Raw genomic sequence first — 53,643 nt, 5'->3', positions numbered from 1 at the left:
AGCATCACCAGGATCAACACGCGGCGCTGCTTCGCCTGCAGCAGCGCCACGTCCGGGGAGCGGCCGCAGCCGCAGCAGTCCGCCATCTCGGTTCTCCTTCAGCCGCGCAGTATCGCATCGCCGGTTTCGGCGTCGCGGTGCAGCCAGCGGTAGAGCGCCGGCAGCACGAACAGCGTCAGCAGGGTCGAGGAGACGATGCCGCCGATCACCACCGTCGCCAGCGGCCGCTGCACCTCCGAGCCCGCGCCGACGTTCAGCGCCATCGGCACGAAGCCGAGCGACGCCACCAGCGCGGTCATCAGCACCGGCCGCAGCCGGCCCAGCGCGCCGTCGAGGACGGCCTCGTCCAGCCCATATGAAGATGCGCTGCCCTGCGCGCGCAGCCGGCGGATGAAGCTGATCATCACCAGCCCGTTGAGCACCGCAATGCCGGACAGCGCGATGAAGCCGACGCCGGCCGAGATCGACAGCGGGATGCCGCGCAGCCACAGCGCCAGCACGCCGCCGGTCAGCGCCAGCGGCACGCCGCTGAACACGATGCCGGCGTCCTTCGCCGAGCCGAAGGCCATGAACAGCAACGCGAAGATCAGCGCCAACGTCAGCGGCACCACCACGGCTAGGCGCCGGCTGGCCGAGATCAGCTGCTCGAAGGTGCCGCCGTACTCGATCCAGTAGCCCTCCGGCAGCGCCACGTCGCGCGCGACGGCGGCCTGCACGTCGGCGACGAAGCCGCCGAGGTCGCGCCCGCGCACGTTGGCGCTGACCACGATGCGGCGCTTGCCGTTCTCGCGGTTGATCTGGTTCGGCCCGAGCCGCGATTCGATCCTGGCGACGTCGCGCAGCGGCACGGTACGCGGCTCGCCGCTGCGCCAGGCCGCCGCGCCGCTGGATTCGTCTGCCTGCCCACCGTCGCCCAGTGCGATCGGCAATTCAGCGAGCGCGCGCGGGTCTTCGCGCAGCGCGTCCGGCAGGCGCACCACGATGTCGAAGCGGCGGTCGCCCTCGAACAGTTGCCCGGCGCCGGCGCCGCCGACCGCGATCGCCACCGTGTCCTGCAGCTGGCCGGGATTGAGGCCGTAGTTCGCCAGCGCGACGCGATCCGGCTCCACCGTAAGCAGCGGCAAGCCGGCGAGCCGCTCCGCCTTGACGTCGGCGGCACCGGGCACCCGCTTCATCGCCGCCTCGATCCGTGCAGCGGTGCGCGCCAGCCGCGCGAGGTCGTCGCCGTACAGCTTCACCGCCACGTCCGCACGCACGCCGGAGATCAGCTCGTTGGTGCGCATCTGGATCGGCTGGGTGACTTCGTAGTTGTTGCCGGGCACGGCGGCGATGACCGCGTTGATCTCCTCCAGCAGCTGCGACTTCGGCTTGCCCGGCGCCGGCCAATCCTTGCGCGCCTTCAGCATCACGAAGGTGTCGGCGATGGACGGCGGCATCGGGTCGCTGGCGACCTCCGCGGTGCCGATCTTGGCGAACACGCGCTGCACTTCCGGCAGCGTCGCCAGCGCGGCCTCCAGCGTCTTCTGCATCTCCACCGACTGGCTCAGACTGGTGCCGGGGATGCGCAGCGCCTGCACCACCACGTCGCCCTCGTCGAGATTGGGGACGAACTCGCTGCCCAGCCGCGTGGCCAGCAGGCCGCACAGCACGGTCAGCACGGTCGCGCCGGCCACCACCGCGACGCGCCGCCGCAGCGCCCGGCGCAGCAGCGGTTCGTAGCGGCGCTTGCACCAGGCGACGACGCGGTTTTCCCGCTCGTCCACCTTTCCGCCCAGGAACACCGCGACGGCGGCCGGCACGAAGGTCAGCGACAGCAGCATCGCGCCGGTCAGCGCCAGCACCACGGTGATCGCCATCGGGTGGAACATCTTTCCCTCGATGCCGCCCAGCGCGAAGATCGGCAGGTAGACGGCAGCGATGATGCCGAGGCCGAACAGGCTGGGCCGGATCACTTCGGCGGTGGCGCCGGCGGTCGCCTCGAAGCGCTCCTCGCGCGTCGGCACGCGGCCCAGCGCGTGCTGTAGTTCGCCGAAGCGGCGCAGGCAGTTCTCGATGATGATGACCGCGCCGTCGACGATCAGGCCGAAGTCGAGCGCGCCCAGGCTCATCAGGTTGCCGGACACGCCGCCGCGCACCATGCCGGTCAGGGTGAACAGCATCGCCAGCGGGATCACCGCCGCGGTGATCAGCGCCGCGCGCACGTTGCCGAGCAGCGCGAACAGCACCGCGACCACCAGCAGCGCGCCTTCGACTAGGTTCTTCGCCACCGTGGCGATGGTGCGGTCGACCAGCGCAGTGCGGTCGTAGACGGGCGTGGCGGTGACGCCCGCGGGCAGGCTGGCGTTGGCGGCGCGCAGCTTCGCCGCCGCGGCGCGCGCGACCTCGCGGCTGTTGGCGCCGACCAGCATCACCACGGTGCCGACCACGGCCTCGTGCCCATTCTGGGTGGCAGCGCCGCTGCGCAGCTCGCGGCCTTCGCCGATTTGTGCCACGTCGCGCACGTGGATCGGCACGCCTTCGCGGCGGTCCAGCACGATCAGTCCGAGTTCGCGCGCGTCGCCGACCTGTCCGGGCACGCGCACCAGCAATTGCTCGCCGTTGCGTTCGATGTAGCCCGCGCCGACGTTGCGATTGTTGGCGGCCACCGCCGCGACCACGTCCTGCAAGGTGAAGCCGAACGCGCGCAGCCTCGCCGGATCGGGCGTCACATGGATCTGTCGTGCGTAACCGCCGATGGTGTTGACCTCGGTGACGCCGGGCACGTTGCGCAGCTGCGGGCGGATCACCCAGTCCTGCAGCGTGCGCAGGTCGGTGGGCGTGTACGCGCTGCCGTCCGGCTTGCGCGCGCCGGGCTCGGCATCGACCGTGTACATCAGGATCTCGCCCATGCCGGTGGCGATCGGGCCCATCGTGGGCTCCAGCCCCGCGGGCAACTGCGCGCGCGCCTGCTGCAAACGCTCGGCCACATGCTGGCGGGCGAAGTAGAGGTCGGTGCCGTCCTTGAACGCCACCGTCACCTGCGACAGCCCGTAGCGGGAGATCGAACGCGTGTAGTCCAGTCCTGGCAGGCCGGCCAGCACGGTTTCGATGGGGAAGGTCACCCGCTGTTCGGATTCCAGCGGCGAATAGCCGGGCGTCTCGGTGTTGATCTGCACCTGCACGTTGGTGACGTCGGGCGTGGCGTCGATGGGCAACCTGGCGGCGCTCCAGCCGCCGAACGCGACCAGCGCCAGCGTGAGCGCCAGCATCAGCCAGCGGTGGCGGATCGAGAAGGCGATCAGTGTTTCCAGCATGGCCGCCTCCTCAATGCTCGTGCCCGGCGGAGGACTTGCCGATGTCCGCCTTGACCAGGAAGCTCTGCGCGATAACGACCTGCTCGCCGGCCCTCAACCCCGCCACCACTTCGACCTGCTTCGCATCGCGCCGGCCCGGCGTCACCGCGCGCTCCGCGTAGCGCTCGCCCTCGCGCACGTAGACCACGTCGCGGCCTTCCTCGTCGGTCTGCAGCGCGACCACGGGCACGACGATGGCCGCGTCGGCGCGATCCACCACGATCCGCGCGCGCACCGCCGCGCCGGGCCGCCACAGGCCGTCGGCATTGGCGATCACGGCGCGCGCCACCGTGCTCTGGCTGGCGGTGGCGGTGCCCGGCAGGATGCGCTCCAGCGTGGTGTCCGTGCTGACGCCGTCGCTCATCCGCGTCACCGTCACCGGGATGCCGGCGGTGATGTGGCCGGCGTCGCTGCCGAAGATGTGCAGATCGACCCACAGCGTGGACAGGTCGGCGACCTCGAACAGCGGCGCGCCCTCGCCCGCCACCGCGCCGACCGACGCGGCACGCCGCAGCACGACGCCGGAGATCGGCGAGGCCACGGTATAGGCGGTCAGGCTGAGGTTGCTTTCGATCACCGCCAACGGCTGGCCGGCGCGCACGCGGTCGCCGATGCCGGCGTGCAGCGTGCGCACCGGGCCGGGGAAGCGCGCCGTGACCTGCGCGACGCGGCCTTCGACCGGCGTCAGCAGGCCCTGCACCTCGTGCTCGTCGGCGATGCTGCCCGGGCCGGCGGCAGCGACGCGGATGCCTGAGGCGTCGGCGATCGCGGCGGGGATGGTGGTGGCCGCGGGGCCGTCTTCATGGCCGGCGTCTCCGTCGGCATCGCCGTGGCCCGCTGCGTCGTCGGCATGGGCCGCCGCTGCGGCCTGCGGCGCGTCGTCCCGGTTGCCGCCGCAGGCGGCCACGCCCGCCGACAGCAGGAGTGCGAACAGGAGGCGGGAAATCGCATGCGTCGTCATGGGGTTTGTCCTTGTGCGTTCGGCGCGGCGGCCACGACCAGCGGCTGGCCGGTCAGGCGCTGCAGTTCGATCAGGGCGCGCTGCGCGTCGAGCGCGACGTCCAGTTGCTGCCGGCGCATCGCGGTGCGCTCGGACTGCAGCTGCGCCCATTCGAGATAGCTGATCGCGCCGGCGCGGTAGGCGCGCTCGGCGGCGGCTTCGGCGCTGGCGAGTTTGGGCAGCACGTCGTCGCGCAGGCGCGCGACTTCGAGTTGGGCCAAGCCATAGCGCGCATGCGCATCGACCAGCGTCGAATACAGCGCCAGGCCCTGCGCTTCGCGCGCGATCTCCAGCGTGGCGAGTTCGGCCTCGGCCGCGCGGATCGCCGGCTGGGCGCGCTGGCGCGCGCCCAGCGGCAGCGAGACACCGGCGACCAGGCCGACATCGCCCGTGGCCTGCAGGCGGCGCAGGCCGACCGACCAGTCGAGGTCGGGGCTGGCCTCGCTGCGCGCCAGCTGCAGGCGCGCTTCGCGCACGCGCTGCTCGTCGGCGAACTGCGCCAGTTCCGGCGTGCGTTGCAGCAGCGCGGCCAGCGATGTCGCGTCCTCGATGCGCGGAAGCAGCAGCGGATCGTCGCCGGCCACGTCGAACGCGGGATCGCGCTCGCCCCACAGCGCCGCCAGATGCTGGCGCGCGGCGACGGTGCGTTGTACGGCGCGGTCGCGCTCCAGCTCCGCCCTCGCCAGCGCGGCCTGCGCGGTCAGCAGCACCGATTCCGGCGACGCGCCCGCCCGCAGGCGCTGGCGCGCGGCGGCCACGGTGCGGCGGCGCTGTTCGATGTCGGCCTCCGCCAGCCGGCGCTGCGCGCGCGCGGCGATCAGCGCCAAGTAGCGGCGCGCGGTGTCCGCCAGCAGGTCGAGCCGGCGTGCTTCGCGCTCGACCGCCAGCGCGTCGATGCGGCGGTCGGCCAGCGCACGGCGCGCGTCCAGCTTGCCGCCGCGTTCGAACACCGAGGCCAGCGACAGGGTGGCCTCGGCGCTGCGCAGGCCGCCGGCCTCGCCGGTGCCGAGGACGTTTTCGATGTCCACGCCGGCACGCCAGGCGGGAGGCAGCAGCGCCTGCTCGCGTTCGGCCCGCAGGCCCTGCTGGCGCGCGCCGAACAGGCGCAGGTCGGGATGGACGGCGGCGACGCGCGCGAAGGCGTCGTCCAGCGACAGGATCGAAACGGAACGGCTTGCCGGAACAGGTTCGGCAAGGCCAGCCTGCGCGCGTGCGGACAGGCACGGCGCAAGCGTCAGGACGGCCAGGGCCGCCAGGCGCAACTTCATGGGGAATCTCCGAAGGATCGACGGGAAGCGCCGGATGGCCGGCGCGCGGCGTCAACCCGCGATCGGGGGCCGGCTGTCCACCGGATAGACGCTTGCCGCCCGCACGATCCGCAGTGGCGCGCCGACGGCAGGCGGCGGCGCGAACGCCATCGCCTGCGGCGACGCCGGCAGGGTGGCGGCCGCGTGCAGGCAGCAGTCGCCGCAGGCCGGGTTGGCGCAGCAGTCGCCCGCATCGCCGGCGTGCCCCGCATCGGCCGCGATCATCATCGCGCCCGCATTGCCGCCGTCGAGCGCGATGCGCGCGTCCTCGATGTCGCAGGCCGCCGCGAGCGCCGGCTGCAGGCAGCTGCCCAGCGCCAGCACGACCATCAGGGCCAGGCGCAGGAACACGGACAGGAACGGGCGACGCGACATGGGGCGCACCTTAGCCGCCGCGCCGCGGGTTACACAATCTCATTTCGCTCCTGCCGACGCGGCGACCGGGATGCCGCATCTGGCAACGCGCCGCCGCGCGCTTCCGACATCCTGCGAACACTTCTGCCCTGGCTTCGCCCCCGGAAACCGGGCCTTCGTCGGCGCCTTCCGGCGTTCGCGCACTCGCGCCTGTACGCGTTCGGATGACTGTACTAGCTTCAGTAGTACACATCACACGCAAGCGAGACCCGCCATGCCCACCCGCTCCGCCCTTTCCGCCGCGATCCGCACCGCCCTGCCACGCCTGCTGGCGCTCGCCCTCCCGCTGGCCGGCGCCGCCCATGCGCAGGTTCCCGACGCCGATGCCGCCACCGCGCTCCAGAGCTATTTCTCGCAGTGCCATGCGGTGCACGTCTGTAACGGCAGCTTCCTGGTCGCCCGCGACGGCAAGGTGATCTACGCGGCCGCGTTCGGCGATGCCGGCGCCGCCGACCAGGGGCCGCTGACCACCGCGCACGTCTTCGACATCGGCTCGATCAGCAAACAGTTCACCGCCGCCGCGATCCTGCGCCTGACCGAGCGCGGCAAGCTGCGCGTGGACGACGCCGTGGCCGACCACCTGCCGGGCTTCCCGTACCCGCGCATGACCCTGCGGCAGTTGCTCACCCACACCTCCGGCGTGCCGGACGTGATGGCGTACTACACGCAGGTGCTGCGTGGCGGCAAGTTCACCGCGCCGCTGATGGCCGACGACGCGGTGCAGGTGCTGGCGGCCTCCGGCACGGCGCCGAAGTCCGCGCCCGGCGAACGTTTCGAATACAGCAACACCGGCTACCTGCTGCTGGCGCAGGTGGTGGCCCACGTGTCCGGCCTGCCGTTCGCGAGCTTCCTGCAGCGCGAATTCTTCGATCCGCTGGGCATGTCGCACACGCGCGTGCGGATGCCCGCCAACGAGGCCGCCATCGCGCCGCGCGCCTACGGCTTCACCCCCACGTCCGACGGACAGCGGCGCCCGCAGGACCAGATCCCCGGCTTCTACATGCTGGGCGCGGGCGGCATCTACTCCACCGCCGCCGACCTGCTGCTCTGGTCGAAGGCGCTGCGCGACGGCAAGGCGATGTCGGTCAGCAGTTGGCGCGAAGCCACCACGCCGCTGCGCCTGAACGACGGCAGCAGCGTGCCCTACGGCTTCGGGCTGGGCCTGCGCGCCTCGCCGCTGCAGCAGCCGCGCATCGAGCACGGCGGCCATTGGCGGGCGTTCAAGGCGGATCTGGCCCGGCTCCCCGCGCAGGACATCGACGTCGTCCTGCTCACCAACAACGGCGAGGACGACAGCGTGGATGCGGCGCGCGACGCGGTCGAGGCGATCCTGGCCGGCAAGCCGTACTCGCCGGTGAAGGAGCCGATCGACTGGCCGCTGCGCGAACGACTGCAGCGCGACAACGCGGCAACCCTGCGCCGGTGGCTCGACGCGCAACGCACCGCGAAGCCGGCGCGCTACGACGTTCCGGAAGACAAGCTCAACGACATCGGCTATCGCCTGATCGAAGCGAAGCAGGTCGACAAGGCGCTGGCGGTGATGCGGTTCAACCAGGAAACCCATCCGGACTCGATGAACGCGCTGGACAGCCTGGCAGACTCCTACCTGGCGGCCGGCGACCGCGACGACGCCATCGCGCAGGCGAAGCGCATGCTGGAACTCAAGCCGGACTCGCGCGCCGCGCAGGAGAAGCTGAAGGCGCTGGTCGAGGGCAAGTGAGTGGTGCGAGGCGCGGCCGGCATCTATCGGCCGCGCTTCGGTTTACCGCCGCGGCCACGCCGCCAGCAGCGCCCACAGGCCGCCGAGGCCTGCGATCCAGGTGGACACCGGCAGCGCCAGCAGCTTCGGCCCGCCGGCGTCCAGCGCGTACAGCACCGCCGCCACGATCAGCAGGCCGACGCCGAGGATCGAGGCGACGATGCGACGCTGCATCGACGCCAGCGTCTGCGCGATCTCGCGCACGTCGGCGGAACGCATCGCCAGCTCGTGCCTGCCTTCCACCTGCTGCTGCAGCCAGGCGTGCAGCAGGCGCGGCATTTCCGGCGCGCGGGTCATCAGCTCCGGCAACCGCTTGCGCAGTTCGCCGGCCAGCCGCTTCGGGCTGTAGCGCTCGGCCAGGATGTCTTCCAGCACGGGTTTCGCCACCGCCCAGATGTCGATCTGCGGATCGAGCTGGCGGCCCACGCCCTCGATGTTGAGCAGGGTTTTCTGCAACAGGATCAGCTGCGGCTGCAGGGTGAGTTCGTAGCGCTGCGCGGTGCGGAACAGCTTGACCAGCACCTCGGCCAGCGAGATTTCGCTGAGCGGCCGGGTGAAGTACGGCTCGCAGACCGCGCGCGCCGCCGCCTCCAGCTCGTCGATGCGGATGTGCGACGGCATCCAGCCGGCCTGCACGTGCAGCTCGGCGATGCGGCGGTAGTCGCGGTTGAAGATCGCCATGAAGTTCTCGGCGAGCCAGTACTGGTCGTCGCTGGAGAGCTGGCCCATGATCCCGAAGTCGAGCGCGATGAAGCGCGGATCGGCCTTGCGCTCGGGATCGACCCAGATGTTGCCGGCGTGGGCGTCGGCGTGGAAGAAGTTGTCGCGGAACACTTGCTGGTAGAACACGCGCACGCCCTTCGCCGCCAGTGCCTTGCGGTCGATGCCGGCGGCGTCCAGCGCGGCGATGTCGTCGGACGGAATGCCGCGCACGCGCTCCATCGTCATCGCGCGCTCGGCGGTGTGCGTCCAGATCACTTCCGGCACGTACAGGTCGGGCGAGCCCAGCCAGTTGCGGCGCAGCAGGCTGGCGTTGCCGGCTTCGCGCTGCAGATCCAGTTCCGCCGCCAGCGTGTTCTCGATCTCGGCGACGATTTCCTTCGGGCGGATCTTGTCGGCGGCCGGATGGGTGCGCTCGACGATGGCGGCGACGTTCTTCAGCAGCGCGACGTCGGCGGCGATCAACGCGGCGATATTCGGGCGCAGCACCTTCACCACCACTTCGCGGCCGTCGTGCAGCGTCGCCGCGTGCACCTGCGCGATGCTGGCGGAGGCCAGCGGCACGGCGTCGAACTGCGCGTAGGCATCCGCGATGCCGCGGCCCAGCGCGGCTTCCACCAGCGCGCGCGCCTGCTGGCCGTCGAACGGGGCGACGCGATCCTGCAGCAGCGTCAGTTCCTCGGCGACGTCCGGCGGCACCAGGTCGCGGCGGGTCGAGAGGATCTGCCCGAACTTGACGAAGATCGGCCCCAGTTCCTGCAAGGCCAGCCGCAGGCGCGCGCCGCGCGACAGCGTGGCCACTTCGGCGGAGGCGCTGGGCACGAACGGGCGCATCAGCCGCAGCCAGCGCTCGGCCGGCGTGCCGTCCAGCAGATCGTCCAGCCGGTAGCGCAGCAGCACGCGGCCGATCTTCCATGCGCGCAATGCGGACTTCATGCGGGCAGTCCGCTGCCCTGACCAGAGACGTTGCGGCGCAGCCGCCCGATTTTCGCGGCGAGGCGCTCGACGTCGTCGCGCAGCGCGTCCACGTCGTCGTGGAAGGCGTCGAGCTCGGCGCGCGGCACCACGTCGCGGCTTTCTTCGGTCAGGTATTCGGCGGTGGTCTGGGCGAGGTTCGCGCCGGCGACCTGCGCCTGCCGCAGCGCCGCCTTCACCGCCTTGGCGATCTGCACGCCGAGCACTTCGCCGAACACCTGCACGAACGGCAGCTGCCAGTCGGGATCGAACCCCTGCGCCAGCTTCTGCAGGCGGCGGGCCAGATCGGCGTCGCCCTCGATGCGCAGCTTGCCGACCGGCGGCGCGCCGTCGCGACGGAACACCGGGACCTGATTGAGCAGGCCGGCCAGCGTGGCGCGCACGCCGAGGTCGGGTTCCTGCTCCGCATCGACCGGCCCGACTCGCAGGGCCTCGCCGTCCACCCGCACCTGCAGCGCCAGCGGCGGCGATGCGAGGGTCAGCGCGACGCGCTGGCCGTCCAGCGCCTTCAGCCCGGCGCGAGTGTCCTCGTCCAGCGCCAGCGCGCGGTTGAGCGCGAGTTCCAGCGCGCGGCCGGCGGGCTGTTTCCAGTTGAAGGGGGCGTCGGTCATGCGCGCATTGTAGAGCGGCTTGCGCGCGCGCATGGCCGACCGCGGTCAGGTCTTCTTGCGCAGGAACGCGACCACCGCGAGGATCAGGAAGACGATGAACAGCACCTTGGCGATCGTCGCCGCCAGGCCGGCCAGGCCGCCGAAGCCCAGAAAGGCCGCGATCAGCGCGATGACCAGGAAAACCAGAGCGTAGTGCAGCATTCGCGAGCTCCTTTCGACCGCGCCGGATCGGCGCCGGGCCAGAGTGCCGATGCCCCGATCACGCCCGGGTGAAGACGCGCTCAGCGCAGCGAGGCGCGCAGCCGCTCCAGCCCCTCGGCCATCGTCACCTTCGGCGCGTAGCCGAAATCGCGCGCGGCCGGCGCCATCGAATACCAGTGCGCGGTGCCCAGCTGCTCGGCCAGGAAGCGCGTCATCGGCGGATCGCCCTTCAGCGGCAGCGCCGTCCACAGGCCCTCGCAGACCGCGCCGAGCGCGTAGGCCGCGCCGAACGGGATGGTCTTGCGCACTTCCGGCGCGTCGGCGGCGCGCAGCAGGCCGTTGAGCACCTCGCGCAGCGGCCATGGTTCGCCGTTGCTGACGAAGTAGGCGCGGCCGGCGCAGGCCGCGCCCGGGCGCAGGTGCTCCAGCGCGTCGAAATGCGCCTGCGCGGCGTTGTCGATGTAGGTGGTGTCGACGAGGTTGTCGCCGCTGCCGACCAGCCGCAGCCGCCCGCTGCGCGCGCGCTCCACCAGCTTCGGCAGGATCTGGGTGTCGCCCGGCCCCCAGATCAGGCGCGGGCGCAGCGCCACGGTGGCGAGGCCCGCGTCGTTGGCGGCCAGCACCTCGCGTTCGGCGACGATCTTGGTGGCGGCGTAGTGCGCCTTGACGCCCTCGCCGTAGGGCACCTCGTCGGCCGAAGCGCCTTCCACCGGATGGGTCGCGCGGTGCACGACGCTGGGCGTGGAGGTGTGCACCAGCTTCCCGATGCCGTGCGCGCGGCAGGCCGCGATCACGTTACGGGTGCCAGCGACGTTCGCGCTGAAATAACTCTCGTAGCTGCCCCAGGCGCCGGCCTTGGCGGCGTTGTGCAGCACCGCGTCGAAGCCTTCGGCAAACGCGGCCAGCACCGCCTCGCGGTCGGCCAGATCGCCCTGCAGCTGGCGCACGCCCAGCGCATCCAGCACCGCGTGGCGGCCGCGGCTGAAGCTGGCGACCTCGTACCCGCGTTCGAGCAGGCCGCGGCACAGCGCCTGGCCGAGGAAGCCGCCGCCGCCGGTGACCAAAATCTTCATTCGCGCTCGCCTTTGTCTCCCTCCCTTTCGCGTAGCGAAGGGGAGGGTTGGGGAGGGGTGCTGTTCGCATGACGCAGGATGTCTTCGAGCACATCCTGCGTCCGCAGCAGCACGTCGTCATTCCAATAACGCAACACTCGATACCCCAGCGCGGAAAGCGCGCGTGTCCGCGCCTCGTCCGCGTTGGCCTGCTCGACATGCTGGCCGCCATCCAGCTCGATGATGAGGTGAGTTCGAGGACATAGAAAATCGGCGATGAACCCTGCAATCGGCACTTGTCTTCGGAATCTGAAGCCTGCCATTTGCTGCAATCTCAAATGCCGCCACAAATGCCGCTCCGCATCGGTGGCGTTGTTACGAAGCTCACGTGCACGTCGCCGCAATTCTTCCAAGAGCTACCCCTCCCCAGCCCTCCCCTTCGCCTTCGGCGAAAGGGAGGGGGCAGAAGCTGCGGCCCACGCCGCCAGCGTCTCGCGGCCGATCTTGGCGTTGTGGCGGATGTCCACCGGGAACGGCTTCGGGTGGTGCAGGAAGCGTTCGATCTTCGCGGTATGCACGAAGCCCTGCGCGATATGGCGCAGCTCGTCGGCCACCTCGCCCACGTCCGCGTTCGCGCCGGGCTTCAGCTCGAACACCAGCACCGGCGCCTGCGCGCCCTTCGGGCCGACCCCGACCAGCGCGGTGCGCAGCACCTGCGGGTGGGCGTTGAACACCGGCTCGACCTGCTCGGTGCACAGCGTGGTCTGCGCATCCACGACCACGCGCTGGGACTTGCGCCCGCAGAACCACAGGCGGCCCTCGCCGTCGAACCAGCCTAGGTCGCCCATGCGATGGACGGTGCGCGCACCGCCGTCCGGCAGCGTCTCGCGGATCTTCGCCAGCGCGGTCTGCGACTCGCGGTTGAAGTAGGCGTCGGTGGCGCTGGGGCCGGCAACGGTGATCTCGCCGACCTGCCCCGCGCCGGCCAGCAGCGCGTCGCTCCAGTCGGAAATCGCGCCGTCGTCGATGCGGATGATGCGCACCGTGTTGCCCGCCACCGGGCGGCCCACGCAGGTGCCGGCGCCGGCCTCGGTGCGCGCGCGCAGGGTCAGCAGTTCGCGGCCCTCGATCACCGCCACCGGCAGGCATTCGGTGGCGCCGTAGGGCGTCCAGAACTGGGCGCCGGGCGGCAGCAGCTCCAGCATCCGCCGCACCACCTCGGCGGGCACCGGCGCGCCGGCGCTGGTGACGCGCTTCACGGTGGGCAGGGATTCGCCGTGTTCGGCCAGCACCCGCATCAGCGCGGGCGAGCCGAACAGCTGGGTGATGCCGAAGCGTTCGATGGCCGCGTGCAGCTTGCGCGGATCGGCCTGCGCCGGCCGGGTCGGGTCCATGTCGGGGATGATGCTGGTCAGGCCCAGCGCGGGATCGAACAGCGCGAACGGCGGGAAGGTGGGGAAGTCGATCCCCCCGCCGCGATTCCGAACGCCTCGCCCAGCATCCGGATCTGGGCGACGAAATGCCGGTGCCGGTACACCACGCCCTTGGGCACGCCGGTGCTGCCGCTGGTGAACAGGATCGCGGCCACGTCCTCGCCGTCGGTGTCGGCCAGCTGCGGGCCGGCGCCCGCGCCATCAGCTTCGACCTGCGCCAGCGTCGCGTCGGCGAGCAGCGGCAGACGGCCGGTGGTGACGCGCAGCGTCGCCGAGCGCGCCCAGCCCAGCAGCGCCTTCGCCAGCATCGCCAGCGGAATGCCGACGAACGCGTCCGGCCGCGCCTCGTCCAGGCACTGCTTCAGCGCGCGCCTGGCGATGCCGGGATCGACCAGCACCGGCACCGCACCGGCCTTGAACAGCGCGAACATCAGCAGGAAAAACTCGGGCGTGGGCCGCACCATCACCACCGTGCGGGTGCCGCGCGCGACGCCGCGCTTCGCCAGGCCGGCGGCGATGGCGTCGCTGCGCGCGTCGAGCTGCGCGTAGGTCAGCGCCACGTCGTAGCGCCCGCCCCGGCCGGGGCAGCGCATCGCCACCTGGTCGGGGCGTTCGCGCGCCAGCCGCGGCAAGGCGGCGGCGATGTTGCAGGGATCGGTCATGGCCGCATTATCGCCCGCCGCGCCCGGCCCCCTTGCGCGCCGGCCCGCGGCGGAAAAAAATCGCCTCCCGTTTCCGCTTCCCGCCGCGCAAGGCCCGGCCCGCCATGCATCCCTGCCTGACCTGCGGCGCCTGCTGCACCCAGTACCGCGTCGCCTTCCACTGGATGGAATCGGACGAGGTCACGCCCGGCGGGGTGCCGGCCGCGCTCACCGAACGGCTGGACGCGCACCGCCTGTGCATGCGCGGCACCTACGCGCCGCCGATCCGCTGCGTGGCGCTGGACGCCGACATCGGCAAGTACTCGCGCTGCAGCATCCACCCCAACCGGCCGTCGGTCTGCCGCGAGGTGGACGCCTCCTGGGAATACGGCAAGCCCAGCCCGCAGTGCGACCAGGCGCGGATCGCGTTCGGCCTGCCGGCGCTGACCGCCGCCGACTGGCGCTGGCGCGACGACGCCGGCAACGACCACCCGGACGACAGCGGCAACAGCCCCTCGCCGCCGGCGATCCCGCCGGTCGCCGCCTAGCCCCGGAGCGTTTGACGCCGGTCAAAACGGCGGGCCACGGACGGGCGCAGGCTGATGCCTCCCCTCCGCAGGAGTTCGGCATGAACGGCAGGCTCGAAGGCAAGGTCGCACTGGTCACCGGCGGCGCGCGCGGCATCGGCGCGGCCATCGTCCGCAGGCTGCACGCCGAGGGCGCGAAGGTCGCCATCGCCGACGTGCTGACCGATGAAGGCCGGGCGCTGGCGGCGGAGCTGGGCGCACGCACCGCGTTCTTCGCGCACGACGTCGGCGACGAAGCGTCCTGGGCCGGAACCGTGGCGGCGGTGACCGGCGCGTTCGGCGGGCTCGACCTCCTGGTCAACAACGCCGGAATCTTCCATCCCGGCCAGATCGCGGACACCGCCGCCGCCGACGTGGAGCGGCAGTTCCGGGTCAACCAGCTGGGCGTCTTCCTCGGCATGAAGCACGCGCAGGCGCCGATGCGCGCGGCCGGCGGCGGCTGCATCGTCAACATCAGCTCGATCGCCGGGCAGCTCGGCTTCCCGAACGCGGCCGCCTACGTCGGCACCAAGTGGGCGGTGCGCGGGATGACCAAGACCGCTGCGCTGGAACTGGCGCCGGCGCAGATCCGGGTGAACTCGGTGCACCCCGGCTTCATCGACACGCCGATGCTGGACAACAACCCGCCCGAGGCCAACCAGGCCGGCATCGAGGCCACGCCGCTCAAGCGCATCGGCAAGCCGGAGGAGATCGCCGCTGCGGTGGCGTTCCTGGCCGGGCCGGACGCCGCATTCGTCACCGGCGCGGAGCTGACCGTGGACGGCGGCTGGATTCTCTAGAAGAACGGCGAAGCGCGAGAACCGGCAGCCAGCCGGCCAGCGGCGGCCTCGCAACCAAGCGAGTATCGGGGAGCGACTTGCGAGGCCGCCGCTGGCCGGCTGGCCCTCGCAAAACTCCGATTACTTCCCTCAAATGTCCGGCAATAGGCGCAACGGCTAGAGCGGATTGCGATCGAGGAACGCCCGCATCAGCGGCACCAGCACCTCATGCTTGTCTTCCAGCGCATAGTGCCCGGCATCGACATACGCATGCACCTCGGCCTTCGGCAGCGCCGCGCGGAAGCCGTCGAGGAAGTGCCTGTCGAACACGAAATCGCGCAGCCCCCAGCCGATGAACGCCGGTCGGTCGGCATAGCCCGGCAGCGCCTTCGCGCTGGCCTCGACCAGCGGCATCGCGCGGTCGCCCGGGTGCAGCGGGATGTCCTGCATGAAGCGCAGCGTGGAGATCGCGTTGTCCCAGCCGTCGTACACGCCGGCATAGGCCGCGCGCACGTCCTTCGGCAGCGAACGCGTCGTACCGAACCGGGCCGCGCCGCGCGCGAACAGGTTGAAGCGGCGGATCAGCCAGCCGCCGAAACGCGAATCGCGTCCCATCGCTAGCCGCATCGGGAAGCGCTTGGCCGCCGGCAGCGGGAACGCGGCGGTGTTGGTGACGATCAGCCGCCGGATGCGCGCGGGATCGCGCAGCGCCCAGCCGAAGCCGATCATCCCGCCCCAGTCGTGCACCGCCAGCGTGACCGGGCCGTCGACGCCGAGATGCTTCAGCAGCGCGTCCACGTCGTCGATGCGCGACTGCAGCGTGTAGTCGTAGCGCGGCTGCGCGGACACGCCGTCGTCTGGCCGGTCGCTCAGGCCCATGCCGACGTGGTCGGGCACGATGCAGCGATATCCCTTGCCGGAAGCGGGATCGCGCAGGCCCAGCACCAGGTGCCGCCAGTAGTAGCTCCACGACGGATTGCCGTGCAGCATCACGATCACTTCACCATCGCGCGGCCCTTCGTCGAGGAAGGACATGGCGATGCCGGGACGCGGCTCGAAGCGGTGCGGGGTGAAAGGATAGTCGGGGAATCGCATCCGCCCATTGTAGGCGGTGCGCCCGCCTCAGCCCCGCCGTTGCAGCAGGAACGCCTGGCTCTCCACCTGTTCCAGCGCGAACCCGAAACGCGCCGCCAACCAGCGCAGCGTGGCGAGCCGGTGGAAGCTGACATGGGTGCGGTCGTCGCGGTAGCGCCAGCGCAGGAAGTTCGCTGGCGCGTCCGGCGCGAGCTGGGTCATCACGCCGAGCCAGCCGCCGGGACGCACCCGCGCGGCCAGCCGCGCCCAGCCCGCCAGCGGATCGCGGAAATGCTCCACCACCTCGGTGCAGGTCACGAAGTCATAGTCGCGCCGCAGCGCCTGCGGATCGGGCGCGTAGAACGGGTCGTAATCCGTCATCGCCATGCCCGCCTCGCGCAGCATCATCGACAGCACCGGCCCCGGCCCGCAGCCGAAATCCAGCCCGCGCATGCCGGGCACGAGTCGCGTCAGCAGCGGATCGGCCAGCCGGGACAGGAAGGCGCGGTAGCGCGCATCGGCGGGATCGTTCCGGTGCAGGTCGTAGATCGCGCGCTCCTCGACCGGCGACAGATGCGAGGCGGGGTCGGCCAACACCAGCGCGCAGTGCGGGCACTCCAGATAGCGGCGCGCGCGATCTTCGCAGAACGCATGGGTTTCGGCGCCGCACAGCGGGCAGACGATGGCGACGCTGGAATCGCTCCGCATCGTCGGGTCAGGCGGGGTCGAACGACTGTGCATCCTGCAAAACGGGCGGTGCGAGCCAGCCACGGTAATGGGGCTCGCGCGTCAAGGCCAGCAGTGCGCGGTTTTCGCCTGCGCAAGATGCGGCGGTTGTCGGCGCACAATGCGCATGCTGCGTCGCCGTGCACGCGCCTGAGGAAACCCGGACATGCCCGAAGCCTTCGACGCCCTGATGGCGCGCATCCGCGCCTGCCGCCTGTGCGAAGCGCACCTGCCGCTGGGGCCGCGCCCGGTGCTGCAGGCATCGAAGGAGGCACGCCTGCTGATCGTCAGCCAGGCACCGGGCCGCAAGGTGCACGAGACCGGCATTCCCTTCAACGATCCCAGCGGCGACCGGCTGCGCGACTGGCTGGGCATCGACAAGCCGACGTTCTACGACGCGAACCGAATCGCCATCGTGCCGATGGGCTTCTGCTTTCCCGGCACCGGCGGCAGCGGCGATCTGCCGCCGCGCCCGGAATGCGCGCCGACCTGGCATCGCCCGCTGATGCCGCACTTGCAACAGGTGCGGCTGACGCTCGCCATCGGCAGCTACGCGCAGGCGGGACTGCTGGCCGGCCGGCGCGGACGCACGCTCACCGACACCGTGCAGGCATGGCGCGAGCATCTGGACCGCGGCGTGCTGCCGCTGCCGCACCCCAGCCCGCGCAACCGGCTGTGGCTGGCGCGCAATCCGTGGTTCGAGGTGGAGCTGTTGTCGGAGTTGAAGCGGCGGGTGAAAGAAGCGCTGGCCTAGGCGGCGACGCTCACCACTCCACTTCCGCCATCGAGCAGTTCAGCCCCGACCCGATCCCGAGCAGCGCCACGCGGCTGCCCTTCTTCAGCCGGCCCATCTCGCGCAGCTTGCTCAGCACGATCGGCACCGAGGCGGGGCCGATGTTGCCGTGCTCGCTGAAGATGGTCATGACCTTCTTCGGGTCGATGCCCATTGCCTTGGTGAAGGCGGCGGTGTGGACCTTGCTGACCTGGTGGATGACGAATTCGTCCAGCTCGCCGGCCACCCAGCCCAGCTTCTGCTTGGCGACCTCGAAGGTCTTGGTCGCCAGCTTGATGCCTTCGATAAGCAGCATGCGGGTGTCGGTGATCATGCCGTCGAGGTTGCCGCGGCAGAGCTTGTTCCACTCGGTGGCGGCGCGGGTGACGCCGCCCTTGTAGCGCGGCGCGCCCGGGGCCAGCTCGGCGCGGGCCAGCACCATGGCGGCGGCGCCGGAGCCGAGCGTCAGCGTGGCCAGCTCGTTGCGGAAGTCGGCCTCGGTGATGTCCTCGCGGGCGAGGCGCTCGATGGTCTTCTCGTAGGCGAGGTTGGCGGTTTCGCCGTCCACCACCAGCGCGTATTCGATCTCGCCGCGCTCGATCATCCGGCTGGCGATGTCCATGCCGTTGATGAAGGCCAGGCAGGCGTTGGCGACGTCGAAGTTCTGGCAGGTGTCGGGCAGGCCGAGGTTGCCGCTGACGATGGAGGCGGTGGACGGCTCCAGGTAGTCGCGGCTGACGGAGGTGTTGACCAGCAGGCCGACGCGCTCCGGCTCGACGCCGGCGTCGGCCAGCGCCTTGACGCCGGCCAGGGTGGCGGCGTCGGAGGCCTGCACGTCGCCGTCCCACAGGCGGCGCGCATGCACGCCGGCGATGTCGCCGAGCACGTCGATCTTGATGCCTAGGCGGTCGAGCGTGGGCTTCAGGCGGGCGTTGATCTCGTCCGAGCTCAGGCGGCGCGGCGCGTCGATGTGGGCCAGGCCGGCGATGGCGACATGTTGGAACAGCATGGGGCGGCACTCGCACGGGCGCCAAGGCGGCGCCGGAACCGCATAGGATAGCGCCTCGCGCCACCATGCGGTGGCGTATTGCCTGAACCGTGGGCCAGGTCGCCGTTTCCGGGCGACGTGCGCGTCAGTTGCAGCGCCAGGTCGTCCAGCGCTGGCTGCCGTCTTCCGGCGGGCCGAGCGGGCTGATCCGGTTGGCGCCCAGGCCCGGGGCCTCGTTGCGGGCCAGGGTTTCCAGCTCGTCGCGCACCTGGGTGTCGCTGCGCTCGTAGAAGCCGACCTTGTGGGTGACCGACACGGCCACGTCGGCGCGCCGCTCGCAGCCCGTCGGGGCGGCGGACAGCACCTTCACCTGCTGCGCGCCGGGCGCCATCTTCACGAAGGTGCAGGCGGGCAGCGCCAGCAGGGCGCAGATCGGCAGGATCGCTCGCATCGCGGGCATCGGGTCTCCTCGGCGTCGGAAAAAAAGAAAGCCCGCCAAGTGTGGCGGGCTTTCCGTGTCGCTGGATGAACGGGGCGCTTACTTCTTCGCCACCGGCTTGCCGTCGGCGTCGAGGACGGTGACCTCGCCCAGGTTCAGCGCGCGGATCGGGGCTTCGGTCTTGGACAGGTCGCCCACCACCAGCCAAGTCAGGCCGTTCGGGTCGAGCGCCTTGGCCGCGGCGTTGACCTGCTCCGGGGTCATCGCTTCGATCTCGGCCTTGCGCTGGAACACGTAATCGTCCGGGCGGCCGTACAGGACGTTGCCGGAGATGGTGCCCATCACCGCCGACGCGGTCTCGTAGGCGCCGGGCAGGCTGAGGGTGAGGATCTTCTTCATCCCGTCGACCTCCTCCGCGCCGGCCGGGGCCTTGCCGCTGGCGTAGTCGGCGATCTCGCGGCGCATTTCCGCCGTCGCCTCGCCGGTCTTGTCGATCTGCACCGGCGCCGAGGCCATCCACAGGCGCTGGCCCACCGCGCCGCCGGCGCCGCTGCGGGCGCCGTACGACCAGTGCTTGTCCTCGCGCAGGTTCATGTTCAGGCGTGCGGTGAAGTCGCCGCCGATGATCATGTTGGCCATGTCGTACTGGACGGTCTTCGCGTCGCCGCTGGACGGCAGCGTCTGCGCGGCGAAGATGTTGGCCTGCACGGCGCCCGGCTGGTCGATCAGGAACACGCGCGGCTTCGCCTGCGCGGGCGCCGCCGGGATCGCGGCCGACGCGGCGGACTTGCCGGCGGCCTTCCAGTCGCCGAAGTGCTTTTCCAGCACCGGCACGATCTCGGCCAGGGTGGTGTCGCCCACCACCACCAGGGTGGCGTCCTGCGGACGCAGGGCGCTGTCGTGGTAGCCCTGCAGGTCGGCGCGGGTCAGGCCGGCGATGGCGGCTTCGGTGCCGCTGCCGGTGCGCGCGGCGGCGTACGGATTGCCGGTGCCGAACACCAGGCCCGGCAGCACGCGCTGCACCAGCGCGTTCGGGTTGGCCTTCTCCTGCTTGATGCCGGCGATCCACTGGCCCTTCACGCGGTCGATGTCGGCCTGCTCGAAGCGCGGCTTGCGCAGCATGTCGGCGAACAGGGTCACCGACGGCTCCAGGTTCTGCTTGAGCGCGGACAGGTAGGCGCTGTTGCTGTCCAGCCCGGCGCTGGCGCCGAGGTTGGCGCCCAGCGACTGCACGCGGTCGGCGAACGCCAGCGGGCCGAGGTCGCCCGCGCCCTCGTCCAGCAGGCCCATGGTGAAGCTGGCGACGCCCGGCTTGCCGGCCGGATCGGCCGCGTAGCCGCCGCGGAACTCGTAGCTCATCTGCACGACCGGGATGTCGTGGCGCTCGGCCAGTACCACCTTGGTGCCGTTGCTCAGGGTGGCGTGCTGCTGCTGCGGGAACTTCAGGTCGGGGAAGCTGGTCGGCATCGGCACGCCGGCCTTGCGGTCCACCGCGCTCGCGGTGGTCTTGTACTGCGCATCGACCTTCGGGGTCTTGAAGGGCGTCGGGGTGACCGCCGGCTCCTCGGCGATGGCGACGCGCTTGCCCGGGTTCACCACCAGCGTGTGGCTGCCCTTGCCCGCGCCCAGCCAGGTCTCGCCGGAGGCGCGCACCGATGCCGGCGTCGCGTCGGTCAGGGTCTTGAGGCTCTCGCGGAAGCAGCCCGGGTCGCCCATGAACACCGCGCACTCGGCCAGCGCGTCGGCCTTGCCGCCGAAGCCGCCGATGCGCTCGACGCCGCGGATCCAGCCCGCCTGCACGGCGGTGCGCGTGCGCTCCAGTTCGTCGGCGGTCGGGCCGTCCTTGAGCAGCTTCTCCAGCTCCTCGTCGATGGCCGCTTCCACCTTCGCCACGTCCACGCCCTGCTTGACCGCGGCGGTGATCACGAAGTTGCTGCCGAGCTGCGAGCCGTAGGCGCCGGCGCTGATGTTGTCGACCAGCTTGTCCTCGTGCACCAGCCGCTTGTCCAGGCGCGAGGACTTGGCGCCGCCGAGGATGTGCGCGAACAGCTGCAGGCGGTCGAGGTCGGGCGCGCCGTACTCGGCCACGTTCCACACGCGGTAGATGCGCGACTGCGGCACGTTGTCGGTCATCTCGGAGCGCGAATCGGCGGTATGCGCCGCCACGTCCACCTTCGGCTGCGCCATCGTCGGCGTGGCCGGGATGTCGCCGAAGTACTTCGCCACCTTCTCCTTGGCGGTGGCGACGTCGATGTCGCCGGCCAGCACCAGCACCGCGTTGTTCGGGCCGTACCAGGTCTTGAACCAGGTCTTCACGTCGTCCAGCGAGGCGGCGTTGAGGTCGTTCATCGAGCCGATGGTGCTGTGGTGGTACGGGTGGCCGGCCGGATACATGATCTTGCCCAGCTCGTCCCACACCTGGCCGTAGGGCTGGTTCTCGCCCTGGCGCTTCTCGTTCTGGACCACGCCGCGCTGCTCGTCCAGGGTCTTCTGGTCGATCGCGCCGAGCAGGTGGCCCATGCGGTCGGATTCCATCCACAGCGCCATGTCCAGCGCGGTGGTCGGCACGTTCTCGAAGTAGTTGGTGCGGTCGGAATTGGTGGTGCCGTTCTGGTTGGTGGCGCCCACCGCCTTGAACGGGGTGAAGAACTCGCCCGGATTGTTCTCCGAGCCGTTGAACATCAGATGCTCGAACAGGTGCGCGAAGCCGGTGCGCCCGGCCGGTTCGTCCTTGCTGCCCACGTGGTACCAGATGTTCACCGCCACGATCGGCGCCTTGCGATCGGTGTGCACCACCACGCGCAGGCCGTTCGGCAGGGTGAAGCTCTCGTACGGGATGTCGACGGCCGGGGCATTGGCGGCCTGCGCCTGCGGCGCATAGGCGCCGGCGGACAGGGCGGTGGCGAGGGCAAGCGCCAGCGCGGCGGGGCGGAACACGGACATGGGCAACTCCTGTAGGAACGGCAAGGACGGACAGCAAACCCGTCGATGTTAGCCCCACGCCCCGGCCGATACACTAGCCGCACGCCATTTCGGAGCTCCGCGCATGCCCCGCATCGCCCTGGTCACCGGCGCCAACCGCGGCATCGGCCTGGAGTTCGTCCGCCAGCTGCTGGCGCGCGGCGACCGCGTGATCGCCGCCTGCCGCCACCCCGGCCGGGCCACCGCATTGAATGCGCTGGGCGGCGAACATCCCGGCCGCCTGCACGTATTGCCGCTGGACGTGGCCAGCGAGAAATCGCGCGCGGAGCTGGCGCGCGAACTGCCGCTGGTGCTGGGCGAGGACGAACGCATCGGCCTGCTGGTGAACAACGCCGGCGTGCTGCATTCGGGCGAACGCTTCGGGCAGTTGCGGCAGGAGACGCTGGAAGACAGCCTGCGCGTCAATGCCGTGGGGCCGCTGCTGCTGGCGCAGGCGCTGGCGCCATTCATGCAGGATGGCACGTGCATCGCCGAGGGCGCCGGGGAGGCGATCAACCAAGCGAGTATCGGGGAGCGACTTGATCGCCTCCCCGGCGCCCTCGGCGATGCCTTCTGGCCAGTCGTCGCCAACCTCAGTTCGCAGCTCGGTTCCATCGCCGGCATCCATCGCTTCGGCACGCCCGGCTACGCGATCAGCAAGGCCGCGCAGAACATGGCCACCGCGCAGCTGGCGCAGGCGCTGGCCGCGCGCGGAATCGTGGTGCTGGCGCTGCATCCGGGCTGGGTGCAGACCGACATGGGCGGCGGCAATGCGCCGGACGCGCCGGCCGACGTGGTGGCCGGCATGCTGCGCGTGATCGACAAGGCGACGCCGGAACAGTCCGGCGGCTTCTTCGACTGGCGCGGCGAAGCGTTGCTGTGGTGAGGCCGACCATCGCCTTCGCTCGCAAGGCATCCCTCCTCGGCCTTCTCCTTCGCTGCGCGAAAGGGAGGGAGTAGAAATCCATGCCGCACGTCATCCTGCATCGCCCGGAAATCCCGCCCAACACCGGCAACGTCATCCGCCTGTGCGCCAACACCGGCGCGCGGCTGCATCTCGTCCGCCCGCTCGGCTTCGACATCGACGACAAGCAGCTCAAGCGCGCCGGTCTCGACTACCACGAATACGCGCGCATGCAGGTCCACGACGACCTCGACGCCGCGCTGGCCGTCATCGCCGCGGACGCGGGCGCGCCGCCGCGCGTGTTCGCGCTGACCACCCGCGGCGGCGTGCGCTTCGATGCGCCGGACTACCGCGAACACGACGCCTTCCTGTTCGGCAGCGAAACCGCCGGCCTGCCGCAGGACGTGCTGGAGCGCATCCCCGAAGCGCAGCGCCTGCGCTTGCCGATGCGCCCGCACAACCGCAGCCTCAACCTCTCCAACGCCGTGGCGGTGATGGTGTTCGAAGCGTGGCGGCAGGCGGGTTTCGCGGGCGGCGGCTAGGCCGCGCGCGTCTACTCCAGCGAACCCGAACGATTCCTGTACCGAATCGTTCTGTATTCAGTCCATGTTGTGACCGTTCGCAAAGAATGGCCCCACGTCCCGCCGCTCGGCGGGGCGGACAACAACAACATGGAGGTCCACCTCATGAAGCGTTACGCCATTGCCGCTGCCCTGGTCGCCGCCCTGCCCTTCGCCGCCTCCGCGGCCGACGGCATCAACTACAACTACGTGCAGGGCGGCTACGTCGCCACCCGCACCGACGCCGGCAACGCCGACGGCTGGGGCCTGAACGGCTCGGTCGCGGTGCATCCGAACGTCCACCTGTTCGCCGACTACGCCAACCAGAAGATCGACCACACCAGCGTCGACTTCGACCAGTGGCGCGTGGGCGCGGGCTACAACCGCGGCATCTCCGACCGCACCGACTTCGTCGGCAAGGTCGCCTACGAGAAGCTCGATGCCGGCGCCGGCATCAAGGCCGAGGGCTACAGCGCCGAAGCCGGCGTGCGCAGCATGATGACCCCGAACATCGAGGGTTACGCGATGCTGGGCTACCAGGACGGCCACCACTACGAGGGCGACGCCTACGGCCGCCTGGGCGCAGCGGTCAAGTTCAACCAGAACTGGGGCGCCGCGGCCGAAGTCAAGATCGTCAACGGCGGCGACACCCAGTGGTTCGTGGGTCCGCGCCTGAGCTGGTGATCGCACCCTCCGCAGCAACGAAAACGCCCGGCATTGCCGGGCGTTTTCTTTTTGCGCCTGCCTCGCTGCCGCTCAGCCGAACAGCGACTGCGGGTACTCCGCCTTGCGCTCGCGCGCCATCAGCCGCGCCAGTCCCTCGGCCGGAGTGATGTCGCCGTGGAGCACGTCGCGCACGTTCTCGGCGATCGGCAGTTCGATGCCGTGGATGCCGGCCAGGCGCATCACCTCGTCGGCGGTCTGGATGGATTCCACCACCTGCCCTATCTCGCGCACCGCATCCTTGATCGACGAACCGCGCCCCAGCGCCAGGCCGAGACGGCGGTTGCGTGACAGGTCGCCGGTGCAGGTCAGCACCAGGTCGCCCAGGCCGGCCAGCCCCATCAGCGTTTCCGGGCGGCCGCCGAGGGCGATGTTGAGCCTCAGCATCTCGTTGAGCCCGCGGGTGATCAGGCCGGCGCGGGCGTTCAGGCCCAGCGCCATGCCGTCGGCGACGCCGGTGGCGACGGCCAAGACGTTCTTCATCGCGCCGCCCAGTTCGGCGCCGCGCATGTCGTTGCCGGTGTAGGCGCGGAACGCCGGGCCGTGCAGCGCGTCGGCGACCTGCCGGCAGAATTCGGCGTCGTCCGAATGCACGGTCAGCGCGGTCGGCAGCCCTTCCGCCACTTCCTTGGCGAACGACGGGCCGGTGACCACCGCCAGCGGCACGCCCTCGCCCAGCACCTCGGCGGCGACTTCGTGCAGGAAGCGGCCGCTGCCGGGCTCGAAGCCCTTGGTCGCCCACGCCACGCCCGCGTGCGCCGGCCGCAGCGGCGCCAGCGCGCGCAGGGTTTCGGCGAAGGCGTGCGAGGGCACGACCACCAGCACCAGGCCGGCGTCGGCCAGCGCCTCGGGCAGCGAGGTGGTCGCGCGCAGGCCGCCGGGCAAGGCGATGCCCGGCAGGTAGCGGGTGTTCTCGTGGCCGCCGTCGATGGCGGCCACCATCGCCGGGTCGCGGCCCCACAGCACGGTCGGATGGCCGTGCCGGGCGATCAGCGCGGCCAGCGCGGTGCCCCAGGAGCCCGCGCCGAGGACGGCGACCTTCGGCTTGTCAGACGCCGTCATGCGTCGCGGTTCAGGCGTTGCCGGCGGTTTCGGCGTCGGCCAGCGAATCGCCCTGGCCGATCTGCGCGGCGCGCTGGCGCAGGGTTTCGGCGTACAGCGCCTCGAAGTTGATCGGCTGCATCGGGAACGGCGGGAAGCCGCCGGAGGTGATCAGCTGGCCGACGATCGACGACGCGTAGGGATACAGGATGTTCGGGCACTGGATGCCGAGCATCGCGTCCAGCATCTGATCGTCCATGCCGCCCAGGCCGAACACGCCGGCCTGCTCGACTTCCGCCAGGTAGGCGGTCTTGCCGTTCAGGGTGCAGGTCAGGGTGATGCCCAGGCTGACTTCGAAGGCGGCATCGGCCAGACGCTGCACCTTCTGGTTGAGCTTCATCTGCAGGTCGGGCTGGCCCTGTTCGTTGAACACCTGCGGCGCGTTCGGGGCCTCGAAGGACAGATCCTTCACGTACAGCTTCTCGACGGTGAAGGTCGGGCCCTGTTGGGCGTCGGCGGCCAGCGCGGCGGCGCCGTTCAGGTTTTCATCGGACATTGGGATTCTCGAATGCAGCGAAAGGTATGGAAACGTCGATTATCGCACCGAACGCGGGGCGACCTTTCCGACGTGGGGCGCGCGGGCGTGGAACACAAGCCCGCGGCGCAGGCGGATCAGCGGCCCTTGACCAGCGGCAGGTCGGCGCCCTGCCAGGCCTGGATGCCGCCGTCCAGCACGCTGACGTTGGCGAAGCCGGCCTTGCGCAGGCGCTTGGCCGCGCCGCCGGCGGTCTGCCCGACCCGGCACACCAGCACCACCGGCAGCGCCTTGGCGGCGGCCAGTTGCTTGTTCTCGGGATCGAACTGGCTGGGCTGGACGTTCTTCGAGCCGGCGATGTGGCCCTTCTCGAACTCGCCCGGCGAACGCAGGTCCACCACCAGCGCGTTGTCGCGGTTGATCAGCCCGGTCAGCTGGGCCGGGCCGATCCGGCGCACGCCGCTGAACAGGGAGGCGATCTCGTTGACGATGAGCGCAATGGTGAGACCGGCCAGGGCCAGCGAAAGCAGTGGGTGGCGGCCGGCGAAGGCGGTCAGTTCGGCGAAGGTCACGGCATCGACCGGTGATTGCGGGGCGGCAATTGTAGCCGCAGCGCGGCCCTCATTCGCCCCACAGGTCCGGCAGGCCGCTGACCAGCCACCAGGTGCGCGCGGCCTCGTCGTAGTGCCAGCGCTCGCGGTAGCGCACCGTGCGCTCGGCCAGGGTGTTGCGATTGATGACGCCGATCTCGATGTCGCGCACCACATCGCCTTCGCCCACCGTGCTGGCGCCCAGTTCGCGGTAGCCGGAAATCTGCACCTGCTTGTAGCGCGAGAAATCGATGTCGGTCAGCGGATGCTCCTTGCGCACCTTCGGATCGACCAGGTTCCACGCGCCCTCGAAATCGCCCCAGCGGATCGCCGCCGAATAGCCGTACTGGACCTCGTCCAGCGCCGTTCCCTTGCTGGCGGATTTGGGGCAACCGGCCAGCAGGGCCAGGGAGCAGAGCAGCAGGCAGCGCAGCAACAGGTTTCGCATGGGAAGGCCCGGCGGGAAGCGAACCGGCATCCTACCCTGTCGCGCCGCCGTCCTTGCCGATGGCGACGTAGCGCCCGACGAAGGTGGCCGCCACGCCGCCATCGGCCAGCAGCGTCCGCGCCTGCAGGCGGATCCCGGCGCGGCCCTGCTTGCGCAGCGTCTCCGCCAGCGCGAGGTGTTCGGCGGCATCGTCGTAGGTCGCCTCGACCACGATGTCCTCGAACACCGGCTTGAGGTAGCGCACCCGGCCGTCGGCCACGAATACGTCGGCGCGCAGGCCGGCGGCCTCCACGTCCAGCGAGACCAAGCCCCACGCCGCGATGGTCATCAGCGAGGACAAGCTGCCGCCGAACGCGCAGGCCTTGTCGTTGACGTTGGCGGCCAGCGGCGCGCGCAGGCGCAACAGGCCGTGGCGCGATTCCAGTATCCGCGGCCGCATGGCCGCCACCGGCGGCATGCCGGCGAAATGCGCGGCCAGTGCGTCCAGCGCCGCATCGGGGTTTGCGATTGCATCCATGCGCAAAGCCTGACGCAAGCGCGGGCGCCATGCCAAGCTGTACGCATGCCGCGCGTTGCCGATCAAGCACTTCCGCTTCAGGACTGGACCGTATTGTCGCTGCGACCGCGCGGACAGCACGCCGGTTTGCGCGCGGCGGCGGCGCGCAACGGCGCCCGTCTGCTGGCGGTGTCGCCGATCGCCATCGCCCATCTGGACGATGCGCGGACGCGGCACGACCTGCACGCCGCGCTGGCCGCCGACCTCGTGCTGTTCACCAGCGCCAACGCGGTGCGCGCGGCGGCGGCGCTCGGGCCGCTGATGGCACGGCGCGGGCAGCGCTGGCTGGCGGTGGGCGCGGGCACGCGACGCGCGCTGGCGCGCGCCGGCATCGACGCGATCTCGCCCACGCGGATGGACAGCGAGGGCCTGCTCGGCCTGCCGCAGCTCGAATACGTGCTTGGCAAACGCATCGGCCTGGTGACCGCGCCGGGCGGCCGCGGCGTGCTCGCCCCGGCGCTGGCGGCGCGCGGCGCGACGGTGCTGCGCGCCAATGTCTATGCGCGCACGGCGGTGGCGCTGCCGGCGCGGCAGCGCGAAGCGCTGGACGCGGCGCTGCAGCGGCCCGCCCGCGTGCTGCTGGCGTTGAGCAGCGGCGAGGCGCTGGACGCGCTGCTGGCGCAGGCAGCAGCGCCCGGCCTGCGCAAGGCGGCCGTCGTCGCCGCCAGCGAACGCCTCGCCGAGATGGCGCGCGCGGCGGGATTCCGCCGCATCGCCATCGCCGCCAGCGCGCGTCCGGCGGCGCTGCTGCACGCGGCGGCCGACGCCTTCGGCTGATCTTCGCGACGGCGTCGCCACGGCCCTCGTTTACCATCGCGGCGTGAACCTGCCCGTCGACGCCACCGCCAACACGCCTCCGCGACGCGCCCGCACCGGCGGCGTATTGCTGTTGCTCGCGCTGCTGGCGCTCGCGCTCGGCGCGGGCGGCTGGTACGGCTGGCGGCAATGGCAGGCCGGCGAAGCGCGCGCGCAGACGCTGGCCGAGCAGCAGCGCGACGCGCTGACATCGCGCCTCGACGCGCTGAAGGACGCGCAGCGCCGACAGGCCGAACGCCTGCAGCAGGCCGAAGCCACCAACCGCGTGCTGCGCGACGAACTGCTGGGCCTGGGCCAGCGCGCGGCGGCGGTCGAGGACAGCGTGTCGAAGCTGGCCGATCCCGACCGCCACGGCGCGCAGGCGCTGCGCCTGGACGAGGTGGAACTGCTGCTGGCGATCGGCCAGCAGCGGCTGCGCCTGGACGACGATGCCGACGGCGCGCTGCGCGCATTGGCGCTGGCCGCGCCGCTGCTGGCCGGCATCGACGATCCCGCCTACCTCAACCTGCGGCAGACGCTGGCGCAGGAACAGGCGGCGCTGGACGCGCTGGGCCCCGATCCGCGCGTGCGCGCCAACGCCCTGCTCGACCGGCTGGTCGCCGACATCCCCGCGGACGCGCCCGCCGCCTCCGCCGCGCGCGCGCCGCAAACGAGCTGGTATGCGCGGCTGCTGGAGCGCATCGTGCGCGTGCAGCCCACCGCCTCCGCCGGCCTGCGCCAGCGCGCCGACCGCGACGCCGCACTGGCCGCATTGCAGATCGAAGCCAGCCTCGCCCGCGCCGCCATCGAACGCCGCGACGATGCCGGCTTGCGGCGCGCGCTGGCCCGCATCGACGGCTGGCTGCAGCGGCTGCTGGCCGGCTCCACGCAGTTGCAGGAGCGCCAGCGGTTGCTGGCGCAGCTGCGCGGCATCGCCCTGCAACCGTCTTCGCCGCTGGCCGGCAGCACGCTGGCGCAGCTGCGCGCCCTGCGCGGAGGCTGACCGCGTGCGCAACCGGGAGACGACGCGATGAAGCTGTTCCGCAATGTGCTGGCGTGGTTGCTGCTGGCGGTGCTGGGCGCGCTGCTGGCGCAGTTCCTGATGCAGGACGCCGGCTATGTGCTGGTGCGCTATCGCGGCTACGACTACGAAGCCACGGTGACCCAGGGTGTCGCCCTGCTGCTGGCGCTGATGTTCGCGCTGGCGCTGCTGGCGGCGCTGCTGCGGCTGCCGTTCCGGCTGTGGAACCGGCACCGCAAGCAGCGCGCGCGGGCGCGCCTGATCGACGGGCTGGCCGCGTTCCAGCGCGGCGACTACGCGCGCGCCGAACAGCTGCTGCGGCAGGCCGCCGACGGCCGCGACGCCGAGGTGGTGGCGCGCGCGCAGGCGGCGCGGGCCGCGTTCGCGCGGGGCGACGAGGCCGCCGGCAACGCGCTGCTCGACGGCTTCGGCGAACGCCATCCCGCCACCCGCGCGCTGGTGCTCGCCAGGCAGGCGCTGAAGCGGCATCGGCCCGACGCGGCGCTGGACGCGCTGGACGTGCCGCAGGCGCAGCCACTGCCGCCGCGCGGCCTGCTGCTGCGCGCGCAGGCGCTGGCCGCCAGCAGGCGCGGCGTCGAGGCCTACGGCCTGCTCGGCGCGCTGCGCCAGCAGCAGGCATTGCCGAGCGCGGACCTGGACGCCTTGCAGGCGCAATGGGCGGCGCAAGCGCTGCGCGAAGCGGGCGACGCCAACGCGCTGGCCGATCACTGGGACGCGCTGCCGGTCGCGCTGCGCACCGAACCCGCCGTGGTCGCGGCCTACGCCGGCCGCGCCGCCGCGCTGCGCTGGGACGAGGCCGCCACCCGCAGTCTCGAAGAGGCGCTGGACGCGCGCTGGGACGAGGAGCTGGCGTCGCTGTACGGCCAGCTCGACGTCGCCCGCCTCGACCACCGCCGCGCGCTGGTGGAACGCTGGCTGCCCGCGCATCCGTCCAGCCCCTCGCTGCTGCTGGCCGCCGCCCGCATCGCCCAGCAGCAGGGCCGCTGGCTGCCGGCGGAAGAGGCGCTCCATCGCGCCATCGCCCAGGGCGCGGGCGCGCCCGCATGGGAAGCGCTGGGCGCCGGCGCCGCCCAGCTCGGCGACGAGTCGCGCGCGCGGCTGTGCTACGCCAACGCCCTGCGCAGCCAGCGCGGCGAGCCGCCGCTGGACGTGCCGGGCCGCGACCTGCGCCAGACGATCGTGGACAACGCGGCCATCGAGGAGCGCGACGAACACGGCCTGCCGCGCCTGCGCGGATAAGCGGACGCCATGACCTACGTGCTCCTCGCCGCGCTGTGCAGCGTGCTGGTGTCGGTGCTGCTGAAGCTGGCCCGGCGCTTCGACATCGACGTCGGTCAGGCGGTGGCGTGGAACTACGTCGCCACCACCGCGCTGACCCTGCTGGCGCTGCAACCGCCGCTGGAACCGCTGCGCCACGCCGACGCGCCGTGGGTCGCGCTGGTCGCGCTGGGCCTGCTGCTGCCGACCATCTTCCTCGCGCTGGCCGCGTCGGTGCGCCACGCCGGCATCGTCCGTTCCGACGCCGCGCAGCGGCTGTCGCTGCTGATCCCGCTGCTGGCCGCGTTCACCCTGTTCGGGCAACCGGCGGACGGCGCGAAGCTGCTCGGCTGCGCGCTGGGGCTGCTGGCGCTGGCCTGCATGGTCTGGCGCGGCGATCGCGTTGACGGCCAGGGCGGCCCCGCGCGCTGGGGCTGGCCGCTGGCCGTGTTCGCCGGCTTCGGCCTGATCGACGTGCTGTTCAAGCGCGTCGCCGCCGCCGGCCTGCCGCTGGGCAGCTCGCTGCTGGCGGTGTTCGCATTCGCCTTGGTGGTCGCCTTCGCCATCCAGTTCGCGCGGCGCGCGCGCTTCACTCTGCGCAGCGCGCTCGGCGGCCTGCTGCTGGGCCTGTGCAACTTCGCCAACATCCTGTTCTACCTGCGCGCCCACCGCGCGCTGCCCGACCAGCCGGCGCTGGTGTTCGCCAGCATGAATCTGGGCGTGGTGGCACTGGGCGCGCTGGTCGGCGTTGCGCTGTTCAAGGAGCGGCTGGGCCGCATCAACGCCCTCGGCCTGCTGCTGGCGTTGGCCGCGATCGCGCTGCTGGCATGGGCCTGACTTCTACAATAGAGGGATGAACGACATCCCCGCCATCGACACCGTCCGCGATTACCTCACCGGCCTGCAAGACCGCATCTGCGCCGCCATCGAAGCGGCGGACGGTTCCGCCACGTTCATCGAGGACAACTGGAAGCGCACCGAGGGCGGCGGTCGCTCCCGGCATCCTGCCTCTCGCGACACTGGCCCGTCCCTGGGCGGCGGCGGGCGCACCCGCGTGCTGCGCGACGGCGCGGTGTTCGAGCAGGCCGGCATCGGCTTCTCCGACGTCTCCGGCACCAAGTTGCCGCCCTCGGCGACGGCGGCGCGACCGGAGCTGGCCGGCGCGTCGTGGCGCGCGGTCGGCGTGTCGCTGGTGTTCCATCCGCGCAATCCCTACCTGCCCACCACCCACGCCAACGTGCGCCATTTCCGCGCGATGCGCGGCGACGAGACGGTGGCATGGTGGTTCGGCGGCGGCTTCGACCTGACCCCCTTCTATCCCTTGGACGAGGATGTGCTGCACTGGCACCGCACCGCGCACGCGCTGTGCGAACCGTTCGGCGGCGAGGAACGCTACGCCGCGCACAAGCGCTGGTGCGACGAGTATTTCTTCCTCAGGCACCGCAACGAAACCCGCGGCGTCGGCGGCCTGTTCTTCGACGACCTGCACGGCGATTTCGACGCCGACTTCGGCTACCTGCGCGCGGTCGGCGACGGCTTCCTCGACGCCTACCTGCCCATCGTCGAACGCCGCAAGCACGCGCCCTACGGCGAACGCGAACGCCAGTTCCAGCTGTACCGGCGCGGCCGCTATGTGGAGTTCAACCTGGTGTTCGACCGCGGCACACTGTTCGGCCTGCAGAGCGGCGGGCGCACCGAATCCATCCTGATGAGCCTGCCGCCGCTGGTGCGCTGGGAATACGGCTATATGCCGGAGCCCGGCAGCGACGAGGCGCGGCTGGCGGACTACCTGCGGCCGCGCGACTGGCTGGGCGAAGCCGCGGCCTGAGCCGCCGCCAGCCGCTGGGTGATGTCGGTGACGCGCGGATCGTCGAGCAGCCCGCGCCGGAAGATCAGCACGTGGCTGTTGCTGTGCCGGGAGTAGCGGCTCGCTTCCGCCACCACCTCGATGGGGATCAGCGCCGCGTGCAGGATGGAGAGGTCGGCGTCGTAGGCGACCGCCGCCAGCAGGTCGAACGGATCCGCATCGAGGTTGCGGATTGCGCCGAGCTGCAGCGACGCGTTGTGCGCCGCGAGCCGGCGGCCCTTGATCTGGTAGCGCAGGCCGGCGGCGTCACGCGCGTCGTAGCCCGCCTTCGACTGGGCTTCGAGCGACAGCTCCAGCGCGCTCGCGACCAGCGATTCGGTGTAGTCGGCGACGGGATTGTTGGCGCTGCGCACCACGCCGCGCTGCCTGAGCGCCGCCATCAGCGAACACCACACTTCAAGCAGCTGCCGGTCGCCGAAGCCCGACCAGTCGAACGCGCCGCCGATCTCCTCGATCCGTTCGATCACGAGCCCGCCGAAGCGCGCCTCATCGGCGCGGCACGGCTGGCCGTCGATGAAGCAGACGCTGCTCGCATAAGGCCGCTTGTCGTCCGCGTACCGCGCTTCATGGCCGCCGGACAGGCCGGAATTGAGGAATTCCAGCGGGCGGCCTTCGGCCGACACCGCCTTGGCCGCGCAGCTTCGGCAGACGTAGCGCGGATACCGCGCGATGGGCGGCAAGGGCGCGTCGCAGACGGGGCAGCGATAGGCCATGACGACGGGCTATCGCCGCTGCCGGCTCAATCCCGCATCAGCGTGGACTTGCCGAACAGGCTTTCCACCAAGTCCACCGCCAGCTTCGCGGTGGCGTTGCGGCGGTCCAGCGCGGGGTTCACTTCCACCAGGTCCAGCGAGCCGAGGCGGCCGGTGTCCGCCACCATCTCCATGATCAGCTGCGCCTCGCGGTAGTTCACACCGCCGGGCACGCGGGTGCCGGTGCCGGGCGCGATCGACGGGTCGAGCATGTCCACGTCGAAGCTGACGTGCAGGTGGGTGTCGGCGTCCACGCCGTCCAGCGCGGTTTCCATCGTGCGGCGCATGCCGACTTCGTCGATGTAGCGCATGTCGTAGATGTCGAGGCCGTGTTCCTTCACCAGCCGCTTTTCCTCGGGATCGACCGAGCGGATGCCGATCTGCCGCACCTGCTCCGGGGTGATCGCCGGCGTCGCGCCGCCCAGCGTGGTCAGCACCTCCGGGCCCAGCCCGACCAGGCAGGCCACCGGCATGCCGTGGATGTTGCCGCTGGGGGTGATGTCGCTGGTGTTGAAGTCGGCGTGCGCGTCCAGCCACAGCACGCGCAGCTTCTTGCCGCTGGCGCGGCAGTGCGCGGCCACCGCGGCGATCGAGCCGATGGCGAGGCAGTGGTCGCCGCCCAGCATGATCGGCATGCGGCCGGCGCGCAGTTCGCCCGCGCTGGCGTCGAACACCGCGCGATTCCAGGCCACCACCTCGTCGAGATGGCGATAACCCTGCACCGGCGGCGCGATCGGGTTGCGCGGGCCCTGCACGTCGCCGATGTCGCGCGCGTCCACGCCGCGCGCGGCGATCGCCTCGACCAGCCCGGCCACGCGCAGCGCCTCCGGCCCCATCGACGCGCCGCGCCGGGACGCGCCGATGTCGGTGGGCACGCCGAACACGGAAACGGGCGGATAGGTGCGGGTCATGGCGGCTCCAGGCGCAGGCGGCGGCGCAATGCGCGAACGGGAAGTGGTGCCGCTTGTCCGAATCGAACGGACGACCTGCTGTTTACAAGGCAGCTGCTCTACCAACTGAGCTAAAGCGGCATGGGCGCGCCGATTCTAACAGGCCGGCCTCGCGGGAAAACGCGCCGGGCGATGCGGCGCAGCGGCCACGGCGCCGCGCGGGCTCAACGCAGCCGCGCGCAATCCAGCGGCTGCGCAGGGGCGAGCTTCGCCAGCGCGACGCGATCCGCGTTCGCCGGCAGGCGCGCATCCAGCCAGGCCTGCGCCGGGGTGCCGCCGATCGGCTCGACCCGCGCCTGCACGCCCTTGCCCTGCAATTCCGTCTGCCGGTGGCGCGCGCCGGCTTCGCTGCTGAAGCGGCCGAGCGCGATGCTGTTGGCGTCCTCGCCCTGCGCCATCACGAACAGGTCGCTGATGCCGGAGGCCTTGAGCTTCTCCGCCAGCGCCTGCGCCGCCTCGCGCGAGGGCTGCGCCGGCAGGAACACCTTCCAGCCGCGCACGCCGCGGGCCGGCACGTCGTGCGCCGTCGCCTGCGCGCCGATGCCTTGCAGCGTCGCGCGAGCCACCTCGCGCGCGGCAGCATCGGCGAACGGGCCGAAGCGCAGGCAGACCGGCGCGGCGGGAACGTCCGCGGTCGCTTGGGTCGGCGTCGCCGCCGGTGCGGGAGAAGCCGGAGCGGGCGGTATTGCCGACTGCGTCGCGATAGCCGGCATCGGCGGCGAGGATTCTTCCAGCAAGCGCAGGCTTTTCGCGGCGTCCGCCGCCGGCGCCGCCCTGCGCGCCTCGGGCCGGAACGCCCACCAGCCGGCGGCGCCCAGGTTGAGCATGACCAGCATCACGATGGAAGCGCGCAGCAGCATCCGCCGAGTTTATGCGATCCGCAGCACGTGCCAACGCGCCAGGCCGAGCAGCACCGCCTCGGGCGTCCACGCGTGCGCAGGCAGGCGCGCGCGCAGCGTCTCGGCGCCGCCGCCGTGCAGGTGCAGCGAGGGCGTTTCGCCGAGCAGGTCATGCGCGGCGCACAGGCTACGCTCGACCAGCGCCAGCGCCGCGCCCTCGCAGCCCGAGGCCAGCGCGTGATCGGTGTCGTCGGCGAATTCCGCGTACTCCCCGCCGGCCGCCGGCAGCTGCGCGGCGCGCGCGTGCAGGACCTCGCGCATCAGCTGCGGCGACGGCGCGATCCGCCCGCCGCGGTGCCGACCCGCGGCATCCAGCAGATCGACGGTCAGCGCGGTGCCCACGCCGACCACCAGCGCCGCATGCGCGCCGCACAGGCCCAGCATCGCCAGGAAGCGGTCCACGCCCAGGTGCGCCGACTCGGCGTAGGCGATGCGCAACGGTCCCAGCGCCGCCTCGGTACGCACTCGGTGCAGGCGCGCGAAGCGCGCGCACAGGGCATCCAGCAGCTCCACCCGGCGCGCGTCGGAGGCCACGCTGGCGATGCAGGCCACCTCGCCGGTCGGCAATGCATCGAGCCACGCGCCCGCGTCGTCGTGGGCGATGGCGACAACCTCGCCGATGCTGCCGTCGTCCCGCAGCGGCGCGCACTTCAGGCGGGTGTTGCCGAGGTCGAACAGCCAGGTGCTCATGCGCGCACGCTCACGTCGCCGGCGTGCAGGTGGCGCTCGTTGCCGGCGCCATCGCGGATGCGCAGCGCGCCGTCGTCGGCGATGCCCAGCGCCTGCGCGTCGCGCACCTGCCCGCCCTCGTGGACGCGGATCGCGCGACCGGCCAGCGCGTCCAGCGCCGCATACCGCGGCAGGAAGGGTTGCAGGCCGTGCACATCGAATTCGTCCAGCGCCGGCAGCAGATGCCCGAGCAGCGTGGCGACCAGCGTGTTGCGCGACGGCGGCCGCGGCGACAGCGCGGACAGCTCGGCCCAGGGCTGGTCGATCGCGGCGGCGAACGCCGGCGGCATCCGCACGTTCAAGCCCAGTCCGATCACCGCACGCGCCGCGCCGCCCGCTTCGCCACCGCCCTCCACCAGCAGGCCGCCCAGCTTGCGCAGGCCGGAACCATCCATCACCACTAGATCGTTCGGCCACTTCAGCCGCACCTGCGCAAAGCCGAGCGCGTGCAGCACCTCGCAGGCGGCGACGCCGGCCACCAGGCTCAATCCGCCCAGCCGCGCCAGCCCGCCGTCGAAGCGACGCGCCAGCGACAGATAGACGTGCGCCGCCAACGGCGAAGCCCATTCGCGCCCGCGCCGGCCGCGCCCGCCGGTCTGGCGCTCGGCCAGCAGCGCCGCGCCGCCGTTTGCCGGCGTTTCGCGCCGCAGCAGTTCGCTGTTGGTGGAATCCAGCGACCAGGCCACGTCCAGCGCGGCCAGCCGTTTGCGCGCGGCGGCCGGCAGCGCGGCGCGGATCGCCTCGGCCTCCAGCAGGTCCAGCGGCTGCGCCAGCCGGTAGCCGCGCCCCGGCGCGGCCTCGATGGCGATGCCGGCCTGCCGCAGCGCGTCGATCCGCTTCCACACCGCGGCGCGGGTCAGCCCCGCCTCGCCGGCCAGCACGTCGCCGCTGACGGGGCCCTGCGCCAGCCGCAACAGCAGGGCGCGCTCACCGCGCGCGTCGCTCATGCGCGCCTCCGCGACGGGCGACGGGTGCCTCGTGAAATGGAGCGGAAAAAGCAGGAAGTCGAACGCATCCCGCGATGATACGTGGGCGCCCGGCAGACCGATCCGGCGCCGGCGCCGCCCTTGCCGCGGCGCAACACGCCGGCGCGGGTTTCGCTGCTATAGTCGGCGGCGGAACCGTGCGCCCGCACGGTCCATCCCCGTCCGGTGACCCCCATGCGCCTGCCCACGCCGCGCCAACTGCTGGTCTGCCTCGCCCTGACGGGCGCCTTTGGCCACGCCGGCGCCGCCGAGCTGCGGCACCTGGCGCCGGAAATCGCGCCCGCAGCGGCGGACGCCGCCACGCCCTGCCCGACCGACCGGCTGGACGAGGCCGACATCGACGGCGCGGTGGCCGCCTCCCACGCGCAGCGCCCGCAGAAGCCCAAGCCGCAGGCCGCCGCGCCGGCCGCGACCGCGCGCACCACCGGCGGCGACAGCCGCATGCTGCCGGCGCGCTTCCACAGCTTCCTGCCCGGCATGTTCCGCTGAGCGATCCTGCCTCGCGTGATCTGGCCGTTTTCGCGCCGCCAGCGCAGCATCCCGCCGCTTGATCCTTCCCTGTGCCGGCAGGCCGCCGCCGGCCTGCCGTGGCTGCGCACGCTCGACGAGGCGCGCAGCCAGCGCCTGCACGCACTGGCCGCGGAGTTCATGGCGGACAAGACCATCACCCCGCTGCACGGCCTGCGCCTGAACGAGGTGCAGCGCCTGCGCCTGGCGATGCTGTGCTGCATGCCGCTGCTGGAGTTCGGGCGCGAGGGCCTGCACGGCTGGAAGGAACTGCTGGTGTATCCGGGCGCGTTCCGCGCGAAGCGCAGCCATATCGACGCGCACGGCATCCTGCACGAAGGCTTCGACGAGCTGATCGGCGAAGCCTGGGAGCGCGGCCCGGTCATCCTGTCCTGGGCCGACGTGCGCGCCGACATCGCCGCGCCGTTCGACGGCTATTGCGTGGCCGCGCACGAGATCGCGCACAAGCTCGACGCACTGGATGGCGCGATGGACGGCACCCCGCCGCTGCCGCGCGACTGGCAGCGGCAGTGGGCTTCCGATTTCCAGCGCGCCTTCGATGCGTTCTGCGAGGACGTCGACGCCGGCCGCGACACCGCCATCGATCCCTACGCCGCGGAAGCGCCCGAGGAGTTCTTCGCGGTCTGCACCGAATACCACTTCAGCGACGCCGCCACGCTGCGCAACGCGCTTCCCGCGGTGGCGGCGCATCTGGAGCGGTTCTACGGTGCGCCCCTGCTTTGAGTCGCAAGCGCGTTTCGAAACGGATGAAAATCCGATCCAGAAGATTTATCCGCGTTTTCCGTGTTGATCCGCGTCACAAGCTTCGCGGATGCAGCGCTGTCCCCACACCACGAACACTACAGGCCGCCCGGCAGCTCCACCTCGAAGCGCCCACCGCCCAGCTCCTGCGACCGCCCCACCCGCAGCTCGCCGCGGTAGCTCCGGATGATGTCCTGCACGATCGACAGGCCGATGCCGTGGCCCTGCACGCGCTCGTCGCCGCGCACCCCGCGCTGCAACACATAGGCGATGCGGTCGTCGGCGATGCCGGGGCCATCGTCCTCCACCACCACGACCAGCCCGGCGCGGCGACCCGGCGCCTGCGCGCCCTCCGCCACGGTCAGCAGCACCCGCGACTTCGCCCACTTGAAGGCGTTCTCCAGCAGATTGCCCAGCAGCTCCTGCAGGTCGCCGGTCTCGCCGTGGAAGCGCGCCTCGGGCGCGATCTCGAATTCGCACAGCACGCCCTTGGCGGCGTACACCTTCTCCAGCCCGACCACGATCTGCTCGGCCTGCGGCTCGATCTCGATCGGCGCGGCGAACAGCTGGTGGCCGGAACGCGCGGCGCGCGCCAACTGGTAGGACACCAGATCGTTCATTCGCCGCAGCTGCGCGTCCACTTCCTCGCGCAGCTCGGCTTCGCCGGTGTCCGCGTCCAGCCGCGAGCGCAGCACCGCCAGCGGCGTCTTCAGGCTGTGCGCGAGGTCGGCCAGCGTGTTGCGCTGGCGGTCGAGGTTCTCGCGCTCGCTCTGGATGAAGGCGTTGATGCTCTCGGTCAGCGGCTCCAGCTCGCGCGGATGCGCCTCGCTCATGCCGGCCGCCGCGCCCGCCTGCACCCGCTTGAGCTCGCCGATCACGTCGCGCAGCGGGCGCAGGCTCCAGCGCAGCACCAGCATCTGCAGCAGCAGCAGCACCACGCCGGCGCCGCCCAAGTAGCGCCACAGCGCCGCGCGGAACGCCGCCACCTGGCGACCGAGCCCGGTGGTGTCCTCGAGGATGTAGACGGTGTAGGGAATCTCACGGTCGGCATCGCCGTCGCCGTTGCCGCTCCACGCCAAGCCGTAGCCGTAGCGGTAGACCTCGCCCTGGTGGCCGTCGATGCGGGTCACCGGCAGCGGCCCCTCGAAGATCTGCCGCCCCGGCGCCAGCATCGCGCCGTCGGGCAGGTGCGGGCCCTGCGAGGAGTCCGATTCCCAGCGCCCGGAATCCAGCACGATCTGCGCGTACAGCCCGCTGCCCGGACGCTTGAAGCGCGGGTCCGGCGGGTCCCAGGGCGGAATCACGCTGCCGTCGCGGGCGAAATCGCTGTTGGCGTAGGCCAGCGCATAGCTGTGCAGGCGCTCGCGCAGGCCGCTCTGCGCGGCGCTCTGGAAGGCGCGATCCAGCGCCGAGCCGGCCAGCGCGAGGAAGGCGATCAGGCCGAGGCTGGCCGCCCACAGCTGGCGCGACTGCAACGAACGCGGCTGGGCGATGCGCAACCGCCGCGCACGTGGCGCGGCGGCGGATTCGGTTTCGGGCGGGAGTGCGGGCGTCATGCGCCTTCGCGTTGCCGCGCCGGACTCACTCGCCGCTGCGCGCGATGGCGAACCGGTAGCCGCGCCCGCGCACGGTCTCGATCGGCTTCAATTCGCCGTCCGGGTCGAGCTTCTTGCGCAGCCGGCCGATGAACACTTCCAGCACGTTGGAGTCGCGGTCGAAATCCTGCTGGTAGATGTGCTCGGTAAGGTCGGCCTTCGAGACCAGCTCGCCCGCGTGCATCATCAGGTACTCGAGCACCTTGTACTCGTAGCTGGTCAGGTCCACGTTGGCGCCGTTGACGCTGACCGTCTGCGCGGCCAGGTCCAGCATCACCGGGCCGCATTCCAGGGTCGGCTTGCTCCAGCCGGCGGCGCGGCGCACCAGCGCGTTGATGCGCGCCAGCAGTTCTTCCACGTGGAAGGGCTTGACCAGATAGTCGTCGGCGCCCTGCTTCAGGCCGTCGACCTTGTCCTGCCAGCTGGAACGCGCGGTCAGGATCAGCATCGGGAAGGTCTTGCCCTCGTCGCGCAGCGCGCGGATCAGCTCCATGCCGCTCATCTTCGGCAGGCCGAGGTCGATGATGCCGACGTCGAACGGCACTTCGCGGCCCATGTACAGGCCCTCCTCGCCGTCCTGCGCGGCATCCACCGCATAGCCTTCGCGCTTCAGGCGCGCGGCCAGGGTTTCGCGCAGCGGGGCTTCGTCTTCGACGAGCAGGATACGCATGGTCTCTCCTCAAACGGTCGGATGGGCGATGCGCGCGGGCGCGCTCAGTTGTCGTCGTCGTCGCGCTGCGGGCGCTGCGGCTGCTTGCCGCCGTCACGGCGCTGCGGGTCCTGCATGAACACCCGCACCCGGCCCTGGTCGTCCACCACCTTGACCCGGTGCATGTCGCGGCCGTCGTACTGGATGCGTTCGGCCGAGAGCACCTCGCCGCGCGTGTTGCGCTCGACCCGGCGCACCGCATCGGACAGGCTTCCGCGCGGAACGGGGCGCAGGTCGTCGCGGTCGCGCAGGTCACTGCGTTCGCCGCGGTCGTCGTCGCGCTGCTGCTGGCCGCGACCGCGGTCCTGCGACTGCGGCCCGGCATGCGCGGCCAGCGCCGGCAGCACCGCCAGAATGGCGATGGTCAGCAGCTTCGGCATGGGCAGGCGACGGCAGGACATGGCACGGCTCTCGGAAATCGATGACGCAATTCTGGGCGCAGCCGGTGAATCGGCCCTGAAGTTTCCTGAACAGGATACCGCGCCGTTCAGATTCGTGCCGCTCAGTAGAGTTCGCCGATGCAGCAGCGCAGCGAGCCGCCCGCCGCCTCGATGGCGTCCAGCTCGACCGTTTCGACCCGGAAGCCGGCATCCGCCAGCACTGCGCGATGCCCGGGCGACAGCGCCCGCCCCGCCGCCGCGCTCATCCACACGGTCTCCGGCGACAGCGCGATGCAGTTGGCGACGAAGGCCGCGTGCTCCGCCTCGCCGCAGATCACCGCATGCGGGGCATACAGGGCGACGACGGCGGCGGCCACCGCCGGATCGGCGAAGCCTTTCGGGCAGACCACCGCCGCGCGCCCGGCCAGCACCGCCAGCACCACGTTGGTGTGGTACTCGCCCAGCGCGAGGTCGAACAGCAGCGTCGCGCGCAGGCCGAAGGCCTCGTGCATCAGCCGGGCGCCGTCCTCGTCGCAGCGCTCGGACAGGCCGCAGAAGCCGAGGCCGCGGGCGCGGTCGATCACCAGCGCGCCGGTGAGTTCGCAGGGATGCGGCTGCGCGGACAGGTCGATCCCGGCGCGGCCCAGCACGTCGCGGAAGAACGCGCGGATGTCGGCGCGCGCCGCTTCGCGCTGGCGCACCTCGTGGCGCATCCGGCCAACGACGTAGCGTCCCGCCGCAGTGCCGAACACGTTGTTGGGGAACACCGCGTCCGGCGTGGCCGGATCGCCGGCGAAGCAGACCGTCGGCAGCACGGCGGAAACGGCGCGCTGCAGGTCGCGATGCTGCATCGACGCCCGCGCCGCGTCGAACGCCGCCGCATCGGCCATGTAGACGTTGTCCCGCGCGGACTGCTCGGCCAGCCGGAAGCCGTCGGGCGCGACCAGGAAGGCGGCGCGCGCAGTAGCCGGGCCGAAATCGGCGGCGGCGCTGCGCGCGAATGCGGAAAACGCGGCGATGTCGCGGGTGATCATGCCGCCACTCCTTCGCGCCCGGTCAGGGCCAGCGCCTGCTCCAGCAGCGACCAGTCGGCGCCGGGCCTGTGCGCGCCTTCGCTCAGCACCTGCCGGAACGCTCGCCCGCCCGGCTGGCCGGAGAACAGGCCGAGCAGGTGGCGGGTGATGTGCTTGAGGAACACGCCCTTGCCGAGCTGCGCTTCGACATAGGGCCGATACGCGCGCAGCAGTTCGCCGCGCGTGCGCAGCGCGCCGCCGAACCAGCGCACGTCGAGTTCGTGCAGCAGGTAGGGCGTGTGGTAGGCCGCGCGCCCGAGCATCGCGCCATCGACATGGCCGAGATGCGCCGTCGCCTCCGCCGCGTCGGCGATCCCGCCGTTGACGATCACCTGCAACTGCGGGCGTTCGACCTTCAGGCGATACGCCCAGTCGTAGCGCAGCGGCGGCACCTCGCGGTTCTCCTTCGGCGACAAGCCCTGCAGCCACGCGTTGCGCGCGTGCACCACGAACATCCGGCAGCCGGCGGCGGCGATCGTGTCGACGAAGGCGATGAAACGCTCCCACTCGTGGTCGTCGTCGACGCCGAGCCGGCATTTCACCGTCACGGGGACGGGCTTCTCCAGCGATGCGCACGCCGCGATCATCGCCGCCACGCTGTCGGCCACCAGCGCCGGCTCGCGCATCAGGCAGGCGCCGAAGCGCCCGGCCTGCACGCGGTCGGAGGGGCAGCCGCAGTTGAGGTTGATCTCGTCGAACCCGGCCTCCGCGCCGATCCGCGCCGCCTGCGCCAGCAGTTCCGGCTCGCTGCCGCCCAGCTGCAACGCCACCGGATGCTCCGATGGATCCATCGCCAACAGCCGCGCGCGATCGCCGTGGATCACCGCGTTGGCGTGCACCATCTCGCTGTACAGCCGCGCATGCGGCGCCAGCACGCGGTGGAAGGCGCGGCAGTGCGGGTCGGTCCAGTCCATCATCGGGGCGACGGACAGGCGCAGTTGATCGGCGGCAATGGCGGGCGAGGCGGTCATCGCCGCGCATTGTACGGAGCGGGGCAGGCGCGGCGGCGATGCGCGACAATACGGCGATCCGTTCGACACAGCCCGCCGCCATGATGAACACCAGCTACCGCAAACTCCTGCCCGGCACCGCCCTGGACTATTTCGACGCGCGCGAGGCGGTGGAAGCGCTGCAGCCGGGCGCCTGGGCCGGGCTGCCGTACACCGCGCGGGTGCATGCCGAAAACATCGTGCGCAAGGCCGAGCCGACGCGGATCAACGATTATCTGACCCAGCTGGTCGAGCGCCGCCGCGACATGGATTTCCCGTGGTTCCCGGCGCGGGTGGTCTGCCACGACATCCTCGGCCAGACCGCACTGGTCGATCTGGCCGGCCTGCGCGAGGCCATCGCCGCCGCCGGCGGCGATCCTGCGCAGGTGAATCCGGTGGTGCCGGTACAGTTGATCGTCGATCACTCGCTGGCGGTGGAAGCGCCGGGCTTCGATCCGCAGGCGTTCGCCCGCAACCGCGCGATCGAGGATCGCCGCAACGCCGACCGCTTCGACTTCATCGAATGGTGTCGGCTCGCCTTCGACAACGTGGATGTGATCCCGGCAGGCAACGGGATCATGCACCAGATCAATCTGGAGAAGATGTCGCCGGTGATCTACACGCGCGATGGCGTGGCATTCCCGGATACCTGCGTCGGCACCGATTCGCACACGCCGCACGTGGATGCGCTAGGCGTGATTGCCGTGGGCGTCGGCGGGCTGGAAGCGGAAAGCGTGATGCTGGGCCGCGCCTCGATGATGCGCCTGCCCGACATCGTGGCGGTGGAACTGGCCGGGAGGCCCGGCCCCGGCATCACCGCCACCGACGTTGTGCTGGCGCTGACCGAGTTCCTGCGCAAGGAGAAAGTGGTCGGCGCATATCTGGAGTTCCGCGGCGAAGGCGCGGCGGCGCTGACCATCGGCGACCGCGCCACGATCAGCAACATGGCGCCGGAATACGGCGCGACCGCGGCGATGTTCTTCATCGACGACAACACGCTGGACTACCTGCGCCTGACCGGCCGCGACGATGCGCAGGTGGCGCTGGTGGAAACCTATGCCAAGACAGCCGGCTTCTGGGCCGACGACCTGGCCGGTGCGCAATACGAGCGCACCCTGCACTTCGACCTCTCGACCGTCGTGCGCAACATGGCCGGCCCGAGCAATCCGCACCGCCGCCTGCCGGTCAGCGACCTGCACGAGCGCGGCATCGCCGACGAGGCCAAGCTCGACGCCGCCCGCGACGAGGAAGCGCAGGGCCTGATGCCGGATGGCGCGGTCATCATCGCCGCCATCACCTCCTGCACCAACACCTCCAACCCGCGCAACGTGATCGCCGCCGCGCTGCTGGCGCGCAACGCCAACGCGCGCGGGCTGACGCGCAAGCCGTGGGTGAAGACCTCGCTGGCGCCCGGCTCCAAGGCCGTGCAGCTGTATCTGGAGGACGCGAACCTGCTGCCGGAGCTGGAGCAACTCGGCTTCGGCATCGTCGGCTTCGCCTGCACCACCTGCAACGGCATGAGCGGCGCGCTCGACCCGGCGATCCAGAAGGAAATCATCGACCGCGACCTGTACGCGGTGGCGGTGCTGTCCGGCAATCGCAATTTCGACGGCCGCATCCATCCGTACGCGAAGCAGGCGTTCCTCGCCTCGCCGCCGCTGGTGATCGCCTACGCCATCGCTGGCACGGTGCGCTTCGACATCGAGAAGGACGTGCTGGGCGTCGATGCCGACGGCAACGCGGTCCGCCTGAAGGACATCTGGCCGAGCGATGCCGAGATCGACGCGGTGGTGAAGGCCAGCGTGAAGCCCGAGCAATTCCGCAAGGTGTACGAGCCGATGTTCGCGCCGCGCGCACGCGGCCACCAGGCGAAGCCGCTGTACGACTGGCGTCCGCAGAGCACCTACATCCGCTGCCCGCCGTACTGGGAAGGCGCGCTGGCCGGCGAACGCACGCTGCGCGGCATGCGCGCGCTGGCGGTGCTGGGCGACAACATCACCACCGACCATCTTTCGCCGAGCAACGCGATCCTGCGTTCCAGCGCCGCCGGCGAATACCTCGCGCAGATGGGCCTGCCGGAAGAAGACTTCAATTCCTATGCCACCCATCGCGGCGACCACCTGACCGCGCAGCGCGCGACCTTCGCCAACCCCAAGCTCGTCAACGAAATGGCGGTGGTCGATGGCGAAGCGAAGCAGGGCTCGCTGGCCCGCATCGAGCCGGACGGCAAGGTGGTGCGCATGTGGGAAGCCATCGAAACCTACATGCAGCGCAAGCAGCCACTCATCATCATCGCCGGCGCGGACTACGGCCAGGGCAGCTCGCGCGACTGGGCTGCCAAGGGCGTGCGGCTGGCGGGCGTGGAAGCCATCGTCGCCGAGGGCTTCGAGCGCATCCACCGTACCAACCTGGTCGGCATGGGCGTGCTGCCGCTGCAGTTCCTGCCGGGCACCACACGCAAGACGCTGGGGATCGACGGCAGCGAGACCTTCGACGTGCTCGGCGCGCCAACGCCGGGCGCGCTGCTGACGCTGGTCGTCCATCGCAAGAGCGGCGAAACCGTCGAAGTGCCTGTCACCTGCCGCCTCGATTCCGACGAGGACGTGCACATCTATTCGGCCGGCGGCGTGTTGCAGCGATTCGCGCAGGACTTCATCGCCGCATCGTCCGAGGTCGCCTGACATGGACTTCAAGCCGCAGCTCCGCATCCCCGCCACCTACATGCGCGGCGGCACGTCGAAGGGCGTGTTCTTCCGCCTCGAAGACCTGCCCGAGGCCGCGCGCGTGCCCGGCCCGGCGCGCGACGCGCTGCTGATGCGGGTGATCGGCTCGCCCGATCCCTACGGCAAGCACACCGACGGCATGGGCGGGGCGACGTCGAGCACCAGCAAGACGGTGATCGTCGCGCCGGCCTCCGTGCCGGATCACGACGTGGACTATCTGTACGGGCAGGTCAGCATCGACACCGCCTTCGTGGACTGGTCGGGCAACTGCGGCAACCTGTCCACGGCGGTGGGGCCGTTCGCGGTCGCCAACGGCTTCATTCCCGCCGAGCGCATTCCGCAGGACGGCAGCGTGACCGTGCGGGTGTGGCAGGCCAACATCGGCAAGACCATCCTCGTGCACGTGCCGATCACGGGCGGACAGGTGCAGGAAACCGGCGACTTCGAGCTGGACGGCGTGACGTTTCCGGCAGCGGAGATCGTGCTGGAGTTCGTCAATCCCTCGGATGACGAGGGCGACGGTGGCTCGATGTTCCCGACCGGCAACCTCGTCGACGAGCTCGACGTGCCCGGCATCGGCACGCTCAAGACGACCATGATCACCGCCGGCATTCCCACCGTGTTCGTGGAGGCTTCCGCCATTGGCTACGACGGCACGGAATTGCAGCCGGCGATCAACGACGACAAGGCTGCGCTGGCTGCGCTTGAAGCGATCCGCGTGGCCGGCGCGCTGCGCATGGGTCTGATCAAGACGCCGGAAGAAGCCGCGACGCGCCAGCACACGCCGAAGGTGGCGTTCGTCGCGCCGCCGAAGGACTACGTTTCGTCCAGCGGCAAGCGCATCGCCGCCGACGCTATCGACCTCAACGTGCGCGCGATGTCGATGGGCAAGCTGCACCACGCGATGATGGGCACGGCCTCGGTCGCCATCGCGACGGCGGCGGCGGTGCCGGGCACGCTGGTGAACATCGCCGCGGGCGGCGGAACGCGCGATGCCGTCCGCTTCGGTCATCCATCCGGCACGCTGCGCGTGGGCGCATCGGTCGAGCAGGTCGACGGCCAATGGACCGTGACGCGCGCCGTGATGAGCCGCAGCGCGCGCGTGCTGATGGAAGGCTGGGTGCGAGTCCCGCAGGACTAAGCAAGCAGGAGCGCCAGCGGGCTTCCCCCTTGTGCGAAATCAAGGAGGAGGCAGCGGGCGCAGGCCGCTGCCGGGGGACATTCGCGCAAGGGGGAAGCCCGCTGGCGCAAGCGACGCAACCCCCAGCCGCCCGCTTCAAGCCTCGAAGTGAAACCCGCCCTTGTGCAATTCATGGCGTGCCTGGTCGAACCCCGTTTCCGGCACCAGCGCATCGCCGCGATCCGCCAGCGCCTGCCACTGCGCCAGGATGGCTTCCGCCGTCGCCGCTTCGCCCAAGGCGATCCCCTGCGTCATCGTCAGCTGCACCAGCTCGAAGCTCCCCGCCCCGGCGCTGAGGATGGCGCGATTGGGCGCATCCTCGGACACCAGCGCCAGCACCGCCGGGCTGACCAGCTCCGGCTTGAACTTCGACAACTGCTCCGGCGGCAGGATGCCTTCCATCATCCGGGTCGCGCCGGTCGGCGCGAGGCAGTTGACGCGGATGTCGTGCTTCGCGCCCTCGATGCCCAGCGTCTGCATCATCCCGACCAGCGCCATCTTCGCCGCCGCGTAGTTGGCCTGGCCGAAGTTGCCGAACAGGCCGCTGCACGAAGTGGTCATCACGATGCGGCCGTAACCCTGCGCGCGCATCGCCTCCCACACCGCCCTGGTGCAGTGGGCGGCGCCCATCACGTGAACGTCCAGCACCAGCCGGAAATCGGCCAGATCCATCTTGGCGAAGCTCTTGTCGCGCAGGATGCCGGCGTTGTTGACCAGGATATCGATGCGGCCCCACTCGGCCAGCGTCGCGTCCGCCATCGCCTGCACCGCCTCGGCATCGGTGACCGAACACTTCGCCGCGCGCGCCTGTCCGCCGGCGGCTCGGATCTCCTCGACCACCGCGTCGGCGCCGTCGCCAAGATCGTTCACCACCACCTTCGCCCCGCGCTGCGCGAGCAGCAACGCATGCGCGCGTCCCAAGCCGCCGCCGGCGCCAGTGACGATGGCCGTCCTTCCCGTCAGATCGATCATCCGTTTCCCCTTGTCGTGAGTGCCGTCGGCCGCGCTCATCGCGCCGCCCCGGACGCGATCGCGTCCAGCTCCCGCACCGCCTGCGGCAGCTCGGCGATGGCGGCGACCGCGCGCATCCGCTCGCCGCCGTGGCGCAGCTGCGCCTCCGCCTCGTGCGCCCAAGTAGTGTGGTACGGCACGTGCACGCCCCAGCCGCCGAGCTCCAGCACCGGCGCGACGTCCGAGCGCAGCGAGTTGCCCACCATCAGGAAGCGCGAGGCCGGCACGCCGAATTCCTCCAGCAGCCGCGCATAGGTGGGCGGGTCCTTCTCGCTGACGATCTCGATGCGGCGGAACAGGTCGGCCAGCCCGCTGTCGCGCACCTTCTGCTCCTGATGGAACAGGTCGCCCTTGGTGATCAGCACCACCGGCCAGTCCGCGGCCACCGCTTCCACCGCCTCGCGCACGCCGTCGAGGACTTCGACCGGATGCCGCAGCAGCTCCTTGGCGATGCCGACGATGCGGTGGATGTCGCCGGCGCTGATGCGCGCGCCGGTGATCTCCACCGCCGCCTCCACCATCGACAGCGCCATGCCCTTCACGCCGTAGCCGAATACGGCGATGTTGCGCGACTCGTATTCGTACAGGCGCCTGCCGACGTCGGACAGGTCCACGTAGGCGGAGACGATGCGCTCGAACTGCGCCTGCGCCTCGTCGAAGTAGTCCTGGCTGCGCCAGAGGGTGTCGTCGGCGTCGAAGCCGACCATCGCGATGCCATCGCGCGTGCTTGCGGGTTCCATCTGCCCATTCTACGAACGCGAGGCGCCCGTGCGCGTCGCGCCCGCATCTCGCCCGCCGCCGGAATCCGCCGTTCGTCTCGCTCAGGCCGCCTCGGCGGCCGGATACAGCTCGACGCTCTCGCGCTGCAGCCGCTCGAACAGCGCGCGCAGCACGACGTTGGCGTCGCGGCGGAAGCCGTCCGGATCGGCCATCAGCCGCGACGGCACCCGCCAGCGCGCGACGAAGCCGGCGAACGCGCGGGCGATGCCCTGCATCTCCTCCTGGTAACGCCCGCTCATCGCCGCCACCTGCGCATCGCCGGAACGCACCAGCGCGGGGTACAGCACCCGATCCTCGGCCGCCAGGTGGAACTTGATGTGGCTGGCCGTGCCGGTGATCAGCTCGCTGATGCGCACCGCGTTCTCGCGCACGCCGGCGCGCGACAGTTCGCGCAGCGCGTTGATCTGCCGGAAGATCGCCGCGTGGTCGTGGTAGTACCTCTGGATGTCCATCGTGTGCCGCCTCGCTTAATCAGAACCTTTTCGGTACGGGTTATCCGACGCGACGCACGAACGCGGGCGACGAAAGCCGCCGCGGCTGATCCAGGTCAATCCGGGCAAGCCGGCTCAGGCCTTCTTCACGAACTCCGACTTCAGGCCCATCTGGCCGATGCCGTCGATCTTGCAGTCGATGTCGTGGTCGCCGTCGACCAAGCGGATGTTGCGCACCTTGGTGCCCACCTTCACCACCAGCGATGAACCCTTCACCTTCAGGTCCTTGATGACGGTGACGGTATCGCCGTCCTGCAGCAGGTTGCCCACCGCGTCCTTCACCACCTTCGCCTCGTCCTCGGCCGCCGCTTCGCCGGCCGGCGACCACTCGTGCGCGCACTCGGGGCAGACCAGCAGCGCGCCGTCCTCGTAGGTGTATTCGCAGTTGCACTTCGGGCAGGGCGGGAGCGTGGTCATCGTGCGTGGCTTCTATCGCGGAAAGACGCGCGATTTTACGATGCGCGGCACGTAGATCGGCCCGAGGCGGCGCGCGATGCGCTTGATGATGGCTGGCGCATCAGCGCGCCGATGCACGATGCATCACGCGCGCCGTTCCCGCGCAAAACGAAGGGCGGCTTGCGCCGCCCTTCTTGCCACAACGCGTCCTGCTCGACGCATCCTTGCGTGCCGTTGTTGTCTCGTGGGGGAGATATCAGCAGGCCGTGCCGTCGTCCGGATTACTTCTTCGGAACGTCCTTGCTGCCGCTGCCGTTGTTGGCCAACCACGCCTTGTACTCGTCTTGGGTCAGCTCGCCGTTGCCGTCGGCATCGGCCTGCGGGAACACCTTGGCCAGGCTGTCCAGCGCGCCGGCTTCGCTGATGCTCAGGCTGCCGTTGCCGTCGGCGTCCAGCTCGCCCCAGCTCTTCTTGGCCGGTTCGCCGGTCTGCGCGGGCGGCGGCGTCTGGGTGGTTTCCTGCGGCGGCGGCGTCTGCTGCTGCGCGCCGGCGTCCTGGGCGAAGGCGCCGGATGCGGCGAAGGCCGCTGCCAGCGCAGTGGACAGGATCAGGGGGGTGCGAATCTTGCTCATGTTGGTTTCCTCGTTCTGCGGGGGATCAAAACGGATCGGTTGCCGCTGCGCACTACGCAACCGGCAACCCGCACCTTACGGGCGCGGTCTGAACGTGCACCGCCGCCGAAACTGAACATCGACGCGCGCTTAACCACAGGATTTGCGAACCGCGCTAATCGCGCGTCGCATTCACGCGATGGCTCCATCCGCAGTCTCAAGGCACGGCGTCGCGCGCTTCTTCCGAAGTAAAGTTGCCTCCCGACGCATGGGCGAGGAGTGGAGATGAAGCAGGTCGATCTGCGCAGCGACACGGTGACGCAACCGACCGCGGCGATGCGGGCTGCGATGCTCGACGCGGCGGTCGGCGACGACGTCTACGGCGAAGACCCCACCGTCAACGCATTGCAGCGGCGGTTGGCCGACGACCTGGGTTTCGAGGCCGGCCTGTTCGTGCCCAGCGGCACCCAGTCCAACCTGCTCGCGCTGCTGGCGCACTGCGAGCGCGGCGACGAATACATCGTCGGCATGGACGCGCACACCTACAAGTTCGAGGGCGGCGGCGCGGCGGTGCTGGGCTCGATCCAGCCGCAGCCCATCGTGCAGGCCGAGGACGGCTCGCTGCCGCTGGAGCGCGTCGCCGCGGCAATCAAGCCGGACGATCCGCACTTCGCGCGCACCCGGCTGCTGGCGCTGGAGAACACCTGGCACGGCCGCACGCTGCCGCTGGACTACCTGCGCGATGCGGGCGAATTCGCGCGTGCGCACGGGCTCGGCTTCCATCTCGACGGCGCGCGCCTGTTCAACGCGGCGGTGGCCTGCGGCGTGCCGGCGCGGGAGATCGCGCGGCATTTCGACACCGTCTCGGTCTGCCTGTCGAAGGGCCTCGGCGCGCCGGTCGGCTCGGTGCTGGTCGGCCCGCAATCACTGATCGACAAGGCGCGGCGCTGGCGCAAGGTCTGCGGCGGCGGCTGGCGCCAGGCCGGCATGCTGGCGGCGGCCTGCCTGCACGCGCTCGACCACCACGTCGAACGGCTGGCCGACGACCACGCGCGCGCGATCCGGCTCGCCGAAGGGCTGGGCACCATCGACGGCATCGCCCTGCTCGGCCGGCACACCAACATGGTCTTCATCGACGTGCCGACCGAACGCCTGCGCGCGCTCGACGCGCATCTGCGCGAGGCCGGCATCCGCATCAGCATCGGCTACCTGCCGACGCTGCGGCTGGTGACGCATCTGGACGTGGACGACGCCGGCATCGACCGCACGATCGCCGCGTTCGCGCGGTTCTTCGCCGCGAGCTGAATCCGCGCCGAGCGGCGATGCGTCCGTCGCGGCGCTCGCCGCCGTCCTTCACACAGCGAATGCCCGCGCGCCGCCATCCTCCGGCTTCCCCCAAACGCCGGATCCCACGATGACGCACGCCCCCACCACCGTTCCCCACGTCGACCTGCAGCGCTACCTCGGTACGTGGTACGAGATCGCGCGCAAGCCGATGCGCCACGAGGACAAGACCGCGCGCGACATCACCGCCACCTATTCGCTGGACGACTCCGGCGCGGTGCGCGTGGTCAACGCCTGCATCAACGAGGAAGGCAAGGTGGAAATCGCCGAGGGCCAGGCCAAGCCGACCGACGACACCCACGGCAAGCTGGAAGTGACCTTCCTGCCGGAAGGCCTGCGCTGGATTCCGTTCACCAAGGGCGATTACTGGATCCTGCGCCTGGACGCCGACTACCAGACCGCGCTGGTCGGCGACCCGGATCGGAAGTACCTGTGGCTGCTGCATCGCCAGCCGCAGATGGACGCCACCGTCAAGGCGATGTGGCTGGAGGCCGCCCGCGCGCAAGGCTACGAGCTCGACGACCTGATCCATCCGCAGCAGAGCGGGCAGGTGCATCGGGAGAGCGAGCAGCGCGGCTGATCTGACAGAGAGGCGCGGTTAGTCGCCGTGCCCTATCCACATGCACGCGCCGCCCAAGGACGGCGCGTGCACCTTCCGGCACTGCGGCATCGCGCTCGCCTGCATCCGCGACTTTCGCAGCCTGTGCGGTGGTCGATCCCCGACAAAACAGGCGAACGCCCAATGTCGCTCGATCCCTCCCGCATCGCAGCCCGCCATCCGGCGGGCGCATGCAATCGCGTGACGCCTACTTCGCTTCCTGCTTGCCGGCCTGCAGCACCCGCGCCGCTTCCACGTACTTCGCGGCCTTCGGATTGGCGGCGTTCCAGCGCGGCGCCTGCGGGTCGTTGGCGATGGTCAGGATCGCCAGCGCCACGGTGCGGTCGATCGCCGCCATGTTGTCGTAGTCGATCTTGTCCCAGGTGTCGGCGGGGCCGTGGTAGTCCGGGAACTCGTAGGCCACGCTGATGGTGTGCGCGGGCACGCCCAGGTCGGCCAGCGCCTGATTGTCGCTGGCGCCGAAATAGCGGTCGCTGTTCACCGGATGCCTGGTGATGCGGATGCCGGTCGACTCGCCGGCCTTGCGCAGCACGTCGCCCACTTCCGAATAATCGGCGCCGGTGATGGCGGCGGCGCGCACCTGCGGCCCCTCGCTGTCGTCGGTGCGGCCGATCTGCTCCAGGTTGATGTCGGCCACGGTGTCGGCCACCGGCACCAGCGGATGCTTGCCGTAGTAGCGCGACCCCACCAGGCCGTGCTCCTCGCCGAACACCGTCATGAACACGATGCTGCGCTTCGGCCGCTGCTTCTGCGCCGCGAACGCGCGGGCCAGTTCGATCACCGACACCGTGCCGCTGCCGTCGTCGTTGGCGCCGTTGTAGATCGGATCGTCGCCCTTGCCCTCGCGGATGCCGACGTGGTCGTAGTGCGCGGTGACCAGCACGTAGGTCTTGGCGAGTTCCGGATCGGAGCCGCGCAGCAGGCCCACCACGTTGCGCACCAGCAGCGGCGCCGGCGCATCGGCGTACTTGGCGATTTCGCGCTTGGGCGCGATTTTCCGCCAGTCCGCGGTCTGGAAGTAGCCGTCGTCGCCCAGCGGCTCCAGCCCCGCGGCGCGGAACTGCGAGGCGATGTATTCGGCGGCGATGTCCAGCCCGCGCGACGGCGTGCCGCGCCCTTCCAGCGCATCCGACGCCAGGAAGGACAGGTGCCCGCGCATCGCGGCGGCGGAAATGCTGGAAAGCAGCTGCGACTGCTCGGGCGGCAGGCTCGGCTCGCCGGCATGCGCGGCCGCCGCCGCGAACAGGGTGGCCACCATCGCGACACGCAGGGTTCGGAACGCCGACATGAAGTCTTCTCGCTGAGGGAATCAGCCCGGGAGTCTACCGTCTGGGCGGCGGGGCCATGCATCTCGGCAAGACGCTGGCGGCCCATGCAAAAAGGAAGGCGGAGCCCGCCGGCTCCGCCTTCCCGAACGCATCGCGCGAACGCGGATGCCCGGCTTATTCCGTGTCCACGTTGACGGTCACGCCCTGCACCGTGTTTTCCACCACGGTCACCGCGAAGTCGCGCTCGCCGTCCTTCTTCTTCACCAGCACGTCTTCGCCGTCGTCCACCTCCACGCTGTAGTGGCCGCTGGCCGCCATCTGCAGCGCCGTGCTGACGTTGCGGGCCACGTCGTTCTCCGCCGTGCCGGCGGGGATCTGCGCGGTCGCGCGGATCGGTTCGCCCTTCTCCGGCGACACCTGCACCACGATCTGGCCGGCGGTCTTGGCGTTGCCGCTGACTTCCAGCCGCCACTTGTTTTCCAGGCCATCGGCTTGGGCCGCAAACGCGCACAGCGCAAGACCGGCCGCGAGAATCCATTGACGCATGGCATTGCTCCTTGGGGATGGAGGGCCACGGATACCGGCGCCGTCGTGATCGGTCGGTGAAACACGCGTGCCGCAGATACGAAGCGTTCAGGCTGGCGCCGCGAATCGCGCCCGACGCTCACGCCGGTTCCACATCGCCTGCCGGAACGTGGCGCTACCCGTTCCACGGAACCCGCCCATGGATCACAGCGCCTTCATCGACGACTCGCAGGTGGACGCCGAACTCGCGGCGCTGGAATCGGACATGCCGGCGCTGCAAGCGCGCGCCGGCGACG

56 protein-coding genes, 1 tRNA gene and 1 pseudogene (2 of these 58 running past the window's edge) are annotated in these 53,643 nt (G+C 71.0%); 19 read left to right on the top strand and 39 right to left on the bottom strand.

What is annotated here, in order from left to right:
• The 5 genes in view from H9L17_RS09905 to H9L17_RS09885 are tightly spaced (at most 51 nt apart) and all read right to left on the bottom strand, a layout consistent with a single transcriptional unit that may run on beyond the window.
• Positions 1-86, bottom strand: the start of a protein-coding gene (locus H9L17_RS09905) for a cation efflux transmembrane domain-containing protein (protein ID WP_187569302.1). It extends 550 nt beyond the left edge of the window; 86 of the gene's 636 nt are visible here — the first part of the coding sequence; it begins with the start codon at positions 84-86; its stop codon lies off the left edge, out of view.
• A 12-nt stretch (positions 87-98) separates the two neighbouring features.
• A complete protein-coding gene (locus tag H9L17_RS09900) occupies positions 99-3,293 on the bottom strand; it encodes an efflux RND transporter permease subunit (RefSeq protein ID WP_187569301.1) in 3,195 nt (1,064 codons plus the stop codon).
• Between the two features lie 10 nt (positions 3,294-3,303).
• On the bottom strand, positions 3,304-4,293 hold the full coding sequence (locus H9L17_RS09895) for an efflux RND transporter periplasmic adaptor subunit (protein WP_187569300.1): 990 nt from the start codon (positions 4,291-4,293) through the stop codon (positions 3,304-3,306).
• Positions 4,290-5,600 (bottom strand): TolC family protein, encoded by a 1,311-nt coding sequence (locus tag H9L17_RS09890; RefSeq protein ID WP_187569299.1) that lies wholly within the window; start codon positions 5,598-5,600, stop codon positions 4,290-4,292. Before H9L17_RS09890 ends, H9L17_RS09895 begins: the two co-directional genes overlap by 4 nt.
• A gap of 51 nt (positions 5,601-5,651) precedes the next feature.
• The gene (locus H9L17_RS09885) at positions 5,652-6,014 is read right to left on the bottom strand and encodes a hypothetical protein (RefSeq protein WP_187569298.1); all 363 of its coding nucleotides are present in this window, start codon (positions 6,012-6,014) and stop codon (positions 5,652-5,654) included.
• 253 nt (positions 6,015-6,267) lie between these two features.
• Between H9L17_RS09885 and H9L17_RS09880 the strand changes: the two genes are divergently transcribed.
• Positions 6,268-7,773: a serine hydrolase domain-containing protein gene (locus tag H9L17_RS09880; RefSeq protein ID WP_187569297.1), complete on the top strand. Its 1,506-nt coding sequence runs from the start codon at positions 6,268-6,270 to the stop codon at positions 7,771-7,773.
• 42 nt (positions 7,774-7,815) lie between these two features.
• Here the strand turns inward: H9L17_RS09880 and ubiB are convergent, their stop codons facing one another.
• The 6 genes and pseudogenes from ubiB to oleC form a co-directional block, all read right to left on the bottom strand.
• Complete coding sequence (gene ubiB, locus H9L17_RS09875; protein WP_187569296.1) at positions 7,816-9,468, bottom strand: ubiquinone biosynthesis regulatory protein kinase UbiB; 1,653 nt, start codon at positions 9,466-9,468, stop codon at positions 7,816-7,818.
• Positions 9,465-10,118 (bottom strand): ubiquinone biosynthesis accessory factor UbiJ, encoded by a 654-nt coding sequence (locus H9L17_RS09870; RefSeq protein WP_187569295.1) that lies wholly within the window; start codon positions 10,116-10,118, stop codon positions 9,465-9,467. The genes ubiB and H9L17_RS09870 overlap by 4 nt, the downstream gene beginning before the upstream one ends.
• 45 nt (positions 10,119-10,163) lie before the next feature.
• Positions 10,164-10,319 carry a DUF1328 domain-containing protein gene (locus H9L17_RS09865; RefSeq protein ID WP_187569294.1) on the bottom strand — a complete coding sequence of 52 codons (156 nt, stop codon included), beginning with the start codon at positions 10,317-10,319 and terminating at the stop codon, positions 10,164-10,166.
• Between the two features lie 80 nt (positions 10,320-10,399).
• Positions 10,400-11,392, bottom strand: a complete 993-nt coding sequence (gene oleD, locus H9L17_RS09860; protein WP_187569293.1) for a 2-alkyl-3-oxoalkanoate reductase — start codon at positions 11,390-11,392, stop codon at positions 10,400-10,402.
• Positions 11,389-11,784, bottom strand: coding sequence for an endonuclease domain-containing protein (locus H9L17_RS09855; RefSeq protein WP_246455069.1), 396 nt, complete (start codon positions 11,782-11,784; stop codon positions 11,389-11,391). The genes oleD and H9L17_RS09855 overlap by 4 nt, the downstream gene beginning before the upstream one ends.
• A gap of 3 nt (positions 11,785-11,787) precedes the next feature.
• Positions 11,788-13,466, bottom strand: a pseudogene (oleC, locus tag H9L17_RS09850) (olefin beta-lactone synthetase).
• Positions 13,467-13,570: 104 nt separating this feature from the next.
• On the opposite strand from oleC, the gene H9L17_RS09845 reads away from it, so the two are divergent.
• Both H9L17_RS09845 and H9L17_RS09840 read left to right on the top strand, forming a co-directional pair.
• Entirely contained in the window at positions 13,571-13,993 is a 423-nt protein-coding gene (locus H9L17_RS09845; RefSeq protein WP_187569292.1) for a YkgJ family cysteine cluster protein, read from the top strand.
• An 80-nt stretch (positions 13,994-14,073) separates the two neighbouring features.
• Entirely contained in the window at positions 14,074-14,811 is a 738-nt protein-coding gene (locus H9L17_RS09840; RefSeq protein ID WP_187569291.1) for an SDR family NAD(P)-dependent oxidoreductase, read from the top strand.
• A 156-nt stretch (positions 14,812-14,967) separates the two neighbouring features.
• Here the strand turns inward: H9L17_RS09840 and H9L17_RS09835 are convergent, their stop codons facing one another.
• The gene (locus tag H9L17_RS09835; RefSeq protein WP_187569290.1) at positions 14,968-15,885 is read right to left on the bottom strand and encodes an alpha/beta fold hydrolase; all 918 of its coding nucleotides are present in this window, start codon (positions 15,883-15,885) and stop codon (positions 14,968-14,970) included.
• Between the two features lie 27 nt (positions 15,886-15,912).
• A complete protein-coding gene (locus tag H9L17_RS09830; RefSeq protein WP_187569289.1) occupies positions 15,913-16,572 on the bottom strand; it encodes a class I SAM-dependent methyltransferase in 660 nt (219 codons plus the stop codon).
• A gap of 184 nt (positions 16,573-16,756) precedes the next feature.
• On the opposite strand from H9L17_RS09830, the gene H9L17_RS09825 reads away from it, so the two are divergent.
• The gene (locus tag H9L17_RS09825) at positions 16,757-17,344 is read left to right on the top strand and encodes a uracil-DNA glycosylase family protein (protein ID WP_187569288.1); all 588 of its coding nucleotides are present in this window, start codon (positions 16,757-16,759) and stop codon (positions 17,342-17,344) included.
• Positions 17,345-17,354: 10 nt separating this feature from the next.
• Here H9L17_RS09825 and H9L17_RS09820 read toward each other — a convergent pair whose 3' ends face one another.
• From H9L17_RS09820 to H9L17_RS09810, 3 genes are all read right to left on the bottom strand, one after another.
• Positions 17,355-18,371 carry a 3-oxoacyl-ACP synthase III gene (locus tag H9L17_RS09820; protein WP_187569287.1) on the bottom strand — a complete coding sequence of 339 codons (1,017 nt, stop codon included), beginning with the start codon at positions 18,369-18,371 and terminating at the stop codon, positions 17,355-17,357.
• 124 nt (positions 18,372-18,495) lie between these two features.
• Complete coding sequence (locus H9L17_RS09815) at positions 18,496-18,810, bottom strand: DUF4156 domain-containing protein (RefSeq protein ID WP_343044049.1); 315 nt, start codon at positions 18,808-18,810, stop codon at positions 18,496-18,498.
• Between the two features lie 78 nt (positions 18,811-18,888).
• Positions 18,889-21,732, bottom strand: coding sequence for a M16 family metallopeptidase (locus H9L17_RS09810; RefSeq protein WP_187569286.1), 2,844 nt, complete (start codon positions 21,730-21,732; stop codon positions 18,889-18,891).
• A 103-nt stretch (positions 21,733-21,835) separates the two neighbouring features.
• Here H9L17_RS09810 and H9L17_RS09805 point away from each other — a divergent pair, with 103 nt between their 5' ends.
• The 3 genes from H9L17_RS09805 to H9L17_RS09795 all read left to right on the top strand — a co-directional run bounded on the left by H9L17_RS09805 (position 21,836) and on the right by H9L17_RS09795 (position 23,898).
• Complete coding sequence (locus H9L17_RS09805; RefSeq protein WP_187569285.1) at positions 21,836-22,636, top strand: SDR family oxidoreductase; 801 nt, start codon at positions 21,836-21,838, stop codon at positions 22,634-22,636.
• Positions 22,637-22,716: 80 nt separating this feature from the next.
• Positions 22,717-23,196: a tRNA (cytidine(34)-2'-O)-methyltransferase gene (locus tag H9L17_RS09800; RefSeq protein WP_187569284.1), complete on the top strand. Its 480-nt coding sequence runs from the start codon at positions 22,717-22,719 to the stop codon at positions 23,194-23,196.
• Between the two features lie 144 nt (positions 23,197-23,340).
• Positions 23,341-23,898 (top strand): porin family protein, encoded by a 558-nt coding sequence (locus H9L17_RS09795; RefSeq protein ID WP_187569283.1) that lies wholly within the window; start codon positions 23,341-23,343, stop codon positions 23,896-23,898.
• Between the two features lie 72 nt (positions 23,899-23,970).
• Here the strand turns inward: H9L17_RS09795 and H9L17_RS09790 are convergent, their stop codons facing one another.
• The 5 genes from H9L17_RS09790 to H9L17_RS09770 form a co-directional block, all read right to left on the bottom strand.
• Entirely contained in the window at positions 23,971-24,999 is a 1,029-nt protein-coding gene (locus H9L17_RS09790) for an NAD(P)H-dependent glycerol-3-phosphate dehydrogenase (RefSeq protein WP_187569282.1), read from the bottom strand.
• 10 nt (positions 25,000-25,009) lie between these two features.
• Positions 25,010-25,534, bottom strand: coding sequence for a protein-export chaperone SecB (gene secB, locus H9L17_RS09785; RefSeq protein ID WP_187569281.1), 525 nt, complete (start codon positions 25,532-25,534; stop codon positions 25,010-25,012).
• A 116-nt stretch (positions 25,535-25,650) separates the two neighbouring features.
• Positions 25,651-26,085 (bottom strand): rhodanese-like domain-containing protein, encoded by a 435-nt coding sequence (locus H9L17_RS09780; RefSeq protein ID WP_187569280.1) that lies wholly within the window; start codon positions 26,083-26,085, stop codon positions 25,651-25,653.
• A 49-nt stretch (positions 26,086-26,134) separates the two neighbouring features.
• Positions 26,135-26,551, bottom strand: coding sequence for a hypothetical protein (locus tag H9L17_RS09775; RefSeq protein WP_187569279.1), 417 nt, complete (start codon positions 26,549-26,551; stop codon positions 26,135-26,137).
• Positions 26,552-26,582: 31 nt separating this feature from the next.
• Positions 26,583-27,068 carry a YiiD C-terminal domain-containing protein gene (locus tag H9L17_RS09770; protein ID WP_187569278.1) on the bottom strand — a complete coding sequence of 162 codons (486 nt, stop codon included), beginning with the start codon at positions 27,066-27,068 and terminating at the stop codon, positions 26,583-26,585.
• A gap of 93 nt (positions 27,069-27,161) precedes the next feature.
• On the opposite strand from H9L17_RS09770, the gene H9L17_RS09765 reads away from it, so the two are divergent.
• From H9L17_RS09765 to hemF, 5 genes are read left to right on the top strand one after another with little or no spacing between them, the layout of a single operon-like run.
• Positions 27,162-27,884, top strand: coding sequence for a uroporphyrinogen-III synthase (locus H9L17_RS09765; RefSeq protein ID WP_246455068.1), 723 nt, complete (start codon positions 27,162-27,164; stop codon positions 27,882-27,884).
• A gap of 43 nt (positions 27,885-27,927) precedes the next feature.
• Positions 27,928-28,905, top strand: a complete 978-nt coding sequence (locus tag H9L17_RS09760; RefSeq protein ID WP_246455067.1) for a hypothetical protein — start codon at positions 27,928-27,930, stop codon at positions 28,903-28,905.
• Between the two features lie 27 nt (positions 28,906-28,932).
• Entirely contained in the window at positions 28,933-30,183 is a 1,251-nt protein-coding gene (locus tag H9L17_RS09755; protein ID WP_187569276.1) for a heme biosynthesis protein HemY, read from the top strand.
• A gap of 9 nt (positions 30,184-30,192) precedes the next feature.
• Positions 30,193-31,038, top strand: a complete 846-nt coding sequence (locus H9L17_RS09750) for an EamA family transporter (protein ID WP_187569275.1) — start codon at positions 30,193-30,195, stop codon at positions 31,036-31,038.
• 16 nt (positions 31,039-31,054) lie between these two features.
• A complete protein-coding gene (gene hemF / locus H9L17_RS09745; RefSeq protein WP_187569274.1) occupies positions 31,055-32,029 on the top strand; it encodes an oxygen-dependent coproporphyrinogen oxidase in 975 nt (324 codons plus the stop codon).
• Here hemF and H9L17_RS09740 read toward each other — a convergent pair.
• From H9L17_RS09740 to birA, 6 genes are all read right to left on the bottom strand, one after another.
• Positions 31,987-32,781, bottom strand: coding sequence for a hypothetical protein (locus H9L17_RS09740; RefSeq protein WP_187569273.1), 795 nt, complete (start codon positions 32,779-32,781; stop codon positions 31,987-31,989). The two genes, hemF and H9L17_RS09740, sit on opposite strands and share 43 nt — an antisense overlap.
• Before the next feature lie 26 nt (positions 32,782-32,807).
• Positions 32,808-33,731: an arginase gene (rocF, locus tag H9L17_RS09735; protein WP_187569272.1), complete on the bottom strand. Its 924-nt coding sequence runs from the start codon at positions 33,729-33,731 to the stop codon at positions 32,808-32,810.
• Between the two features lie 44 nt (positions 33,732-33,775).
• Positions 33,776-33,851, bottom strand: a tRNA-Thr gene (locus tag H9L17_RS09730).
• 83 nt (positions 33,852-33,934) lie between these two features.
• Positions 33,935-34,630: an SPOR domain-containing protein gene (locus H9L17_RS09725; protein ID WP_187569271.1), complete on the bottom strand. Its 696-nt coding sequence runs from the start codon at positions 34,628-34,630 to the stop codon at positions 33,935-33,937.
• A gap of 9 nt (positions 34,631-34,639) precedes the next feature.
• On the bottom strand, positions 34,640-35,359 hold the full coding sequence (locus H9L17_RS09720) for a type III pantothenate kinase (protein ID WP_187569270.1): 720 nt from the start codon (positions 35,357-35,359) through the stop codon (positions 34,640-34,642).
• A complete protein-coding gene (gene birA, locus H9L17_RS09715; protein ID WP_187569269.1) occupies positions 35,356-36,345 on the bottom strand; it encodes a bifunctional biotin--[acetyl-CoA-carboxylase] ligase/biotin operon repressor BirA in 990 nt (329 codons plus the stop codon). The genes H9L17_RS09720 and birA overlap by 4 nt, the downstream gene beginning before the upstream one ends.
• Positions 36,346-36,558: 213 nt before the next feature.
• Between birA and H9L17_RS09710 the strand changes: the two genes are divergently transcribed.
• Positions 36,559-36,873 carry a hypothetical protein gene (locus H9L17_RS09710; RefSeq protein ID WP_187569268.1) on the top strand — a complete coding sequence of 105 codons (315 nt, stop codon included), beginning with the start codon at positions 36,559-36,561 and terminating at the stop codon, positions 36,871-36,873.
• A gap of 15 nt (positions 36,874-36,888) precedes the next feature.
• Complete coding sequence (locus H9L17_RS09705; protein WP_425507326.1) at positions 36,889-37,635, top strand: M90 family metallopeptidase; 747 nt, start codon at positions 36,889-36,891, stop codon at positions 37,633-37,635.
• Between the two features lie 116 nt (positions 37,636-37,751).
• On the opposite strand, the gene H9L17_RS09700 is transcribed toward H9L17_RS09705, so the two are convergent.
• The 5 genes from H9L17_RS09700 to dusA form a co-directional block, all read right to left on the bottom strand.
• Positions 37,752-39,209, bottom strand: coding sequence for an ATP-binding protein (locus H9L17_RS09700; RefSeq protein WP_187569267.1), 1,458 nt, complete (start codon positions 39,207-39,209; stop codon positions 37,752-37,754).
• A gap of 25 nt (positions 39,210-39,234) precedes the next feature.
• Entirely contained in the window at positions 39,235-39,918 is a 684-nt protein-coding gene (locus H9L17_RS09695) for a response regulator transcription factor (RefSeq protein ID WP_187569266.1), read from the bottom strand.
• Positions 39,919-39,962: 44 nt separating this feature from the next.
• Positions 39,963-40,358, bottom strand: coding sequence for a PepSY domain-containing protein (locus tag H9L17_RS09690; protein WP_187569265.1), 396 nt, complete (start codon positions 40,356-40,358; stop codon positions 39,963-39,965).
• 101 nt (positions 40,359-40,459) lie between these two features.
• A complete protein-coding gene (locus tag H9L17_RS09685) occupies positions 40,460-41,371 on the bottom strand; it encodes an arginine deiminase-related protein (protein WP_187569264.1) in 912 nt (303 codons plus the stop codon).
• Positions 41,368-42,381, bottom strand: a complete 1,014-nt coding sequence (gene dusA, locus H9L17_RS09680) for a tRNA dihydrouridine(20/20a) synthase DusA (protein WP_187569263.1) — start codon at positions 42,379-42,381, stop codon at positions 41,368-41,370. Before dusA ends, H9L17_RS09685 begins: the two co-directional genes overlap by 4 nt.
• A gap of 83 nt (positions 42,382-42,464) precedes the next feature.
• Between dusA and acnD the strand changes: the two genes are divergently transcribed.
• Together acnD and prpF are read left to right on the top strand one after the other, a co-directional pair.
• On the top strand, positions 42,465-45,080 hold the full coding sequence (gene acnD, locus H9L17_RS09675; protein WP_187571927.1) for a Fe/S-dependent 2-methylisocitrate dehydratase AcnD: 2,616 nt from the start codon (positions 42,465-42,467) through the stop codon (positions 45,078-45,080).
• Between the two features lies 1 nt (position 45,081).
• A complete protein-coding gene (prpF, locus tag H9L17_RS09670) occupies positions 45,082-46,263 on the top strand; it encodes a 2-methylaconitate cis-trans isomerase PrpF (protein WP_187569262.1) in 1,182 nt (393 codons plus the stop codon).
• Between the two features lie 135 nt (positions 46,264-46,398).
• On the opposite strand, the gene H9L17_RS09665 is transcribed toward prpF, so the two are convergent.
• The 5 genes from H9L17_RS09665 to H9L17_RS09645 form a co-directional block, all read right to left on the bottom strand.
• Positions 46,399-47,274, bottom strand: a complete 876-nt coding sequence (locus H9L17_RS09665; protein WP_187569261.1) for an SDR family NAD(P)-dependent oxidoreductase — start codon at positions 47,272-47,274, stop codon at positions 46,399-46,401.
• 35 nt (positions 47,275-47,309) lie between these two features.
• Positions 47,310-48,053, bottom strand: a complete 744-nt coding sequence (locus H9L17_RS09660) for an HAD family hydrolase (RefSeq protein ID WP_187569260.1) — start codon at positions 48,051-48,053, stop codon at positions 47,310-47,312.
• An 81-nt stretch (positions 48,054-48,134) separates the two neighbouring features.
• The gene (locus tag H9L17_RS09655) at positions 48,135-48,545 is read right to left on the bottom strand and encodes a hemerythrin domain-containing protein (RefSeq protein WP_187569259.1); all 411 of its coding nucleotides are present in this window, start codon (positions 48,543-48,545) and stop codon (positions 48,135-48,137) included.
• A gap of 114 nt (positions 48,546-48,659) precedes the next feature.
• Positions 48,660-49,001: a zinc ribbon domain-containing protein YjdM gene (locus H9L17_RS09650; RefSeq protein ID WP_187569258.1), complete on the bottom strand. Its 342-nt coding sequence runs from the start codon at positions 48,999-49,001 to the stop codon at positions 48,660-48,662.
• A gap of 260 nt (positions 49,002-49,261) precedes the next feature.
• Positions 49,262-49,612: an EF-hand domain-containing protein gene (locus tag H9L17_RS09645; protein WP_187569257.1), complete on the bottom strand. Its 351-nt coding sequence runs from the start codon at positions 49,610-49,612 to the stop codon at positions 49,262-49,264.
• A 264-nt stretch (positions 49,613-49,876) separates the two neighbouring features.
• Here H9L17_RS09645 and ltaE point away from each other — a divergent pair, with 264 nt between their 5' ends.
• Together ltaE and H9L17_RS09635 are read left to right on the top strand one after the other, a co-directional pair.
• Positions 49,877-50,896 (top strand): low-specificity L-threonine aldolase, encoded by a 1,020-nt coding sequence (ltaE, locus tag H9L17_RS09640; protein ID WP_187569256.1) that lies wholly within the window; start codon positions 49,877-49,879, stop codon positions 50,894-50,896.
• Between the two features lie 109 nt (positions 50,897-51,005).
• Positions 51,006-51,515, top strand: coding sequence for a lipocalin family protein (locus tag H9L17_RS09635; RefSeq protein ID WP_187569255.1), 510 nt, complete (start codon positions 51,006-51,008; stop codon positions 51,513-51,515).
• 226 nt (positions 51,516-51,741) lie between these two features.
• Here the strand turns inward: H9L17_RS09635 and H9L17_RS09630 are convergent, their stop codons facing one another.
• Together H9L17_RS09630 and H9L17_RS09625 are read right to left on the bottom strand one after the other, a co-directional pair.
• Entirely contained in the window at positions 51,742-52,842 is a 1,101-nt protein-coding gene (locus H9L17_RS09630; protein ID WP_223158043.1) for a M28 family peptidase, read from the bottom strand.
• Between the two features lie 154 nt (positions 52,843-52,996).
• Entirely contained in the window at positions 52,997-53,368 is a 372-nt protein-coding gene (locus H9L17_RS09625) for a hypothetical protein (RefSeq protein ID WP_187569254.1), read from the bottom strand.
• Between the two features lie 178 nt (positions 53,369-53,546).
• Between H9L17_RS09625 and H9L17_RS09620 the strand changes: the two genes are divergently transcribed.
• Positions 53,547-53,643 carry the 5' end (the start) of a hypothetical protein gene (locus H9L17_RS09620; RefSeq protein ID WP_187569253.1) on the top strand. 200 nt of this gene lie beyond the right edge of the window, so 97 of the gene's 297 nt are visible here — the first part of the coding sequence; the start codon lies at positions 53,547-53,549; its stop codon lies off the right edge, out of view.

The organism is Thermomonas brevis (assembly GCF_014395425.1).
GTDB lineage: Bacteria > Pseudomonadota > Gammaproteobacteria > Xanthomonadales > Xanthomonadaceae > Thermomonas > Thermomonas brevis.
Note: the sequence above shows the minus strand (reverse complement) of the source record. Positions and strands in the feature narration are given on the sequence as shown.

What these genes read in the sequence shown, in the direction of transcription:
- acnD (WP_187571927.1), top strand. Translation starts at nt 42,465, where the DNA reads ATGAACACCAGCTACCGCAAACTCCTGCCCGGCACCGCCCTGGACTAT.
- H9L17_RS09710 (WP_187569268.1), top strand. Translation starts at nt 36,559, where the DNA reads ATGCGCCTGCCCACGCCGCGCCAACTGCTGGTCTGCCTCGCCCTGACG.
- H9L17_RS09810 (WP_187569286.1), bottom strand. Translation starts at nt 21,732, where the DNA reads ATGTCCGTGTTCCGCCCCGCCGCGCTGGCGCTTGCCCTCGCCACCGCC.
- H9L17_RS09870 (WP_187569295.1), bottom strand. Translation starts at nt 10,118, where the DNA reads ATGACCGACGCCCCCTTCAACTGGAAACAGCCCGCCGGCCGCGCGCTG.
- H9L17_RS09890 (WP_187569299.1), bottom strand. Translation starts at nt 5,600, where the DNA reads ATGAAGTTGCGCCTGGCGGCCCTGGCCGTCCTGACGCTTGCGCCGTGC.
- ubiB (WP_187569296.1), bottom strand. Translation starts at nt 9,468, where the DNA reads ATGAAGTCCGCATTGCGCGCATGGAAGATCGGCCGCGTGCTGCTGCGC.
- H9L17_RS09840 (WP_187569291.1), top strand. Translation starts at nt 14,074, where the DNA reads ATGAACGGCAGGCTCGAAGGCAAGGTCGCACTGGTCACCGGCGGCGCG.
- secB (WP_187569281.1), bottom strand. Translation starts at nt 25,534, where the DNA reads ATGTCCGATGAAAACCTGAACGGCGCCGCCGCGCTGGCCGCCGACGCC.
- H9L17_RS09770 (WP_187569278.1), bottom strand. Translation starts at nt 27,068, where the DNA reads ATGGATGCAATCGCAAACCCCGATGCGGCGCTGGACGCACTGGCCGCG.
- prpF (WP_187569262.1), top strand. Translation starts at nt 45,082, where the DNA reads ATGGACTTCAAGCCGCAGCTCCGCATCCCCGCCACCTACATGCGCGGC.
- hemF (WP_187569274.1), top strand. Translation starts at nt 31,055, where the DNA reads ATGAACGACATCCCCGCCATCGACACCGTCCGCGATTACCTCACCGGC.
- H9L17_RS09795 (WP_187569283.1), top strand. Translation starts at nt 23,341, where the DNA reads ATGAAGCGTTACGCCATTGCCGCTGCCCTGGTCGCCGCCCTGCCCTTC.
- H9L17_RS09835 (WP_187569290.1), bottom strand. Translation starts at nt 15,885, where the DNA reads ATGCGATTCCCCGACTATCCTTTCACCCCGCACCGCTTCGAGCCGCGT.
- H9L17_RS09740 (WP_187569273.1), bottom strand. Translation starts at nt 32,781, where the DNA reads ATGGCCTATCGCTGCCCCGTCTGCGACGCGCCCTTGCCGCCCATCGCG.
- H9L17_RS09900 (WP_187569301.1), bottom strand. Translation starts at nt 3,293, where the DNA reads ATGCTGGAAACACTGATCGCCTTCTCGATCCGCCACCGCTGGCTGATG.
- birA (WP_187569269.1), bottom strand. Translation starts at nt 36,345, where the DNA reads ATGAGCGACGCGCGCGGTGAGCGCGCCCTGCTGTTGCGGCTGGCGCAG.
- H9L17_RS09630 (WP_223158043.1), bottom strand. Translation starts at nt 52,842, where the DNA reads ATGTCGGCGTTCCGAACCCTGCGTGTCGCGATGGTGGCCACCCTGTTC.
- H9L17_RS09825 (WP_187569288.1), top strand. Translation starts at nt 16,757, where the DNA reads ATGCCCGAAGCCTTCGACGCCCTGATGGCGCGCATCCGCGCCTGCCGC.
- H9L17_RS09635 (WP_187569255.1), top strand. Translation starts at nt 51,006, where the DNA reads ATGACGCACGCCCCCACCACCGTTCCCCACGTCGACCTGCAGCGCTAC.
- H9L17_RS09700 (WP_187569267.1), bottom strand. Translation starts at nt 39,209, where the DNA reads ATGACGCCCGCACTCCCGCCCGAAACCGAATCCGCCGCCGCGCCACGT.
- H9L17_RS09720 (WP_187569270.1), bottom strand. Translation starts at nt 35,359, where the DNA reads ATGAGCACCTGGCTGTTCGACCTCGGCAACACCCGCCTGAAGTGCGCG.
- H9L17_RS09820 (WP_187569287.1), bottom strand. Translation starts at nt 18,371, where the DNA reads ATGCTGTTCCAACATGTCGCCATCGCCGGCCTGGCCCACATCGACGCG.
- H9L17_RS09755 (WP_187569276.1), top strand. Translation starts at nt 28,933, where the DNA reads ATGAAGCTGTTCCGCAATGTGCTGGCGTGGTTGCTGCTGGCGGTGCTG.
- H9L17_RS09660 (WP_187569260.1), bottom strand. Translation starts at nt 48,053, where the DNA reads ATGGAACCCGCAAGCACGCGCGATGGCATCGCGATGGTCGGCTTCGAC.
- H9L17_RS09665 (WP_187569261.1), bottom strand. Translation starts at nt 47,274, where the DNA reads ATGATCGATCTGACGGGAAGGACGGCCATCGTCACTGGCGCCGGCGGC.
- H9L17_RS09690 (WP_187569265.1), bottom strand. Translation starts at nt 40,358, where the DNA reads ATGTCCTGCCGTCGCCTGCCCATGCCGAAGCTGCTGACCATCGCCATT.
- H9L17_RS09725 (WP_187569271.1), bottom strand. Translation starts at nt 34,630, where the DNA reads ATGCTGCTGCGCGCTTCCATCGTGATGCTGGTCATGCTCAACCTGGGC.
- dusA (WP_187569263.1), bottom strand. Translation starts at nt 42,381, where the DNA reads ATGACCGCCTCGCCCGCCATTGCCGCCGATCAACTGCGCCTGTCCGTC.
- H9L17_RS09655 (WP_187569259.1), bottom strand. Translation starts at nt 48,545, where the DNA reads ATGGACATCCAGAGGTACTACCACGACCACGCGGCGATCTTCCGGCAG.
- H9L17_RS09815 (WP_343044049.1), bottom strand. Translation starts at nt 18,810, where the DNA reads ATGCCCGCGATGCGAGCGATCCTGCCGATCTGCGCCCTGCTGGCGCTG.
- H9L17_RS09645 (WP_187569257.1), bottom strand. Translation starts at nt 49,612, where the DNA reads ATGAGCAAGATTCGCACCCCCCTGATCCTGTCCACTGCGCTGGCAGCG.
- H9L17_RS09845 (WP_187569292.1), top strand. Translation starts at nt 13,571, where the DNA reads ATGCATCCCTGCCTGACCTGCGGCGCCTGCTGCACCCAGTACCGCGTC.
- ltaE (WP_187569256.1), top strand. Translation starts at nt 49,877, where the DNA reads ATGAAGCAGGTCGATCTGCGCAGCGACACGGTGACGCAACCGACCGCG.
- H9L17_RS09800 (WP_187569284.1), top strand. Translation starts at nt 22,717, where the DNA reads ATGCCGCACGTCATCCTGCATCGCCCGGAAATCCCGCCCAACACCGGC.
- H9L17_RS09880 (WP_187569297.1), top strand. Translation starts at nt 6,268, where the DNA reads ATGCCCACCCGCTCCGCCCTTTCCGCCGCGATCCGCACCGCCCTGCCA.
- H9L17_RS09685 (WP_187569264.1), bottom strand. Translation starts at nt 41,371, where the DNA reads ATGATCACCCGCGACATCGCCGCGTTTTCCGCATTCGCGCGCAGCGCC.
- H9L17_RS09625 (WP_187569254.1), bottom strand. Translation starts at nt 53,368, where the DNA reads ATGCGTCAATGGATTCTCGCGGCCGGTCTTGCGCTGTGCGCGTTTGCG.
- H9L17_RS09885 (WP_187569298.1), bottom strand. Translation starts at nt 6,014, where the DNA reads ATGTCGCGTCGCCCGTTCCTGTCCGTGTTCCTGCGCCTGGCCCTGATG.
- H9L17_RS09830 (WP_187569289.1), bottom strand. Translation starts at nt 16,572, where the DNA reads ATGCGGAGCGATTCCAGCGTCGCCATCGTCTGCCCGCTGTGCGGCGCC.
- H9L17_RS09790 (WP_187569282.1), bottom strand. Translation starts at nt 24,999, where the DNA reads ATGACGGCGTCTGACAAGCCGAAGGTCGCCGTCCTCGGCGCGGGCTCC.
- H9L17_RS09865 (WP_187569294.1), bottom strand. Translation starts at nt 10,319, where the DNA reads ATGCTGCACTACGCTCTGGTTTTCCTGGTCATCGCGCTGATCGCGGCC.
- oleD (WP_187569293.1), bottom strand. Translation starts at nt 11,392, where the DNA reads ATGAAGATTTTGGTCACCGGCGGCGGCGGCTTCCTCGGCCAGGCGCTG.
- H9L17_RS09750 (WP_187569275.1), top strand. Translation starts at nt 30,193, where the DNA reads ATGACCTACGTGCTCCTCGCCGCGCTGTGCAGCGTGCTGGTGTCGGTG.
- H9L17_RS09775 (WP_187569279.1), bottom strand. Translation starts at nt 26,551, where the DNA reads ATGCGAAACCTGTTGCTGCGCTGCCTGCTGCTCTGCTCCCTGGCCCTG.
- H9L17_RS09805 (WP_187569285.1), top strand. Translation starts at nt 21,836, where the DNA reads ATGCCCCGCATCGCCCTGGTCACCGGCGCCAACCGCGGCATCGGCCTG.
- H9L17_RS09695 (WP_187569266.1), bottom strand. Translation starts at nt 39,918, where the DNA reads ATGCGTATCCTGCTCGTCGAAGACGAAGCCCCGCTGCGCGAAACCCTG.
- H9L17_RS09650 (WP_187569258.1), bottom strand. Translation starts at nt 49,001, where the DNA reads ATGACCACGCTCCCGCCCTGCCCGAAGTGCAACTGCGAATACACCTAC.
- H9L17_RS09895 (WP_187569300.1), bottom strand. Translation starts at nt 4,293, where the DNA reads ATGACGACGCATGCGATTTCCCGCCTCCTGTTCGCACTCCTGCTGTCG.
- rocF (WP_187569272.1), bottom strand. Translation starts at nt 33,731, where the DNA reads ATGACCCGCACCTATCCGCCCGTTTCCGTGTTCGGCGTGCCCACCGAC.